Source organism: Simplicispira piscis, from assembly GCF_054783455.1.
Genome location: NZ_BAAGQN010000025.1, coordinates 1 through 42,342, shown reverse-complemented (window position 1 = coordinate 42,342; position 42,342 = coordinate 1). Strand labels below are relative to the sequence as shown.

The 42,342-nt window shown below is 62.1% G+C and carries 38 protein-coding genes; 9 read left to right on the top strand and 29 right to left on the bottom strand.

Annotated features, from left to right (window positions below):
• Positions 1 to 211 precede the first annotated feature (211 nt).
• Entirely contained in the window at positions 212 to 1,111 is a 900-nt protein-coding gene (locus tag ACYVOC_RS16585) for a hypothetical protein (RefSeq protein ID WP_461162504.1), read from the top strand.
• Positions 1,112 to 1,164: 53 nt separating this feature from the next.
• On the opposite strand, the gene guaA is transcribed toward ACYVOC_RS16585, so the two are convergent.
• On the bottom strand, positions 1,165 to 2,805 hold the full coding sequence (gene guaA, locus ACYVOC_RS16580; RefSeq protein WP_461162503.1) for a glutamine-hydrolyzing GMP synthase: 1,641 nt from the start codon (positions 2,803 to 2,805) through the stop codon (positions 1,165 to 1,167).
• A 71-nt stretch (positions 2,806 to 2,876) separates the two neighbouring features.
• Positions 2,877 to 4,352, bottom strand: coding sequence for an IMP dehydrogenase (guaB, locus tag ACYVOC_RS16575; RefSeq protein WP_116003591.1), 1,476 nt, complete (start codon positions 4,350 to 4,352; stop codon positions 2,877 to 2,879).
• Between the two features lie 77 nt (positions 4,353 to 4,429).
• Here guaB and ACYVOC_RS16570 point away from each other — a divergent pair, with 77 nt between their 5' ends.
• Positions 4,430 to 4,951: a DUF4124 domain-containing protein gene (locus tag ACYVOC_RS16570; RefSeq protein WP_116003590.1), complete on the top strand. Its 522-nt coding sequence runs from the start codon at positions 4,430 to 4,432 to the stop codon at positions 4,949 to 4,951.
• Between the two features lie 18 nt (positions 4,952 to 4,969).
• On the opposite strand, the gene ACYVOC_RS16565 is transcribed toward ACYVOC_RS16570, so the two are convergent.
• Both ACYVOC_RS16565 and ACYVOC_RS16560 read right to left on the bottom strand, forming a co-directional pair.
• The gene (locus tag ACYVOC_RS16565; protein WP_116003589.1) at positions 4,970 to 5,320 is read right to left on the bottom strand and encodes an RnfH family protein; all 351 of its coding nucleotides are present in this window, start codon (positions 5,318 to 5,320) and stop codon (positions 4,970 to 4,972) included.
• Positions 5,313 to 5,753 (bottom strand): type II toxin-antitoxin system RatA family toxin, encoded by a 441-nt coding sequence (locus ACYVOC_RS16560; protein WP_116005988.1) that lies wholly within the window; start codon positions 5,751 to 5,753, stop codon positions 5,313 to 5,315. Before ACYVOC_RS16560 ends, ACYVOC_RS16565 begins: the two co-directional genes overlap by 8 nt.
• Before the next feature lie 135 nt (positions 5,754 to 5,888).
• Between ACYVOC_RS16560 and smpB the strand changes: the two genes are divergently transcribed.
• Positions 5,889 to 6,362 carry an SsrA-binding protein SmpB gene (smpB, locus tag ACYVOC_RS16555; protein WP_116003588.1) on the top strand — a complete coding sequence of 158 codons (474 nt, stop codon included), beginning with the start codon at positions 5,889 to 5,891 and terminating at the stop codon, positions 6,360 to 6,362.
• A gap of 89 nt (positions 6,363 to 6,451) precedes the next feature.
• The gene (locus ACYVOC_RS16550) at positions 6,452 to 6,853 is read left to right on the top strand and encodes a COG4315 family predicted lipoprotein (RefSeq protein ID WP_461162502.1); all 402 of its coding nucleotides are present in this window, start codon (positions 6,452 to 6,454) and stop codon (positions 6,851 to 6,853) included.
• A gap of 78 nt (positions 6,854 to 6,931) precedes the next feature.
• Here the strand turns inward: ACYVOC_RS16550 and ACYVOC_RS16545 are convergent, their stop codons facing one another.
• From ACYVOC_RS16545 to ACYVOC_RS16505, 9 genes are all read right to left on the bottom strand, one after another.
• Entirely contained in the window at positions 6,932 to 8,023 is a 1,092-nt protein-coding gene (locus ACYVOC_RS16545; RefSeq protein ID WP_116003586.1) for an enoyl-CoA hydratase/isomerase family protein, read from the bottom strand.
• The gene (locus tag ACYVOC_RS16540; protein WP_461162505.1) at positions 8,020 to 8,859 is read right to left on the bottom strand and encodes a DMT family transporter; all 840 of its coding nucleotides are present in this window, start codon (positions 8,857 to 8,859) and stop codon (positions 8,020 to 8,022) included. Before ACYVOC_RS16540 ends, ACYVOC_RS16545 begins: the two co-directional genes overlap by 4 nt.
• Before the next feature lie 67 nt (positions 8,860 to 8,926).
• Positions 8,927 to 10,750, bottom strand: a complete 1,824-nt coding sequence (gene typA / locus ACYVOC_RS16535; RefSeq protein WP_461162501.1) for a translational GTPase TypA — start codon at positions 10,748 to 10,750, stop codon at positions 8,927 to 8,929.
• Positions 10,747 to 11,739 (bottom strand): tRNA pseudouridine(55) synthase TruB, encoded by a 993-nt coding sequence (gene truB / locus ACYVOC_RS16530; protein WP_461162500.1) that lies wholly within the window; start codon positions 11,737 to 11,739, stop codon positions 10,747 to 10,749. Before truB ends, typA begins: the two co-directional genes overlap by 4 nt.
• A gap of 2 nt (positions 11,740 to 11,741) precedes the next feature.
• Entirely contained in the window at positions 11,742 to 12,119 is a 378-nt protein-coding gene (gene rbfA, locus ACYVOC_RS16525) for a 30S ribosome-binding factor RbfA (RefSeq protein WP_461162499.1), read from the bottom strand.
• Positions 12,120 to 12,296: 177 nt separating this feature from the next.
• Complete coding sequence (gene infB, locus ACYVOC_RS16520) at positions 12,297 to 15,182, bottom strand: translation initiation factor IF-2 (protein WP_461162498.1); 2,886 nt, start codon at positions 15,180 to 15,182, stop codon at positions 12,297 to 12,299.
• A 24-nt stretch (positions 15,183 to 15,206) separates the two neighbouring features.
• Positions 15,207 to 16,691 (bottom strand): transcription termination factor NusA, encoded by a 1,485-nt coding sequence (nusA, locus tag ACYVOC_RS16515; RefSeq protein ID WP_461162497.1) that lies wholly within the window; start codon positions 16,689 to 16,691, stop codon positions 15,207 to 15,209.
• 86 nt (positions 16,692 to 16,777) lie between these two features.
• Complete coding sequence (gene rimP, locus ACYVOC_RS16510; RefSeq protein WP_461162496.1) at positions 16,778 to 17,356, bottom strand: ribosome maturation factor RimP; 579 nt, start codon at positions 17,354 to 17,356, stop codon at positions 16,778 to 16,780.
• Positions 17,357 to 17,639: 283 nt separating this feature from the next.
• Positions 17,640 to 18,023 carry a thioredoxin family protein gene (locus ACYVOC_RS16505; protein WP_461162495.1) on the bottom strand — a complete coding sequence of 128 codons (384 nt, stop codon included), beginning with the start codon at positions 18,021 to 18,023 and terminating at the stop codon, positions 17,640 to 17,642.
• A 239-nt stretch (positions 18,024 to 18,262) separates the two neighbouring features.
• On the opposite strand from ACYVOC_RS16505, the gene ACYVOC_RS16500 reads away from it, so the two are divergent.
• Positions 18,263 to 19,120, top strand: a complete 858-nt coding sequence (locus ACYVOC_RS16500) for a universal stress protein (protein WP_461162494.1) — start codon at positions 18,263 to 18,265, stop codon at positions 19,118 to 19,120.
• A 67-nt stretch (positions 19,121 to 19,187) separates the two neighbouring features.
• On the opposite strand, the gene arsB is transcribed toward ACYVOC_RS16500, so the two are convergent.
• From arsB to ACYVOC_RS16460, 8 genes are all read right to left on the bottom strand, one after another.
• A complete protein-coding gene (gene arsB / locus ACYVOC_RS16495) occupies positions 19,188 to 20,210 on the bottom strand; it encodes an ACR3 family arsenite efflux transporter (protein WP_461162493.1) in 1,023 nt (340 codons plus the stop codon).
• 1 nt (position 20,211) lies between these two features.
• Positions 20,212 to 21,996, bottom strand: coding sequence for an arsenical pump-driving ATPase (gene arsA / locus ACYVOC_RS16490; RefSeq protein WP_461162492.1), 1,785 nt, complete (start codon positions 21,994 to 21,996; stop codon positions 20,212 to 20,214).
• A gap of 13 nt (positions 21,997 to 22,009) precedes the next feature.
• Positions 22,010 to 22,372 (bottom strand): arsenite efflux transporter metallochaperone ArsD, encoded by a 363-nt coding sequence (arsD, locus tag ACYVOC_RS16485; protein WP_461162491.1) that lies wholly within the window; start codon positions 22,370 to 22,372, stop codon positions 22,010 to 22,012.
• Positions 22,373 to 22,388: 16 nt separating this feature from the next.
• A complete protein-coding gene (locus tag ACYVOC_RS16480) occupies positions 22,389 to 22,889 on the bottom strand; it encodes an arsenate reductase ArsC (protein WP_461162490.1) in 501 nt (166 codons plus the stop codon).
• Positions 22,890 to 22,944: 55 nt separating this feature from the next.
• Positions 22,945 to 23,283 (bottom strand): ArsR/SmtB family transcription factor, encoded by a 339-nt coding sequence (locus tag ACYVOC_RS16475; protein WP_461162489.1) that lies wholly within the window; start codon positions 23,281 to 23,283, stop codon positions 22,945 to 22,947.
• Positions 23,284 to 23,429: 146 nt separating this feature from the next.
• Positions 23,430 to 24,902: an RNB domain-containing ribonuclease gene (locus ACYVOC_RS16470; protein ID WP_461162488.1), complete on the bottom strand. Its 1,473-nt coding sequence runs from the start codon at positions 24,900 to 24,902 to the stop codon at positions 23,430 to 23,432.
• 21 nt (positions 24,903 to 24,923) lie between these two features.
• Positions 24,924 to 26,147: an MFS transporter gene (locus tag ACYVOC_RS16465; RefSeq protein ID WP_233521095.1), complete on the bottom strand. Its 1,224-nt coding sequence runs from the start codon at positions 26,145 to 26,147 to the stop codon at positions 24,924 to 24,926.
• Positions 26,148 to 26,296: 149 nt separating this feature from the next.
• Positions 26,297 to 27,838 carry an RNB domain-containing ribonuclease gene (locus ACYVOC_RS16460; RefSeq protein ID WP_461162487.1) on the bottom strand — a complete coding sequence of 514 codons (1,542 nt, stop codon included), beginning with the start codon at positions 27,836 to 27,838 and terminating at the stop codon, positions 26,297 to 26,299.
• Positions 27,839 to 28,156: 318 nt separating this feature from the next.
• Here ACYVOC_RS16460 and ACYVOC_RS16455 point away from each other — a divergent pair, with 318 nt between their 5' ends.
• On the top strand, positions 28,157 to 30,937 hold the full coding sequence (locus ACYVOC_RS16455; RefSeq protein ID WP_461162486.1) for a cation-translocating P-type ATPase: 2,781 nt from the start codon (positions 28,157 to 28,159) through the stop codon (positions 30,935 to 30,937).
• A 38-nt stretch (positions 30,938 to 30,975) separates the two neighbouring features.
• On the opposite strand, the gene ACYVOC_RS16450 is transcribed toward ACYVOC_RS16455, so the two are convergent.
• A complete protein-coding gene (locus tag ACYVOC_RS16450) occupies positions 30,976 to 31,944 on the bottom strand; it encodes a cation diffusion facilitator family transporter (protein WP_116003568.1) in 969 nt (322 codons plus the stop codon).
• Between the two features lie 209 nt (positions 31,945 to 32,153).
• On the opposite strand from ACYVOC_RS16450, the gene ACYVOC_RS16445 reads away from it, so the two are divergent.
• Positions 32,154 to 32,729: a lipocalin family protein gene (locus ACYVOC_RS16445; protein WP_461162485.1), complete on the top strand. Its 576-nt coding sequence runs from the start codon at positions 32,154 to 32,156 to the stop codon at positions 32,727 to 32,729.
• A gap of 75 nt (positions 32,730 to 32,804) precedes the next feature.
• On the opposite strand, the gene ACYVOC_RS16440 is transcribed toward ACYVOC_RS16445, so the two are convergent.
• From ACYVOC_RS16440 to ACYVOC_RS16410, 7 genes are all read right to left on the bottom strand, one after another.
• Positions 32,805 to 34,439, bottom strand: a complete 1,635-nt coding sequence (locus ACYVOC_RS16440) for an ABC transporter ATP-binding protein (protein WP_461162484.1) — start codon at positions 34,437 to 34,439, stop codon at positions 32,805 to 32,807.
• Complete coding sequence (locus ACYVOC_RS16435; RefSeq protein WP_461162483.1) at positions 34,436 to 35,476, bottom strand: ABC transporter permease; 1,041 nt, start codon at positions 35,474 to 35,476, stop codon at positions 34,436 to 34,438. The genes ACYVOC_RS16440 and ACYVOC_RS16435 overlap by 4 nt, the downstream gene beginning before the upstream one ends.
• A complete protein-coding gene (gene hepT / locus ACYVOC_RS16430; RefSeq protein WP_461162482.1) occupies positions 35,476 to 35,895 on the bottom strand; it encodes a type VII toxin-antitoxin system HepT family RNase toxin in 420 nt (139 codons plus the stop codon). The genes ACYVOC_RS16435 and hepT overlap by 1 nt, the downstream gene beginning before the upstream one ends.
• Positions 35,888 to 36,307: a type VII toxin-antitoxin system MntA family adenylyltransferase antitoxin gene (gene mntA / locus ACYVOC_RS16425; protein WP_461162481.1), complete on the bottom strand. Its 420-nt coding sequence runs from the start codon at positions 36,305 to 36,307 to the stop codon at positions 35,888 to 35,890. Before mntA ends, hepT begins: the two co-directional genes overlap by 8 nt.
• Positions 36,308 to 36,321: 14 nt before the next feature.
• Positions 36,322 to 37,347: a microcin C ABC transporter permease YejB gene (locus ACYVOC_RS16420; RefSeq protein ID WP_461162480.1), complete on the bottom strand. Its 1,026-nt coding sequence runs from the start codon at positions 37,345 to 37,347 to the stop codon at positions 36,322 to 36,324.
• A 6-nt stretch (positions 37,348 to 37,353) separates the two neighbouring features.
• On the bottom strand, positions 37,354 to 38,541 hold the full coding sequence (locus ACYVOC_RS16415; RefSeq protein WP_461162479.1) for an acyltransferase family protein: 1,188 nt from the start codon (positions 38,539 to 38,541) through the stop codon (positions 37,354 to 37,356).
• Between the two features lie 63 nt (positions 38,542 to 38,604).
• A complete protein-coding gene (locus tag ACYVOC_RS16410) occupies positions 38,605 to 40,386 on the bottom strand; it encodes an extracellular solute-binding protein (protein WP_461162478.1) in 1,782 nt (593 codons plus the stop codon).
• A 125-nt stretch (positions 40,387 to 40,511) separates the two neighbouring features.
• Here ACYVOC_RS16410 and fabI point away from each other — a divergent pair, with 125 nt between their 5' ends.
• Both fabI and ACYVOC_RS16400 read left to right on the top strand, forming a co-directional pair.
• Positions 40,512 to 41,312, top strand: coding sequence for an enoyl-ACP reductase FabI (gene fabI, locus ACYVOC_RS16405; protein ID WP_116003561.1), 801 nt, complete (start codon positions 40,512 to 40,514; stop codon positions 41,310 to 41,312).
• Positions 41,313 to 41,406: 94 nt separating this feature from the next.
• Entirely contained in the window at positions 41,407 to 42,255 is an 849-nt protein-coding gene (locus ACYVOC_RS16400) for a DNA ligase (RefSeq protein ID WP_116003560.1), read from the top strand.
• Positions 42,256 to 42,342 lie beyond the last annotated feature (87 nt).

The following is a 42,342-nucleotide window of genomic DNA, read 5'->3' as shown; positions in this document are numbered from 1 at the left end:
AGTCAGACTGCCATGATGGTGGCCTGACTTAAACCAACTGGCCTCCACGAAAGCCGGGGCGATTCAATCCACTGAAATAAGGGATTTTTACCTTGCACAACCCAGATTTAGCTTTGCTTAAATCAGTGAGGATTGACGTATCCCGCTGAAAGACCGTTCAGGACATCCCTCAGGTTCTTTCAGGGCAATGATCCTTTGAAGGAGTAGGACGATGCTCGACGCTACCCAAGCCACAAACCTCTTGCAATCGCTCGGTGTGTCCAGTTCGATGGCGTCAAAAGCTGTCGAACGAACAGCCCAGAACGACGCGACAAAGGATCCGCTCGCATTCCTTCAGGAACTGCAGGCCACCCTCAAATCACTCACCGCGGCCGCACAACAGTCTCAGGAGACCCCTGCTGCTTACGCCGTTTCGACTAAAGCCAACCAACAGTCAACGGTAGATGCCTTCCAGGGGACACAGAAACCTTTGCGTAATTCACCTGCAGAATCCAACGAAGCACTCGTTAAAGCACCGTTCAGCAATTTTGAAGAATTCAAGAACTGGGAAAAAGGGCTAGGGCATACATTCGCCGAAGACTACAAAGCACCTGACTACATTCACGTAATGGGCCTGTCTCTTGGCGGTGGAGACAGCGAAGCATTCAAGCGCTACGTTTTCTTTAAGAACAACCCCGAATGCGCCGTTGACTATGAAGGCATACGCAGCGGGAAATTATCGACATTACCGACTGATAAATCAACACTGATTAAAAGTGATTTATCGAAAATGCCAGCAGAGACCGCCGCTTTTTATCGAGAAAATCCAGATCAGCTCTTGCTGGCAGAAGGATTTAATATGGATCCCACCCTCTATAAAATGAGCAGGGATGGAGAAATCACCATCCCGAGCGATGTAGATGCATCGGAATGGTTGACGCAAAATAAATGGACGCCTGATGGCATTGTTGCCAATAACAATCGGGTCACTTTTGCGCAAGCCGACTTTCTAGGTATCAACGGCGACAGCGCTGGAAACTACCGTTTTGCAAAGTACGACTCTGCTACTGGTTTCATTGTTGACCTAGACGGTCAGAGCTACGATCCCACCACCGGCGAAGCCATGGCATAAGGGTGCTCTATCCCTTGGATAGAGCAAGTAGGCATACCGAGACCGGCGTCAGATCACTCCCACTCGATCGTTGCAGGCGGCTTGGAACTCACGTCGTAGGTCACTCGATTGATACCACGCACTTCGTTGATGATGCGGCCCGATACCTTCTTCAGCAGGGCGTAAGGCAGTTCAGCCCAATCGGCGGTCATAAAGTCACTGGTCTGCACGGCGCGCAGTGCGACGACATAGTCGTAGGTGCGGCCGTCGCCCATCACGCCCACACTTTTCACTGGCAGGAACACCGTGAAGGCCTGGCTCGTCAAGTCGTACCAGGTCTTGCCCGACGCAGCGTCGGTGAAATTGCGTAATTCTTCGATAAAGATGGCGTCTGCACGGCGCAACAGATCGGCGTATTCCTTCTTCACTTCGCCCAGGATGCGTACACCCAGGCCAGGGCCAGGAAAGGGGTGGCGGTAGACCATTTCGGGCGGCAGGCCCAGGGCCACGCCCAGCTCACGCACCTCGTCCTTGAACAGGTCGCGCAGAGGCTCCAAAAGCTTGAGGCCCAGCTGCTCTGGCAGGCCGCCCACGTTGTGGTGGCTTTTGATGGTGACGGCCTTTTTGCTCTTGGCACCGCCGGATTCAATCACGTCGGGGTAGATGGTGCCCTGGGCCAGCCACGTCGCGCCTTTGACGGTGCGACCTCCCGCCTCGCCCTTCGCTCCGTCGCCCTTGAGCTTGGCGGCCTCTGCCTTGAACACATCGACAAACAGACCGCCAATGATCTTACGCTTGGCTTCGGGCTCGCTCACACCGGCGAGCTTGCCCAGGAACAGCTCGCTGGCATCCACGCGGATGACTTTGGCGTGCAGCTTGCCGACGAACATATCCATGACCATGTCACCTTCATTGAGGCGCAGCAGGCCGTGGTCCACGAACACGCAGGTGAGCTGGTCGCCAATGGCACGGTGGATGAGCGCCGCGGCCACGGACGAATCCACACCGCCCGAGAGACCCAGAATGACCTCTTCATCACCCACCTGCTGGCGAATCTTTGCTACGGCCTCGGCGATGTGATCGCGCATCACCCAGTCGGGTGTGGCACCACAAATACCTAGCACAAAGCGCTCGAGAAGCGCCTTGCCCTGGACGGTATGCGTAACTTCAGGATGAAACTGCACGCCATAGAAGCGCCGATTCTCGTCGGCCATGCCAGCAATGGGGCAGCTGTCGGTACTGGCCATGAGCTTGAAGCCCGGGGGCAATTCGGTAACCTTGTCACCATGGCTCATCCACACATTGAGCATGCCATGGCCTTCGGACGTGGTGAAGTCGGCAATGCCCTTCAACAGCGCAGTATGGCCGCGCGCACGTACTGCAGCAAAACCGAACTCACGCTGGTGGCCGCCTTCTACCTTGCCACCGAGCTGGTGCGCCATGGTTTGCATGCCGTAGCAGATACCCAGCACAGGAATACCCAGCTCAAATACGGCCTGAGGAGCCTTGTCAGTGGTGTCCTCGTACACGCTGGCGTGGCTACCAGACAGGATCACCCCTTTGAGCGCACCGTCTTTGGCGTAATCACGCACCCATTCATCGGTCACATCGCAGGGATGCACTTCGCAATAAACATGGGCCTCGCGCACACGGCGGGCGATGAGTTGGGTGACCTGGGAGCCGAAATCAAGGATGAGAATTTTCTGGTGTTGCATGGCAGGCGACAGGAAAAAATGACAAAGGCCCGAACACCGTGGACTGGGTTCGGGCCTGCGGGGCTGCTGTATCAGTCAGCGCGGTAGTTGGGTGCTTCCTTCGTGATCTGCACGTCGTGCACATGGCTTTCGCGAATGCCTGCCGTGGTGATCTCAACAAACTCGGCCTTGTTGTTCATGTCTTCAATGGTGGCGCAACCGCAGTAGCCCATGGCAGCGCGCACACCACCAGCCATCTGGTAGACGATGGACACCATGGAGCCCTTGTAGGGCACACGGCCCTCAATGCCTTCGGGCACCAGTTTGTCGGCGTTGGGATTGCCCGTGCTCGACTCCTGGAAGTAGCGGTCCGCACTGCCCTGCTGCATGGCGCCAATGCTGCCCATGCCGCGGTAGCTCTTGTAGCTACGGCCCTGGAACAGAATGACCTCACCCGGAGCCTCTTCGGTTCCGGCAAACATGCCGCCCATCATGATGGTGCTGGCACCAGCGGCCAGGGCCTTGGCAATATCGCCGCTGTAACGCACACCACCATCCGCAATCAGCGGAACGCCTGTGCCCTTGAGGGCAGTGGCCACGCTGTCGATCGCCATGATCTGGGGCACACCCACACCGGCCACGATGCGGGTGGTGCAAATCGACCCGGGACCAATACCCACCTTGACAGCATCGGCACCAGCCTCGACCAGCGCCAGCGCGGCGGCGCCGGTAGCGATGTTGCCGCCGATCACATCGACCTGCGGATAGTTCTGCTTGACCCAGCGCACCCGCTCGATCACGCCCCGGCTGTGGCCGTGCGCCGTATCGACGACGATCACGTCAACGCCTGCCTTGACCAGCGCCTCTACGCGCTCTTCGGTACCCTCGCCCACACCGACTGCAGCGCCCACGCGCAGACGACCGGAGGCGTCGCGTGCGGCATTGGGAAAGCTGGTTTGCTTGGTGATGTCTTTCACCGTGATCAGGCCCTTGAGTTCAAAGGCGTCGTTCACGACCAAGATACGTTCAAGCTTGTGTTTGTTGAGCAGCGCCTTGGCCTGCGCCGGAGACGTGCCATCACGCTCGTTCACCGTGATGAGCTTCTCTCGGGGCGTCATGATCTGGTGCACCTTGACGTCGTAGCGTGTTTCGAAACGCAGGTCACGCCCGGTCACGATGCCGACCACCTTGCCCCCATCGCACACAGGAAAGCCCGAAATACCGAGCTGCTCAGAAAGCTGCAGCACTTGCAGCACTGAGTGCTCGGGCGTGATGACGACCGGATCCTGCACGACACCCGATTCATAGCGTTTGACTTTGGCCACGTGAGCGGCTTGTTCCTGCGCAGTCAGATTCTTGTGCACGATGCCGATGCCACCCTCCTGGGCAATGGCAATCGCTAGACGCGCCTCGGTCACCGTGTCCATGGCGGCGGACACCAGAGGCAGATTCAGCTGGATATTGCGGGAGAGTTTTGTCGCGAGGGACGTGTCCTTTGGCAGGACCTGGGAGTACGCTGGCACCAACAACACATCGTCGAAGGTGAGCGCTTTTCCAAGAAGGCGCATGAGAAGGCTCCAAAAGAAAGATTGTACCCGTGACAAGGGGTTACCCCGAGCTTGGCACTCAGAGATAAACTTGCAACATGAAATTGCACAAATACATTCTGATGGCAGTGGTCTGCGTTTGGTCCGCGGGGGCCATGGCGCAGTGGCAATGGCTGGACAAGGATGGGCGCAAGGTTTTCAGTGACCGCGCTCCTCCACAGGATATTCCAGAAGGCAAGATCCTGAAGCAACCTCGCTTTGTTCCAGCAGCCCGAACGGCACCGACCAACGACGCGGGCGAGACCGACGCGGCGGCTGCGCCTGCGCCAGCAAAACCCGCCAGCGCACCTGCTGCCTCCGGTAAGGACAAGGAGCTAGAGAAGAAGAAGGCCCAGGCTGAAGCCGACGAGGCAGCCAAAAAGAAGGCTCAGGACGAAAAGCAGGCCGCTGTCCGCGCAGAAAACTGCAAGCGGGCGCAGCAAGCCAAGGCTGGCCTGGAATCCGGCACACCCATGAAGCAGACCAACGCCCAGGGCGAACGGGTTTTTCTTGACGAAGCCGGCCGCAATGCCGAGATCAAGCGCATCCAGGGCATCATTGACGCCGACTGCAAACGCTGATCCCTTGTGTGCCAGGCGTCAATAACCCGCCTTGCCGCCCGGCCTTTGCCGGGCAAACAAGCCGGTGGTGCGGGCACCCTGGCGCGCAAAACGCTGCCGCCGGGCCGTTTTGGGGTCAACAGTGAGCGGGCGGTACATCTCCACGCGGTCACCCGCGCGCAGAACGCAGTCCTGCTCCACCACACGGCCCCAGATACCGCACACTGCACCGGGCCAAGGTGCCAAGCCCTCCAGGCAACTGGCGGCCAGTGCATCCGCCACGGTGGCCCCCTCTGGCAAGGTCACCATACATTCCTGCACGTCCCCCGGCGCCGCCGAGGCGACCACCGTGATGTGCAGAACCGCCTGAGAGGCGCTCGGATCACCCATAGACCTGCTCAGCACGTTTGACGAAGGCATCGACCATGCTCCCGGCAATGCGGTCAAAAACCGGCCCTATCAGCGCTGCCAAGGGTGCGCTATCAAAGCCGTAGTTCAGCTGCAACTCGACACGCGAAGCACGCTGGCTACCATCTCCCACACCATGAAAATGCCAATCGCCGTCGAGACGCGAAAATGGCCCCTTGACCAATTGCATCTGAACCCGTCGCCCCGGGTCGTGCAGATTACGGGTCACAAAGGTCTGACGAATGCCACTGAGCGAGATACCCACCTCGGCCAGCATGCCACTGTCGTCCTGCTCCAGCACCCGCGCCCGATCACACCAGGGCAGAAACAGCGGGTACTGGTCCACCCCGGTGACCAGGTTGAACATTTCTTCGGGGCTGTACCAGATCAGAACAGACTTGTTGACGGTTTTCATGCAGGTGCGCTGGGATGCGGACAAAAAACGGGCAAAGGCTGTGCGCAAGGCACGACGCCCTAGAATCGCTGCTGCGCGATGGTTGCAATTGTAGGGAGCGCTTTGATCTCCCGGCTTCCGACGCACCTATTTCCGATGGCCAAGAAACCCGATACCTCCTCCCGCATTGCCGACAATAAAAAAGCGGCCTACAACTATTTCTTTGAAGAACGCCATGAGGCGGGCATGGTGCTGCAAGGCTGGGAAGTGAAAGCACTGCGCGAAGGCAAGGTGCAGTTGACCGACGGCTATGTGGTGATCCGCGAAGGTGAGCTTTACCTGATCGGCTGCCAGATCAACCCACTCAAGACAGCCTCCACCCACGTCAACCCCGAAGCCGCACGCACCAAAAAGTTGCTCCTGCATAAAGAGCAAATCAAGCACCTGATCGTCAAGGTCGAGCAAAAAGGCTACACCCTGGTGCCCCTGAATCTGCACTGGAAAGACGGCCGGGTGAAGTGCGAAATCGCGCTGGCCAAAGGCAAAGCCGAGCACGACAAACGCAACACCATCAAAGACCGTGAAGGCAAGCGTGAAGTCGAGCGCGTCATGAAGAGCAAACACCGCTGACGAAGTGCCTGGCCCATGTCGGCGTTTTGCCTGACAGCGTGCCGGGGCGATAAGTCCTAAACTGATCCTCTTTTCTTTAGGAGCCTGTCATGAAAAACATCCTGATTGCATCCCTGTTCACCACCGCCCTGCTGGCCGGATGCGCGGGTGGCTCTTCATCATCGGCAAAAATGACGCCAGACATGCCTACCCGCAGCAGCGATGGCATGCTGATTGGACCGAACGGGCATACCCTGTACACCTTTGCCAAGGACACCACCAACGCCGGAACTTCAGCCTGCTACGCCCAGTGCGCACAAAACTGGCCACCCCTGGCCGCAGCGCCTGCCGCCAAAGCTACTGGCGACTACAGCATCATCACCCGCACCGATGGGACCCGCCAGTGGGCGTTCAAGGGCCAGCCGCTGTACTACTTTGTCAAAGACGCCAAACCCGGCGACAAGGTGGGTGACGGCGTCTTGAACGGTGCGTGGAAGATCATCAAGCCCTGATCAAAACGACCGCGCCCATTGGGCGACAAGCATAAAAAAGCGATGCCCAGCATCGCTTTTTTGTTTCAGCACAGGCCGTTATTGCAAATGCGCCAGCGGATGCGCATGCGTTGGCCACGGGCTGATGAAGAACGGTGCCACCATCTCCGGCGTGACATCCTCGATACGCCCTGGCTGCCACTGCGGCGCATGGTCTTTGTCCACGGCCAGCGCGCGGATACCTTCCAGCGTTTCGCTCTGGCCGGGGCGCAGATAAAAACAATGGCGGACCAAATCGCGTTCCATGCGCAAATCGTCGGCCAGACCCATATTGCGAGCGCGGCGGATTTGCTCCAGCACCACATGCTGCATCAGCGGCGAGCGCTTGCGCAGCGTGGCCGCCGTGGTGCGTGCCCAATCGCTGTCGGCCGCCTCCAGCGCGGCCACAATGGCACCCACGCTGTCCAAAGAAAAATATCGGTCAATTTCAGCTTTAGACATTACTGGCTCTGCGCTACCAGCTATCAATTTTAAAGAAACAAAGTCTTTGACCGCGGCGCCGTCAGCAAACGACTCGCTGCCCAGCAGCTGCCACAACGGCTCCTGCTGATCGAGGTCGATGCGCCGATCGGCAAGGCCACAGGCAATGGCCTGCTCCGCACCAATCGTCTCGCCCGTCAAGGCCAGCCACTCGCCCACATGCCCCGGGCAGCGCGACAGAAAATAGCCACCGCCGACATCTGGAAACAGGCCAATCGCCGTCTCTGGCATCGCCATCTTGGTACGCTCGGTAACGATGCGCAGTGCAGCACCCTGGCTGATCCCCATGCCCCCGCCCATGACGATGCCGTCCATGAAAGCGATATAGGGCTTGCTGTAGTTGTGGATCAGATGGTTGAGCGCGTATTCCTCGGTGAAGAAGTCCTCAATCTCAGGATTACCTGTGCTGCCCGCCCGGTGCAAAAAGCGGATATCGCCACCGGCGCAGAAGGCGCCAAACGCACCCTCCTTGTTGCTACCCCGGATGGCCACGGCCAGCACGCGCGGATCGTGCTGCCAATCCAGCAATACCGTCATCAGGTCACGCACCATGCCCAGCGAAAGGGCATTCAGGGCCTTGGGGCGATTGAGCGTTATGCAGCCCACCTGGCCACGCACCTGCGCAAGCACCTCACCGGTCATCTCCGTCATTTCTGTTCCTTCCATCCCAAAATTTCATTAAAAACCAACGCACCAATCACCAACGCCCCCCCGGTCAACACGGCAGGCCCCGGACGCTCTCCAGCGCCCAGCCAGGCTAGCACAATGCCAAAAATCACCTCGAGCAGGCCCAGCAGTGCCATCTCGGGCGCCTTGAGTACGCGCCCGCAGCGCACCACCAGCAAACAGGGAATAGCCAGCTGCACCAGACCCAGAAAGGCCAGCAGCCAAAGATCATGCGAGGATGCGGCAAAGGGCCAAGCCAGTGGTGCCGTGGCCAGAGTGGACAGCACCGCCCCCACCAGCACGGCCGGCATCAGATCCACCGCGTGTCCTCGGCGCTGGGCATGTTGCACCACCGTCCAGTTGACGGCAGCGGCCAGCGGCACGCACAGAGCAACCAGAGTGCCCACCAGGGGCACATCGCGCACCTGGGTGCCAAACATCCAGGCAATGCCCAGCCCGGCCACCACAATGGCGCCCCAAGTGCGAGAGGCAATGCGGTGACCAATGAAAACACGTGCGACCAGCGCAGTAAGCAAGGGCCCCGAAGCCATGGTGACGAGTACGTTGGACACCGGCATCAGCGTGATCCCTACCATGAAGGCGGTGAACATCACGCTCCAGCACAGGCCCGAGAGCCACAGTGCCCGACCCCCATGGCGCAGCGGTGCAAAGGCGGTGCGCCCCTGCAGTGCAGGCAGCAGGATGAGCAACGAGATCAGCGTGAAAACGCTGCGCCAGAACGTCACCTCGAAACTGCGCGCATGCTCTAACTGGCGTGTCACCACGCCGGCAATCGACCACATAAAGGTGGCCGCCACCATCACCCAGACCGCACGCGCATGCGTGAGGACCGCAGGGGCCGATGCTCGCAGCGGCGCCTGTGCGGTATCAATCACGGCTGGCGCGCTTACGGTCACTTTCTTTCAGGTGCCGCTTGCGCAGACGAATCGACTTGGGCGTGATTTCCACCAGCTCGTCGTCCTCGACGAACTCCACGCCGTATTCGAGAGACAAATCGATGGGCGGCGTGATCTTGATCGCGTCTTCCTTGCCGGACACACGGAAGTTGGTCAACTGCTTGGTGCGTGTGGCGTTCACGATCAGGTCGTTGTCGCGGCTGTGAATGCCGATGATCATGCCTTCGTACACGGGGTCATTCGCTTTCACGAACATGCGGCCACGGTCATCGAGCTTGCCCAGAGCGTAGGTGAAGATTTCACCATCGTCCATGGAGATCAGCACACCGTTCTTACGGCCGCCGATGTCGCCCTTGTGGGGCTCGTAGCTGTCGAAGATGTTGGAGATCAGGCCCGAACCACGCGTCAGGTTCATGAATTCGTTGGTGAACCCGATCAGGCCACGGGCCGGGATGCGGTATTCCAGGCGCACGCGGCCGCGGCCGTCCGGCTCCATGTTCACCAGCTCGCCCTTGCGCTCGCCCAAAGCCTGCATCACGCCGCCCTGGTGGGTTTCTTCGATATCGGCCGTCACCAGCTCGATAGGCTCGCACTTTTCGCCGTTGATTTCACGGAACACGACGCGCGGCTTGGACACGGCCAGCTCGTAGCCTTCGCGGCGCATTTCTTCGAGCAAGATGGTCAAGTGCAACTCGCCGCGGCCCATGACTTCAAAAATACCGTCTTCGTCGGTTTCCTTGACGCGCAGCGCCACGTTGGAGCGCAGCTCGCGCTGCAGGCGGTCCCAGATCTGGCGGCTGGTCACGAACTTGCCTTCACGGCCTGCCAGCGGGCTGGTGTTCACGCAGAAGTTCATGGTCAGGGTCGGCTCATCGACCTTGAGCATCGGCAGCGGCGACGGGTTGAGCGGATCGGTAAGGGTCACGCCAATGCCCAAGTCGGCAATACCGTTGACGAGCACGATTTCGCCCGGGCCGGCTTCCGTCACCTGCACACGGTCCAGCCCCTGGAAGGTCAGCACCTGGTTGATGCGGCCCTTGTAGGATTTACCGTCCAGGCCTTCCATGACCAGCACGTCGGTGTTGGGCTTGATGGTGCCCTGGCTCACGCGGCCCACGCCAATGCGGCCCACGAAGGTCGAGAAGTCGAGCGCGGAAATCTGCACTTGCAGCGGCGCATTCGGATCACCCTTTTGGGTGGGCACATGCTTCAAAACGGTGTTGAACAGGGCCGACATGTCGGGGCCCCATTGCTCGCCGGGCGCACCTTCTTCCAGCGACGACCAGCCGTTGATGCCCGAGGCATAGACCACGGGGAAGTCCAACTGTTCATCGGTGGCACCGAGCTTGTCGAACAGATCGAAAGCGGCGTTAACCACAAAATCGGGGCGCGCACCGGGCTTGTCCACCTTGTTGACCACGACGATGGGCTTGAGGCCCAGGGCCAGCGCCTTCTTGGTCACGAAGCGCGTTTGTGGCATGGGGCCTTCTTGCGCGTCGATCAGCAGCACCACGCCGTCGACCATGGACAGGGCCCGCTCCACCTCGCCGCCGAAGTCGGCGTGGCCGGGCGTGTCCAGGATGTTGATGTGGGTGCCTTCCCAGCTCACGGCGCAGTTCTTGGCCAGGATGGTGATGCCGCGCTCGCGCTCAATGGCGTTGTTGTCCATCACCGTGTCAACGACCTTTTCGTGCTCGGCGAAGGTGCCGGACTGGCGCAGCAACTGGTCGACCATGGTGGTTTTGCCATGGTCCACGTGGGCGATGATGGCGATGTTGCGGATTTGTTTGCTCATAGTTTTTCCAATGTGCCGCTGGCTTTTAAACGCGGCGTGTTTTCAAGGATTTGTTGAATTTCCAGCGGACTCAGGAGCCTGTCGGGCACCAGCTCCCCCCCGGCGATATGACCCACACCCAGCAGGGCGTGGGGCTGTTGGCCGAACACTGCCACAGCGGGCGTGTCGGGCCAGGGACCACGGCGGCGCAGGCCCGAGAGAAAGCGCCCGGCATTCTCGCTGTCGAGTGTGATGCGCTCATGGTGCACCAGCAAGGACTCGGGCAGCTCCAGGCAGGCCAGGCGCTCGTCCTCATCCATGGCTTCGAGTTGCGCCAGCGTGATGCAACGCTCCACACCAATGCCCCCCGTATCGATGCGCCGCAAGAAGACCAAGTGCGCGCCACAACCCAGCGCGGCACCAATGTCTTCACCCAGCGTGCGAATATAGGTACCCTTGCTGCAAGTAACTATTATTTTAATAGCTGCTTGCGCTTTCTCAGTGTGCGTTAGAGCCAGATTTAATGCATGAATTACCACTGGACGCGGTGCACGCTCGACTTCTACGCCTGCGCGTGCGTATTCGTAGAGGGCTTTGCCATCCTTCTTCAGCGCGCTGTACATGGGCGGCACCTGCACGATGTTACCGGTGAACTGCTGCTGCACTGCAGCCAAGCGCTCGGGGGTGATCTGGCTGGGCTCCACAGCTTGCTGCTGCAACACTTCGCCCTCGGCGTCACCGGTGGTCGTGGTCATGCCCAGCAGGGCGATAGCTTCGTAGGTCTTGGCGGCCTCCAGCTGCAACTGGCTGAACTTGGTGGCAGCGCCAAAGCACAGGGGCAGCACGCCACTGGCCAGTGGATCGAGCGTACCGGTGTGGCCCGCTTTTTCAGCGCGCAGCAACCATTTGGCCTTTTGCAAGGCCTGGTTGCTGGTCATGCCCAGCGGTTTATCGATCAACAGCACCCCGTGCACAGGGCGCCGGACGACCCTCGTGCGCGGCGCGTTCATGGCTATTCGTCCGCTTCTTTGGCTCGGGAAGAGATCGCCTTGGCGATCAAGGCGTTCATGTCGGCGGCACGCTCTTGCGTGCGGTCAAAAACGAAGTGCAAGGTCGGCACCGTGTGGATGTGCAGCCGCTTGAACAGCCCGCTGCGAAGGAAACCCGCCGCCTGGCTCAAAGCCTCCTGCGTCTGCTGCGGGTCTCCGGTCAGCAGGCTGTAATAGACCTTGGCGTGAGCGTAATCGGGAGTCACCTCCACGCCCTGCAACGTCACCATGCCCACGCGCGGGTCTTTCAACTCGCGCGCGATCAGCTCCGTCAGATCACGCTGGATCTGATCGGCCACCTTGAAGGCGCGGTTAGGGGTAGCAGATTTCTTTGCAGCCATATCAATTCCCCCTCTGAGTCGCTGCACGCCTTCCCCCTGCAGGGGGACGACGCCCATGGCCTGGCAAAGCCAGTTCCATGGCGCCCGCTGGCATGGCTTGCTCCGCAGCCTTCGGAGAGGCTGTGTGCAATGCCTCGCTGACGAGGCGCTGGCTGAAGGGAATGCGAGAACTTTGCATCAAAGCGTCCGGGCGATTTCCTTGATGTCGAAGAACTCCAGCTGATCACCTTCTTTGATGTCGTTGTAGTTCTTGAGCTTGATACCGCACTCGAAGCCTTCCTTGACTTCCTTGACATCGTCCTTGAGGCGCTTGACCGAATCGACTTCGCCTGTGTAGACCACGACGTTGTCGCGCAGCAAACGGAACTTGGCATTGCGATGGACCATACCGGACGTGATGTACGAACCGGCAATCGTGCCGATTTTTGTCGCCACGAACACCGTACGAATCTCGGCCGTACCGATGACTTCTTCGCGCTGCTCGGGAGCCAGCATGCCGGACATCGCCACCTTCAGGTCATCCACCGCGTCGTAGATGATGCCGTAGTAGTGCAGATCGACATCATTGGCTTCGGCATGCTTGCGCGCACCGGCGTCGGCACGCACGTTGAAGCCGATGACGATGGCCTTCGACGCAATTGCCAGGTTGATGTCGGACTCGCTGATACCACCCACACCGGTGTAAACCAGCTGCACCTTGACCTCGTCGGTCGAGAGTTTGAGCAGCGACTGCGACAGCGCTTCCTGCGAACCCTGTACGTCGGCCTTGACGATGATAGGCAGCATCTTCACTTCGCCTGCCGTCATGTCCGAGAACATGTTCTCCAGCTTGGCTGCCTGCATCTTGGCCAGCTTGGTATTGCGGAACTTGCCCGCACGGTAGGTCGCGATTTCACGGGCACGGCGCTCGTCCGTCAGCACCATGAATTCGTCGCCGGCTTGCGGCACTTCGGTCAGACCCTGGATTTCAACCGGAATCGAAGGACCAGCCGTCTTGGCTGGCTTGCCGTTCTCGTCCAGCATGGCGCGCACGCGGCCAAAGGTCTGGCCTGCCAACACCACATCGCCCACCTTCAGCGTGCCGGACTGCACCAGGATCGTGGCCACTGGGCCGCGTCCCTTGTCGAGGCGCGCTTCAATCACAAGACCCTTGGCCAGCGAATCCACCGGCGCTTTGAGTTCGAGCACCTCGGCCTGCAACAGCACCTGCTCCAGCAGGGTGTCGATACCCATGCCGGTCTTGGAAGACACGGGCACGAAGGGTGAATCACCGCCGTATTCTTCAGGCACCACCTCTTCGACCACCAGCTCTTGCTTGACACGGTCGGGGTTGGCATCGGGCTTGTCGGACTTGGTGATGGCCACCACGATAGGAACACCGGCCGCCTTGGCGTGCTTGATGGCTTCCTTGGTCTGGGGCATGACACCGTCGTCGGCCGCAACCACCAGAATAACGATGTCGGTAGCCTGCGCACCGCGGGCACGCATGGCGGTAAACGCCTCGTGACCGGGGGTATCGAGGAAGGACACCATACCGCGCGGTGTTTCCACATGGTAAGCGCCGATGTGCTGCGTAATGCCGCCGGCTTCACCTGTCGCCACCTTGGTGCGCCGGATGTAGTCGAGCAGCGAGGTCTTGCCGTGGTCCACGTGGCCCATGACGGTGACCACGGGAGCACGCGGCAGCAACTCGACATCTTTGTGTTCGGCCTCGTCCTGGGTGAAGGCTTCCGGATCGTCCAGTGCCGCCACAACCGCCTTGTGGCCCATTTCTTCCACCACAATCATGGCGGTATCCTGGTCCAGCGGCTGGTTCATGGTGACCATCTGGCCCATCTTCATCAACGCCTTGATCACCTCGGACGCCTTGATCGCCATCTTATGCGCCAGTTCGGCCACGGTGATGGTCTCAGGCACGTGCACCTCGAGGATGCGCATCTCGGTCGGTGCGGCGTGCGTATGCTGGCCGGAGCGGTCACCGCGATCGTTGCCACGTCGGCCACCGCCTCCGCGTGCGCCGCTGCGCCATGCACCGGCGGCTGGACCACGCCCACCCGAGGTATCGCCACGGGTAGGAATACCCTTTTTCTTGGCCGCATCGCCGGCCCAGCTGGAGGACAGCTTGGCCGACTTGACTTCTTTGCCAGCGCCCGCAGCAGGTGCAGCACCGGCGGGACCGCGCGGAGCGGTGCCTGGCGTGCCTGCGGGTTTGTGCAGGGTGCCCTTCTTGGCATCCGCACCCACAGCACGCACTGCGGGCTTGGGTTCTTCGGGCTTTTTGGCCACCAGCACCTTGGCAGGTGTCGACATCATCGAACGGATGGCGGCGGCTTCTTCCAGCGCCTTGCGACGGCGCTCATCCAGATCGCTGGCGCGGGCGTTTTCTTCCTCGGCACGGGCACGAGACTCGGCCTCGGCCTTTTCACGCGCCTCGGTCTGCGCAGCCACGCGTGCAGCGGCTTCGGCGGCTTGCTCGCGGGTGGCCTCCTGCTTCACGGCAGAGGCCTGGGCTTTCTTGTCGGCTTCTTGGGCTGCGTAGGCGGCTGCACGCTCGGCGGCTTCGCGTTCACGCTGCTCACGCGCTTCGCGTTCGCGGCGCTTTTCAACCAATTCAACTTCCTGGCGACTGATCAACTCTGCCTGGCGGCGCGCCTCTTCTTCACGACGCACCAATTCAGGGTTGGGGGCCTGGGCTGGTGCAGGCGCGGCGGCCTGCTCTTCAGCCACTGCGGCCGATTCGCTGGCGGGCGCTTCAGCGCTCTCGTCTCGCTTGACAAAGGTGCGTTTTTTGCGCACCTCCACCTGGATGGTGCGCGCCTTGCCGGTGGCATCCGCCTGCTTGATCTCGCTGGTGGACTTGGTCACCAGCGTGATCTTCTTGCGGTCTCCCTGGGCCACACCATGGCTGGCCTGCAGGTGCGCCAGAAGCTTTTGCTTATCTGACTCGGTCAGGACATCGGAAGAAGCGGTCTTGACGACCCCTGCTGACTTGAGTTGTTCAAGCAGGACTTCCGGGGTTTTCTTGAGTTCGGTTGCAAACTCGACGACGGTATTACTGGACATATGTGGTTCGTGCCTCCCTGACCTTTACTCTTGCCCCGCGAACCAGTGTTCGCGCGCCTTCATGATCAAGGCCTTGGCTTCTTCTTCAGACTGTCCGGTCAGTTCGGTCAGTTCATCAATGGCCAAATCGGCCAGATCGTCACGTGTATGTACGCCGCCTTCGGCGAGTTTGGCGACCAATTCCGGGGTCACGCCTTCCAGGTCACGCAGGTCCTGGGAAACGTTCTCCACGCTGTCTTCGCGGGCGATTTCCATCGTCAGCAGCACATCCTTGGCACGAGCGCGCAGTTCATTGACGGTTTCCTCGTCAAAACTCTCGATCTCCAGCATTTCCTGCAAGGGCACATAGGCCACTTCTTCCAGGCTGTTGAAACCTTCTTCGATGAGAATGTCGGCAATTTCCTGGTCCACATCGAGCTTTTCCATGAACAGACGGCGGGCCGTATCGGTCTCGTCAGCCTGCTTCTGGGCCGACTCGGCGGCGTCCATGATGTTGATTTTCCAACCGGTGAGGTCGGATGCCAGGCGCACATTCTGGCCGCCGCGGCCGATGGCGATGGCGAGGTTTTCTTCGTCCACCACCACGTCCATGGCGTGTTTTTCTTCGTCCACCACGATGGACTGCACGTTGGCCGGGGCCAGGGCGCCGATGACGAACTGGGCAGGGTCTTCGGACCACAGCACGATGTCCACGCGTTCGCCGACGAGCTCGTTGGTGACGGCGTTAACACGGGTGCCGCGCACACCGACACAGGTGCCGATGGGGTCCACGCGGCGGTCATGCGACAGAACCGCAATTTTGGCGCGGCTGCCGGGATCGCGGGCGCAGCTCTTGATTTCCAGCAGACCTTGCTCGATTTCGGGGACTTCATGGCGGAACAATTCCACCATGAACTCGGGCGCCGAGCGCGAAAGGATGATGGGTGCGCCGCGCAGCGTCAGATCCACCTCCATGATCATGGCGCGCACACGGTCGCCGCTGCGCAGGTTTTCCTTCGGGATCATCTCGCTGCGGCGCAGACGGCCTTCGACACGGCCGGATTCAACGATCAGGTCGCCCTTGTCCATGCGTTTGACGGTGCCGGTGAAAATCTTTTCGCCGCGCGACATGAAGTCGTTGAGCAGCATCTCGCGTTCGGCATCGCGAATTTTTTGCAGAATGACCTGCTTGGCCGCCATGGCGCCAATGCGCCCGATGGGCACCGATTCAATGCCTTCTTCGATGTACTCACCCACCTCGACATCTGGTACGCGCTCGCGGGCGTCCATGAGCATTTCTTCGGCTTCCGGGTTCTGCAGACCCGCATCATCAGGCACCACCAGCCAGCGACGGAAGGTTTCGTAGTTGCCGCTGTCACGGTCCACCGCAACGCGGATATCGACTTCGCCTGAGTACAGTTTTTTCGTCGCCTGGGCCAGGGCGGCCTCAACGGCACCCAGAACCACATCGCGCTCGACACTCTTCTCGCGCGAAATGGCTTCAACCAACATCAACAATTCGCGATTCATGCAACGACTCTCCTGTTTCTATCACCCCGGAATCTCCGCTCTGCGGCAGTCCCGGCAACCATCCATCCAGCGACGCAACCCGGAATTCACCCAGGTTTCGCCCCCCGACCCTTGAAATCGACAATGGGCGCCAGCCGCGCATCGCGCAACTCGTCCAGCGTAAAACCCAGCACCTGCAACGGGGCCGGCGCGCGCTTTGCGCTGACCTTCTGGCCCGGCTTGATCGGCGGCTCATCACTCCAGATGATTTGCCAGCCACCCGCCTCGGCACGCGAAAGCGTGCCGCGAAATTTCTTGCGCAGGGGGCTGACCTGCCCTGCTGCTGCCGCCCCCATGGGCGCCTTGAGCACAATGTCGATCACCGATCCTGCAAAGCGCTGAAAATCCTGCTCATGGCGCAAAGGCCGATCAATACCGGGCGAGGACACCTCCAGCCGCGCGTACTCCACCGCATCCACCTCCAGTGCAAACTGCAGCTGGCGCGTGACCTTTTCGCAGTCTTCCACGGTGATGAACTGTTCTGGCAAAGGCTCCTCACCCTCCACAGGCGCCGCCCATGGCAGATCAATAGTGATGCGCAGCAAGCCACCCGGGCAACGCTCGATCTCGACCAGGTCATAGCCCAGGCCAGCGACAATTTGCTCGACGATTTGCTGCAGTGCCACGTTGTTTGATTCAGTCCCGGAAAAACAAAAAACCCGATAACCCCCTGAGGCCTCGAGCTCCAAAAGCAAACGGCCAAAAAAAACGGGCGGTTGGTACCCGCCCGTTTGGTCGTGAGGGGCGTATTGTAGCCTGTAACGCCTTGATTTGCAAAGCGGCACTCACTCTTTTGATCGTCCTGCACGCCACCCGCTGCAGGCGCTTTAATTTATGACAAAAACCGGGCTGCGCGCTTTACCATCAATCGCCTGCAGCTATCAAAATAATAGTTCACAGTGCGCACTGTCAGCCATGGGCTGCAAGCACGCGCTCAAACACCGCCTGGGCTTGGGCGTCTGCTTGCAAGCTCCCAGAACCGGCCTGCAGGCTCTCCAGCAGCCTCGCCAGCACGGCCGCCTGGGGTAGCAAGGGCCCGAGAAAGCGCACGGTCTGGCCGTCGGCAATCAGCAGGGTGGGGAAGGTTTCCACATCCAGATCACCGGCCACATCGGCCTCATCCTCAATATCAATCCAGACAAAGTGCGTAGAGGGATGCTCATGGGCCAGGCGATCGAACAAGGCGCGGTAGTCGCGGCAAGTGCCACACCATTGCGCGCACAGGCACACCACCCACCATGGGCTGGCCGAAGCCAAGGGGGCGGGGGCGGGCGTCGCAGCCGGGCTTTCCATCAACACTACTCCTTCGGGTTGGACTGGCACCGATGGTACCCACACCCGGATCGCCCGCGAGAATCACGCGCGCAGCTGCCCCACCTGAGCCAGGCAGTTCTCGCTTTGTCCGAGACGCCCGTGGGCGTTTGGGCTTTGCGTGAAGTGGTACACCGGGTACGCTTGGAAGCTAGGCCACCCACATTTCAGAGACATAACAGCCATCAGCGCACACAACACATGCACCAAGGAGAACTTCCATGAACAAGGTTTACGCCTGCATTGACGGCCTGGACACCACCACTGCGGTGGTCGACTGGGCCGCCTGGTCGGCCTTGCGGCTGCAAGTACCGCTGGAATTGCTGCACGTACTGGAGCGCCCGCCCCAGATGCCCCATGTGGGTGACTACAGCGGCGCCATTGGCCTGGGGGCGCAAGAGGTGCTGTTGCAGCAACTGAGCGCCCTGGACGAACAACGCGGCAAAGTAGCCCAGGAGGCAGGCGAACAGATGCTGGCCAAAGCCCGCGAGCATGCCGCTGCAGCCGGGGTCCAGCAACTGGACGCGCGCTTGCGCCATGGCGAGCTGGTCGACACGGTGCTGGAGTTCGAACCCGACGCCCGGCTGTTCGTGCTGGGTGCGCATTACCGAGCCAGCTCGCGTGCCCGCATCCACCTCGACCACCATGTCGAGCGCGTGATACGGGCCGTGCGGCGACCGGTGCTGGTGGCAACCACCGGGCAATTCAGTGCACCCGAACGGTTTGTGGTGGCCTATGACGGCAGCGCCACAGCCAACACAACGGTAGAAATGGTGGCGCGCAGCCCGCTGCTCAAGGGCCTACCTGCGCTCGTCGCCATGGTAGGCGCAGACACTGCGCAGGCGCAGGAGCAACTTGCTGCTGCAGCCGAACAACTGCGCGCAGCCGGGTTCGCGGTGCAAACGCAATTGCTGCCCGGCGAACCCGAGCAAGCACTGCCCGATCTGCTCGCCAGCCAGGGCGCAGCCCTGCTGGTCATGGGCGCTTATGGCCATTCGCGCATTCGCCACTTGATTGTGGGTAGCACCACAACCACGCTGCTGCGGTTGTCGCAAGTGCCTGTATTGATTTTGCGATAACTCTGTTTTTGATAGCTGCTTGCGCTTATCCAGTAATTGCTAGAGCTATTTTTGCTTACAATTTTTCCTAGACAGGCACCGCAACTCTGCGCCCCGCCCGGTTGACCAGTGCCACCAGCGAGAGCATCACCGGCACTTCCACCAGCACCCCAACCACCGTGGCCAGCGCCGCGCCCGAGTGCAGGCCAAACAGCGAAATCGCCACCGCCACGGCCAGCTCGAAGAAGTTCGAGGTGCCGATCAAACACGCCGGCCCAGCCACCTCGTGCGGCAGACGGAGCCAGCGCGCGCCCCACCACGTAATTGCAAAAATGCCATAACTCTGCACGATGAGCGGCACGGCAATCAGCGCAATCACCAGCGGCTGCGCGACGATGGTGCCCGCCTGAAAACCAAACAGCAGCACCACAGTGGCGATCAGCCCGGCGATCGACCAGGGCTTGAGGCGCGCGACGAAGTCGCCCACGGCATGCGCCGAGCGCCGTTGCAGGAGCGCCCGCGTGGCCATGCCCGCCGCCAGCGGCAGCACCACGTAGAGCACGGTGGAGAGCACCAATGTCTGCCAGGGCACCGTCACATTCGTCACGCCGAGCAGAAAAGCAGCAATGGGCGCAAAGGCGACCACCATGATGAGGTCGTTGACGGACACCTGCACCAGCGTGTAGTTGGCGTCGCCCTTGACCAGTTGGCTCCAGACGAACACCATGGCCGTGCACGGCGCCACGCCCAGCAAAATCATGCCGGCGATGTATTCGCTGGCCGATTGCGGGTCCACCCAGGGCGCAAACAGGTAGCGGAAGAACAGCACGCCCAGCGCCGCCATGGTGAAGGGCTTGATGAGCCAGTTGACCACCAGCGTCAGCAACAGGCCGCGCGGCTTTTTGCCCACGTCCTTCACGGCGCTCCAGTCGATCTGGATCATCATGGGGTAAATCATCACCCAGATGAAGACGGCCACCACCAGGTTCACGTGGGCGAGTTCCAGGGCGGCAATGGCCTGGAACGCGCCCGGAGCCAGCAGCCCCAGGCCCACGCCGGCCAAGATTCCCAAGCCGACCCACACCGTCAGGTAGCGTTCAAACAGACCCATTTCAGACTCCAGCCGCTTGGGCTTGAAATTGAGACCCGGAAAGCTCCAGCAGGCGCGCAATGCCCACGGGCTCCTCGCTCAGCAGCGGCACGATGGCCCAGCGCGTGGCGTGCTGCGTGGTGACGGCCTCGATCTCGCGCAGTTCGTTGCGGGCACGCTGGCGCAGCAGCGGCGAGGTCACCCGAGCAGCCGCCACGCTGTTGTTGATGACCCAGGCCCAGGGCTCGATGCCGGCGCGGCGCAGGTCGTTCTGCAGGTTGGCGGCTTCCAGCACCGGCGTGGTTTCGGCCAGCGTGACCAGAATCACCTTGGTCTGCTTGGGGTCCTGGAGCTGCATCATCGGCGTGGTGAAGTGCACGCCCGTGCTACCCATCTGGCGCACGATGTCGCGGTGGTAGGCGCCCGTGGCGTCCAGCAGCAGCAGCGTGTGGCCGGTGGGGGCCGTGTCCATCACGACAAATTTTTTGCCCGCTTCGCGGATGGTGCGCGAGAAGGCCTGAAAGACGGCGATTTCTTCCGTGCACGGCGAGCGCAGGTCTTCTTCAAGCAGTGCGCGCCCCGCGGCATCAAGCTTGGCACCCTTGGCTGCCAGCACCTGCTGGCGGTAGCGCTCGGTGACTTCGTGCGGGTCGATGCGGCTCACGGTGAGGTTCTCCAGCGCGCCGCCCAGCGTTTGCTCCAGGTTGGCCGCCGGGTCGGATGTGGACAAATGCACCGCAAAGCCCCGGTGCGCGAGTTCCACCGCGACGGCGGCGGCCAGCGTGGTCTTGCCGACGCCGCCCTTGCCCATCAGCATCACCAGGCCGTGGCCGTCGGCGGCGATGCCGTCCACCAGCGCGGCCAGGCGCGGCAGGTCGATGTCGGGTTGCGCACCGGCATCGCCAGGCACTGGCGCCACCGCCGTTTCCACCAGCAACTGGCGCAAGGCCTCGCGCCCCACCAGGTTGAAGGGCTTGAGCGCCACGAGATCGGTGGGCAGCGCCTGCAAGGCGGGCGGCATGGCGGCGAGCACGGCCTGCTCGCGCCGGCAGATGGCAGCGGCCAGCGGGTCTTGCGCCGCTTCGCCGGGCGGAAACACGCCATTGACCACCAGGTACTGCTGACCCAAACCGATGGCGTGCAGTTCACCGTGCGTGCGCGCGGCCTCGCGCAGCGTGGACTGCTGCGCGCGGGCCACCAGCACCAGCCGGGTGCGCGTGCCGTCGGCCAGCGCCGCCACAGCCGCCGCGTACTGGCTGCGCTGCTTTTCCAGCCCAGCCAGCGGGCCGAGACATGAGGCATCGCCCTTGCCAGACTCCAGAAAACCGCTCCAGGCCCCCGGCAGTTGCAGCAGGCGGATGGTGTGGCCGGTGGGGGCGGTGTCAAAAATGATGTGCTCGTAGCGCGCGTCCAGGCTGTCGTCGGTCAGCAGCGCAGTGAATTCGTCAAACGCGGCAATCTCGGTGGTGCAGGCGCCCGAGAGCTGCTCTTCAATACCCTTGACCACGTCGTCCGGCAGCACGCCGCGCACCGGGCCGACGATGCGGTCGCGGTAGCCCTGCGCGGCCGCCTGGGGGTCGATCTCCAGCGCCCACAGGCGCGGTACCTCGGGGACGGCCGTCACCTGGTTGCCAATGGCGAGGCCAAACACCTGGCCCACGTTTGACGCCGGGTCGGTGCTGACCAGCAGCACGCGCTGGCCGCGGGCCGCCAGGTGCATGGCCGTGGCGCACGCCAGCGAGGTCTTGCCGACGCCGCCTTTGCCGGTGAAAAAGAGAAAGCGCGGTGCGTTGTCGAGAAATTTCATAGGGTCTTTCGGTTCAGCAGCAGGCGCCGCCCGAGCAGCAATTGCCCGCGAACGGCGACTCGGTGGCAGGTAGCGCAATGCCGGCCCAGCGCGCCAGATCGCTGCGGCTGGGGTAGCGGCCGGCCAGCGCCACCTCGCCCGTTACCAGCGTGAGCGGCAGGGCTTCCTGGCCGGAGCGCTGCAGAAAGCCTTTCACCAACGGGTTCTCGGCAAACGCCAGGGGTTGCTGCGCGAGGTTGAAGCGCTCGATCTGCGCGCCGCTCTGGCGCGCCCAGTCGATGTCGGCAGACGCATTGACGAGGTTCTGGTCCACGTCGGTGCCGCACACGCCGCTGCTGCAGCACAGGGCGGGGTCAAAAATCTGGATGGTGCTCATGGTGAACTCCTGGTTTTCAGTGGGAAGACAGGCCGCGCGCGGTGTCCTGCAACAGGTTTTTTTCCAGCTTTTCGGGCGGCAGGCTCAGCAGCAACTCCAGGCGGCGTTTGATAGCGTGCAGCGTCTGGCGGAAGGCCTCGCGTTTGACGGCATCCGGCGCATCGCCCGCCGACGGGTCGGCATAGCCCCAATGCGCGCTGGCCGGGTGGCCCGGCCAGATCGGGCACACCTCGCCCGCCGCGCCGTCGCACACGGTCACGATCAAATCCATGTGCGGCGCGCCGGGGGCGGCGAATTCATCCCAGCTCTTGCTGCGCAGGCCATCGGTGGAAATGCCGGCGTTTTGCAGCGTCTCCAACGCCAGCGGGTGGGGCTGCTGCCCGGGCCGGGGGCTGCTGCCAGCCGACCATGCCCGCCAGTGCTGCGTGGGCGCTTGGGCGTCCAGGTGGTTGAGCAGCGCCTCGGCCAGGATGCTGCGGGCGGAGTTGTGGGTGCAGAGAAACAGGACATTGCGCATGGGGTGGGTCGATCAGAAGGATGGTGGAGTGAAAAAGAGCTGCGTTTTGCACGCTTCAGGGGCAGTTGGTGCAGGCTGCCATGGCGCCGACCGGCAGGCAAGCCTCGGGGTGGCCGGCGCAGCATTCGTCGGTCAGGTAAGCAATCAGTTCGACCATCAGGGCGATGTTGGCGCGGTAGCGCTGGTAGCGCCCCTCCTGCGTGGCGCTCAGCAGGCCGGCCTGCGTCAGCGCCTTCAGGTGGAACGACAAATTGGTGGCTGGCACCCCCAGCGTGGCCGCAATCTCGCCGGCCACCAGGCCTTCCGGGCCTTGCTTGACGAGCAGGCGGAAGACATCCAGGCGGACGCCCGATGCCAGCGATTCAAAGACAGTGGTGGCGGTGGTTTTGTCCATTCATTAATTATTCAACAATAATTGAATAATTGCAATGACAATCCAAAAATACCATCTATCACGCCTCAAAAGCTATCTATTGAATAGCTACCAACGCTTTCCTGCTATGCGCTAGAACCCGATTTCTCTTGATTCTCAGCCACGCCTCAGAGCACCTGCTCGAAGTCGATGAACCCGCGCTCCACATTGGTATCCACCAGCTTGACGCGGAGTTTGTGACCGACGTCCAGGTGGGTGCCGCCGCCCACCAGCATGCCTTCGGCGGGCGGGGAAAAGATGCGTACCCACATGGCGCGGTCGGTGACGCCGGTGACGACGGCGTCAAATTTTCTGCCCACCAGGCCCTGCAGGTACAGCGCCGCCTCGGACTTGCGCACGCTGCGCTCCACCTTTTGTGCGGCGTCTTCCTGCTGCGTGCAGTGCTCGGCCAGAAGCTCCAGCTCCGCCGCGCCGTAGGGCGAGCGCTCGCTTTGCAGCAGCGCTTTGACCATGCGCAGACTGACCAGATCGGGGTAGCGGCGGTTGGGCGCGGTGGAATGGGTGTAGTCGCGCACCGCCAGACCAAAGTGGCCGATGGGCTCGCCGTGCGGGTGCTCGACCACGTATTCGCCCGAGCCCATCAGCTTGATGATGACCAACGACAGATCGGGAAAGCGCAGCGGATCGGCCTTGCGCTGGCGTGCCAGAAAACCCTCCAACGCGCGTGAATCGGGCGTTTTGGGCAAGGATTCGCCGTATTTGCTGGCCACTTCGACGATGCGCAGCCAGCGCTCGGGCGAGCGCACCACCCGGCGCAGGGCACTGCCGCCGTGTTGCGCCAGGAACTGCGCCGTGCAGGTGTTGGTGGCGATCATGAATTCTTCGATCAGTTGGCGCGCACGGTTTTGCACCTGCTGGGCGATGCCCACCACGCGCTCGCCCTCGAACACGGCGCGCGGCTGGAAGGTTTCCAGTTCCAGCGAACCCTGGTCACGCCGGCGCACGCGCATGCGCTGGGCCACGGCGTCCTGCGTACGCAGTTGTTCGTCCATGCCTGGCACGGCGTGCGCTGCCTCAGGCAAATCACCCTCGCCTTCTATCCATGCGGCGACCGCGTCGTAGGCCAGTTTCGCCTGGTTGCGCACGCGGGCGCGGTGCACAGTGCTGTGCGTCACCACGCCATCCTTATCGACCACCATTTCGGTGACGATCGCCAGGCGTTCCTGCCCGTCATTGAGGGACGTCAGATCCGTGGAGAGACGCTCGGGCAGCATGGGGAATATCCGCGCAGAGGTGTAGACCGAGGTGGTGTTGGTACGCGCGTGCAGGTCAATCGCGGAGTTCTTCTTCACCAGCGCATCCACATCGGCCACGGCGACAAAAATCTTCACCGCGCCGCCGCCCATGGCCCCGCAGGCGGTGAGCTGGTCCAGGTCGAGCGAGTCGTCGTTGTCGATGGAGCACCAGGGCAGCGCGGTCAGATCGCGGATGGTGGGACTGGTGTCCACGCCCGGGCCGGTGAGCGCTGCCAGCTCGCGCAGCGCGCCTGCGGGAAACTCAGGCTCCAGGCCGCGCTCTTTCATGGCCTCGGTGGCAATGCGGACCAGATCGCTGCGGCGGAAGGTTTGTGGATGGCTCATGGTGTCACTGTAGGGCAGTCGTCAGCGCATGGGATGCGCGGCAGGCCGCACGCGCACAAAAATCACCATGGCCGCCAACGCCAACGCGGTGGCCAAGCCAAAGGCAAGGCTAGGAGACACCGTCCACAGCGCCCCTGCCACCAGCGAGGCCGGCAGGTACAAAGTCCCGGTGACGAAGTTGTAAGCCCCCATGGCCGTAGCGCGGCGCTCGGGCTCGATGTCGGCAATGAAGGCCTTGCTCTGCGACTCTTCAATCGCATAGAACACGCCATAAAGACAGAACACGGCCACCATCTCCCAGCGCGTGCTGGCAAACACCATCCACAGGTTCAGGCCGGCGTACACGGCGTAGCCCAGCAACACGATGCGGCTGCGCCCCACCCGGTCGCCCAGGTGGCCCACCAGCGGCGCGGCCACCACGCAGGTGGTGTTGAACAGGGCGTAAAGCAGCACCACATCCGTCAGGCTAAAGCCCACGCCGTGCGCGCGCAGCAAAAAGAAACCCAGGCTGAAGTAGGCCAACGCAAACACACCGGCGGGCAGCAGAAAGCGCTTGAAACCGGGGCTGAGTTGCTGCCAGTTCTCATGCAAGCTCTCGCGCGGGTGGGGCTGGCCCGGCGGGTTGTGGATCAGCGTAAGCACCACAACGCCCAGCACCGCAGGCACGACAGCCACCAGGAACAGCACACTGTAGGTGCTGGCCGATTCGCCCAGCCACTTCAACAAACCGTAGGCCACCAGGGGGCCGAATACGGCGCCCGATTTGTCCAGCGCCTTGTGGACCCCCAGCGCAAAACCGCGCGAGGACTCACCGGCCACCGACACCAGCCAGGCATCGCGCGGTGGCCCGCGAAAGCCTTTGCCCAGGCGCTCGATGACGCGGAACGCGGCCAGCCCGGTGATGGACGAGGACACCAGCAAAATCATCTTGGCCAGCGCCGAAAACCCATAGCCTGCGGTCGCGAACCATTTGCGCTGGCCAGTGCGGTCCGACAACCATCCAGCAAGGTAGTTGAGCGACGAGGCAGAGAAATCGGCCAGCCCTTCGATGAGCCCCAGCAGCGCACTCGACGCCCCGGCGACCGTGGTGAAGAACACGGCGAACACCGAGAAAATCATCTCCGAGCTCAGGTCGGTGAGAAAACTCACCAGGCCGAGTTTGAGCACATCGGGGTGCACCTGGGGCATGCGCTTACCTGGATGGGGCTGCGGGGCAGCCTGATCGTTGGATGGAAGGGATGGCATAGCGCGATCTGGGTTTGTGTGGCTCGGGCAGCGCGCAGGCGCCATGGGCAAGGAAACTCTTTAAATCATAGCTGCTCCCGCTTATCCAGAAAGCGTTAGAGCCACTTTTCATTCAAACTGTCAGCATGCTGAGTGTGACGCTCAATGCCTCACGGGCTGGGCGCAAAGTCGATAAATCCCTGGGCCACATCGGTGCTGATCAGCTTGACGCGCAGCTTCTCGCCCACGTCGACCTCGGGCCCGGCATTCATCAGCTTTCCCTCAACCGGTGGCACAAGCGTGCGCACCCAAGTGCCCCGGTTGTTTTTGCCGGTGACGATGGCGTCGAACTCGGCACCCCTCTTGTCTTGCAAGAACAGCGCAGCCTCGGATTTGCGCAGGCTTCGTTCCACTTTTTTGGCAGCGCTTTCCTGGCGGTTGCAGTGCTCGGCCAGGGCCTGCAGCTCAGGCACGCTGTAGGGCGAATGCAGGCTCGCCAGCACGGCCTTGACCAGCCGGTGGCTGATGAGATCGGGGTAGCGGCGGTTGGGCGCGGTCGAGTGTGCGTAGTCCCGAATCGCCAGGCCAAAATGGCCATAGTCTTCGACCGCCACGGTTTTCGAATGGTCCACCGGGGCGCCAGGCTGGGCATCTTCAACCACATATTCACCCGCGCCCATCAACTGCACGATGGTGAGCGACAGGTCGGGAAAGCGCAGCGGGTCGGCCTCGCGGCGGCGCTCCAGAAAGGCTTCCAGTGCTTTCGCGTCGGGCTCGGCGGGTAATGTGTCGCCCAATTTTTTGGCCACCTCGACCACGCGACTCCAGCGCTCGGGCGAGCGCACCACGCGGCGCATGGCCAGGCCACCGTGTTTCTCCAGAAACTGCGCGGTGCAAATGTTGGTCGCCACCATGAATTCTTCGATCAGCTGGCGCGCGCGGTTGTGCGCGCGCTGGAGGATGGCGACCACCTGCTCGCCTTGCACCTGTGCACGCGGCTCAAAAGTTTCGAACTGCAGCGCACCGCGTGCGGTGCGGCGTTTGCGCAGCGCCTGGGCGGCAGCGTCCTGACCTCGCAGCTGCGCATCCATACCGGGTACTGCGCGGGCGGCAGCGGGCAGCTCGCCATTGCCGTCCAGCCAGGCCGCGAGCGAGTCGTAGGCCAGCTTGGCCTGGTTGCGCACCTGGGCACGGCAGATTCTGAAACTACCCACCTGCCCCTGCGCGTCCACCACCATTTCTGTGACGATGGCCAGGCGATCCTGGTGCGCACCCAGCGAGGTCAGGTCGGTGGAGAGCCGCTCGGGCAGCATGGGAAACACGCGCGCTGCGGTATAGACCGAAGCAGTGTTGACCTGCGCATGCAGGTCAATGGCCGAGTCTTTGTGCACCAGCGCATCGACATCGGCAATGGCGACCAGCACGCGCCAGCCGTCTTTTGCTTCGTGGCAGACGCTCAACTGGTCGATGTCCTGCGAATCATCGTCGTCAATCGAGCACCACAGCAGCGCGCGCATGTCCTCGATACCGGCGCCCGACTCCTGCGACGGACCGGCAATGGCCGCCATTTCGGCCAGTGCGTCGGCAGAGAACTCAGGGGCCAGTCCATGTGCCTGCATGGCCACCACGGCAAGCCGCACCAGATCGCTGCGGCGGGCAATGGTGGCGGTGGATGCGAGGGCGGCAGTTGGGTCGTTGGGGGTATCACTCATGCCGCGATAGTAAAACGTCCACGGCTTGCGCGGGCACCACCGGCGCGTGGTCGCGGTTCAAGCGGCGGCTCTGGCACGCACTGGTCCATTGCGTTCGTTTTTCCTTCGCCGTGCAAGGTCATCTGCTTTGGCGACAGCATCGAAAATACAAAAACAATAGCTGCTTGCGCTTGATAGACAAGCGTTTGAGGCCCATTTCATCTAAATTCTAAAAATCGCCAGATCCCCCCCTTTGGCGGCCTGTCTACACTGGCAACAGACCACGCCCTGGATTGTTAGGGCCAAAAGCTGTGTACCCTGGCCCTGAGAAAAATCACGATGCCCGCCAACCAAGCCCCCCCACCCGGCACAACGCCACCCCACACCGGCCTGAGCGCCGCCGAGGCAGCGCGCCGCTTGGCCCAAGAGGGCCCGAATCTGCTGCCCGGCAGCGCACCCAAGACCACCTTCGCCATCGTTCGCGATGTGCTGACCGAGCCCATGTTCCTCATGCTGCTGGCCGCAGGCGGCATCTACCTGGCGCTAGGCGACCGCGCCGAGGCGATCTTCTTGCTCAGCTTCGTGTTTGTGGTGATTGGCATCACGCTGGTGCAGGAGCGCAAAACGCAGCGCGCACTCGAATCGCTGCGCGACCTGTCTGCCCCACGCGCACTGGTCATCCGGGACGGACAAGAGCAGCGCATTGCCGGGCGCGACGTGGTGCGCGGCGACCTGCTGGTGCTGCATGAGGGCGACCGCATCGCCGCCGACGCACAACTACTGGAAGGCTTGCTGGAAGTGGACGAATCGCTGCTGACGGGCGAGGCCGTACCCGTGGCCAAACTGCCTGCTGCGCAAGGCGCACAGGGCTCTGCCAGCGCGGAGGCAACGGCCGCCAGCGCCGGGCCGCCCCAAGCCAGGCCAGCCCCCTCGGGGGGCAGCGCAGCACACGAAGTGGCAAGCGTGGGAGCGTCGGCCGCCAGCGCCGGGCCGCCCCAAGCCAGGCCAGCCCCCTTGGGGGGCAGCGCAGCACACGAAGTGGCAAGCGTGGGGGCTATGTTGTTCGCCAGCACCGTAGTGACCCGCGGCGTGGGCGTGGCGCAGGTGCAGGCCACCGCCGCCCACACGGCCGTAGGAAGCATCGGCGCCGACCTGGCCGCCACCACCGAGGCGGTGTCCGCATTGCAAGAGGGTTCGCGCAAACTGGTGCGTCGGCTCGGTGCAGGCGCCTTGGTGCTGGCCAGCGCTCAAATCTTGCTGAACTGGGGGTGGAATGGCCGGCCTATGCTCGAGAGCCTGCTCTCGGGCATTGCCCTGTCCATGGCCATCCTGCCCGAAGAAATCCCCGTCATCCTCACCGTGTTTCTGGCGCTGGGTGCGTGGCGTATTTCGCAGCAAAAAGTGCTGACGCGGCGCATCACCGCCGTCGAGGCGCTGGGCGCCATCACGGTGCTGGCGGTGGACAAGACCGGCACGCTCACCACCAACCGCATGGCCGTCGCAGCACTGCAGACGGCGGATGCGCAGTTCACGCCCGAAGGCGCCAGCGACAGGCCCGAGGAATTGCCCGAGGAATTCCACCGCCTGGTCGAATTCGCCATGCTGGCCACGCCAGGCGATCCGTTCGACCCGATGGAAAAGGCCATTCAGCACTTTGGCCACCAGTGGCTGGCCGGCACCGAGCACGTACACGACGGGCGCGAGCCGACCTTTGAATACGCGCTGTCGGGCGAAATCTTGGCCATGACGCGGGTGTTTGCCAGCACCCGCCCTGCGCAATATCTTTTGGCGACCAAGGGCGCGCCCGAAGCCGTGGCCGACCTGTGCCACCTCGGCACCGACCAAAGAGCTGCCATCCAGCGCCAGGTAGAAGCCATGGCCGAGCGCGGCCTGCGCATGCTGGGGGTGGCGTGCGGGCGCTGGAACGCTGCCCCATCGGGCCAGGACGGCGCCCCGCCGTGGCCGCAAAGCCAGCACGATTTCGACTTTGAATTCCTGGGCCTGGTCGCACTGGCCGACCCAGCGCGCCCCGAAGTGCCCGCCGCCCTGGCCGAATGCCGGCGCGCCGGCGTGCGCGTGATCATGATGACGGGCGACCATCCCGCCACGGCCCGCGCCATCGCGCAGCAAGTGGGGCTCTCAGACCGCCCCGACGTCATCACCGGCGCCGAGATGGAGGCCATGAACGATGCCGCCCTGCGCCAGCGCCTGCAACATGTGGACCTGTGCGCACGCCTCAAGCCCCAGCACAAGCTGCGCCTGGTGCAACTGCTGCGCGCCTCGGGCGAGGTGGTCGCCATGACGGGCGACGGCGTGAACGACGCCCCCGCCCTCAAGGCCGCCGACGTGGGCATCGCCATGGGCGAGCGCGGCACCGACGTGGCACGCGAGGCCGCTGCGCTGGTGCTGCTGGACGACAGTTTTGCCAGCATCGTGGCCGCCATCCGACAGGGTCGGCGCATTGACGACAACATCCGCAAGGCGGTGCGTTTCGTGTTCGCCGTGCATATTCCCATCATCGCCTTGGCGCTGGTGCCCACGCTGCTGCACTGGCCGGTGCTGCTGCTGCCGGTGCACATTGTGCTACTGGAGCTGCTGATCGACCCGGCCTGCTCCATTGTTTTCGAGGCTGAGCCCGAGGCCGAGGACCTGATGGAGCGCGCGCCGCGCCCGGTGGCTGATTCGCCGTTTGCAGCCGCGCCGCTGCTCTACTCGGTATTGCAGGGCCTGGGCATGGCGGCTGTTCTGCTGGCCGGGCAAGCCTGGCTGATCGACCAGGGCTGGAGCCATGCACAAGGGCGCAGCGTGGTGTTTGGCACGCTGGTGCTGGGCGTGATGCTGCTCATCTGGGCCAACCGTGACCTCTCGCGCCCTGCCTGGTTTGGCTTCACCGACCGCAACCCCTGGCTGTGGGGCATGGCCGCCGGCATGGGCTTGCTGCTGCTGGCCGTGCTGGGCATCCCGTGGCTGCGCGCACTCATGGGGCTGGAGCTACCCGGCCGCCAGGGCCTGGCCGCGGCCGCCGTGCTGATCGCGCTGTGCCTGGCCTGGCTGGAGCTGGTGCGCACCGTGGGCCTGCGCTGGCGCCGCAACCGGCTCGCACCGCCCGCCACCACCTGACCCGCGAGGCACAGCCGCGCCCTGCGGTGCGGGGCGGCTTACTCTTGTGCGGTACTGCCGCGCACGGGCAGCGGCGCATGGTCCAGATCGGGCTTGCGCCAGGGGTCCACATGGGTCATCAGGTTGAGCACGCGGTGCCTTTGCAGCACCCGCTGGCGCGCCAGTACGGCAATGTCGTGACCTGCCTCGACAGTGAGCGCGGCGTTGACCTCCAGGTGCGCATCCACCACGACCATGTCGCCCATTTTGCGTGTACGCACATCGTGTACGCCACTCACACCTGGGGTGTCGAGCAGCGTTTGGCGGATGGCCTGCACCTCCTGCTCGTCCACCGAGCGGTCCATCAGGTCGTGCAGCGCGTCCCAGCCAAACTCCCAGCCCATTTTGGCCACCATAAAACCGACGATCAACGCCGCAATCGGATCCAGGAGCGGGTAGCCCATCAGGTTGCCGGCAATGCCGATCCCCACCACCAGCGACGAGGCCGCATCCGAGCGGGCATGCCATGCATTGGCCACCAGCATGCTCGACTTGACGCGCTTGGCCACCGCCAGCATGTAGCGAAACAAAAGCTCTTTGCCCACCAGCGCGGCACCGGCCACCCACAGGGCCATCACGTGCACCTTGGGCACTTCGGCGGGGTTTTCCAGCTTGATGGCGGCCTGCCACAGCATGCCTACGCCCACGCCCAGCAGCAACAGGCCCAGCACCAGTGAGGCGGCGGTTTCAAAGCGCTGATGGCCGTAGGGGTGTTCCTCGTCGGCCTCTTTCTGGGCATGGTGGTTGGCAAACAGCACCACGAAGTCGGCCACCAGGTCGGACAGCGAGTGAATGCCGTCGGCAATCAGGCCCTGCGATTTGGAAAAAACGCCCACCACGATCTGGATGCTGGAAAGCACCAGGTTGACCCCCACGCTGACCCAGGTGCTGCGCGACGCAGCGGCCGTGCGCTCTGCTCGGCTGTGTTCGGTGTCTTCGTGGCTGTCTGCGAGGTCGTTGAATTGCATGGTCTATGGCTGCCTGAGTGACGGCAAGGCATGCACCCTTTGCACGCCCTGCAGGTGCTAGCTTACCCGCACCCACCAGCGCTGCAGCCCCGCCCTGCCTGACATCGAATGCCAGCATCGGCCTACAGGCACTGTTTGGCGGCCCGCCTAAAGTCAGGCATGCGCTGCTTTTGGCGCTTGTGCACAACACATCGACCAGGAGAGCCCCCATGCATTTGCCTCCCCCTCCGCGCCGCGCCCCCTGGCTGCCCCTTGCCCTGGGCGGCGGCGCACTGATTTGCGTCCTGGCGCTGAGCGCCTGCGCCACGCGCGTGCCGCCGGGCATACAGCCGGTGGACTTTGATGTGGACCGCTACGCGGGCCACTGGTACGAGGTCGCGCGCATCGACCATATTTTTGAAAAAGGCCTGGTGCGCACCGGCGCCGACTACCGCCGCAACGACGACGGCACGATCCGCGTGGTCAACCGGGGCTTTGATCCCGAGCGACGGCAGTGGAAGCAGTCGACAGGCAAGGCTCGCTTCGTGGGTGCGCCCACGCAAGCGGCGCTGAAGGTGTCGTTCTTTGGCCCGTTTTATGGCGGCTACAACGTGGTGGCGCTCGACCCGCAGTACCAGTGGGCGATGGTGGTCGGCTCCAGCCTGGATTACTTCTGGATTCTGTCGCGCACGCCCACACTGGCCCAGGATGTCAAAGACAAACTCATGGATCAGGCCCGTGCACTGGGCGTGGATGAGCAGCAGGTCCTGTGGGTGCCGCAAGAGGGTGCGAGCACCACAGACTGAAAAAAACCGCTCTGCTGCAACTATATTTTTAATAGCCGTCAGCGCTTACCGTATAAGCCTTAGAGCCGTTTTTTGCTAAAAATTCACATCGACCACGCCAGCAGCAGACACCAGTCGCTGGGTGTAAGGGTGGCGCGGCGCATCGAGCACCTGTGCCACCGGGCCGTTTTCAACGATTTCACCGTCTTTCATCACCAGGACCTGGTGCGCCATGGCGCGGATCACATCCACGTCATGGGTGATGAGCACGTAGCTCAGGCCCTTTTCACGCTGCAGCCGTTGCAGCAAGGCCAGCACCTGCTGCTGGATGGTGACATCGAGCGCGCTGGTCGGCTCGTCGAGCACCAGCACCTGGGGCTGCACGATGAGCGCGCGCGCAATGGCCAGGCGCTGGCGCTGGCCGCCCGAGAATTCGTGCGGGTAGCGCGCCAGTAGGCCGGGGAACTGGTCTTCGCTCAAACCCACCTCATGCAGCGCCGCTTCGACCCGCTGGCGCAAGTCAGCCGCGGGCAAACCGGGCGCATGCACACGCAAACCCTCGCCGACAATTTCTTCCACCGTGAGGCGTGGAGAGAGCGACGAGAACGGGTCTTGGAAGACCACCTGGATCTGCTGGCGAAGGCGCTGGTTGTGCTGGGTATTGCGCGCTGCTGGCGCCTGCCAGGCGCTTCCAGCCACTTCCACGCTGCCTTGGTGCGGCAGCAGGCCCAGCAATGCCTGCGCGAGCGTGGACTTGCCCGAGCCCGATTCACCCACCACACCCAGCGTGCGACCAGGGAGCAGGCACATGTCGGCTCCGTCCACAGCAATGAACTCGCCTTTCTTGAACCACCCGCGCACGCCGGGCAAAGGCGTTGGATAAACAACGCGCAGGTTGTGCGCACGCAGCACAGCCTGTGCGTGCGCATCGGGCTCCTCTTCGACCACGTCGCGCTGGGGCTGGCTGGCAATCAGGCGGCGCGTGTAGGCGTGTTGGGGGTTTGCGAATACATCGGTCACCACCCCCTGTTCCACCAAAACGCCCTGCTCCATCACCGCCACGCGGTCGGCAAAACGGCGCACCAGGTTGAGGTCGTGCGTGATGAGCAGCACGGCCATGCCCGTCTGGCGCTGCAGGTCGGCCAGCAGGTCGAGAATTTGGCCGCGCAGCGTGACGTCGAGCGCAGTAGTGGGTTCATCGGCCAGCAGCAGCGCCGGTCGGCAGGCCAGGGCCATGGCAATCATGGCGCGCTGGCGTTGCCCGCCCGAGAGCTGGTGCGGGAAGGCCGTGGCCCGCCGCTCGGGCTCGGGGATGCCGGTGCTTGCCAGCAATTCAATCGCGGACTGCCAAGACTGTGCCTGCGACAGCGCCTGTTTCAGCTCCAGCACTTCACTGATTTGTCGGCCCACGGTCATCAGCGGGTTGAGCGCCGTCATGGGTTCCTGGAAAATCATGGCGATGTCGCCGCCGCGCACACCGCGCATTTCGCGCTCAGAAAGCGCCAGCAGATCGCGGCCCTTGAACACGGCACTGCCTTGCAAGACGGCATCGCTCGCCAAGCGCAGCAGGCTGAGCGCTGTAATGGTTTTGCCCGAACCCGACTCGCCCACCAGTGCGAATTTTTCGCCTGGCGAGATGTCGAAGCAAATATCCCGAACGACTTCTTTCGCGCCAAAACGCACGTGCAGACCACGCACTTGCAGCAGAGGGCTACCCCATGCTGTCGTCATTTTTCGGCCTTTCGAGGGTCGAGCGCATCGCGCAGCGCATCGCCCATAAAGGTCAGCAGCAGGAGCGTGACCACCAATACCGCAAAGGTGGACAGCGAGATCCACCAGGCATCGATGCTGTTCTTGCCCTGGCTGAGCAATTCACCCAGCGACGGCGTCCCCGGCGGCACGCCCAAACCGAGAAAATCGAGCGATGTCAGCGCCAGAATGGCCGCACTCATGCGAAACGGCAAAAACGTGACCACCGGCGTGAGGCTGTTGGGCAGGATGTGGCGCCAGATGATTTGCCAATTGCCCACGCCCAGGGCCCGCGCAGCCTTCACGTAATCAAGCTGGCGGTTGCGCAAAAACTCGGCACGTACGTAGTCCGACAGGCCCATCCAGCCAAACAAACTCAGCAAGATGAGCAGCAGCGAAATGCTGGGCGCAAACACGGCGCTAAAAATGATGAGCAGATACAACTCAGGCATGGATCCCCAGATTTCGATGAAGCGCTGAAACGCCAGGTCGGTCTTGCCGCCAAAGAAACCCTGGATGGCGCCAGTGATCACCCCCAGTAGCACGCCGGTCACCGTGAGCGCCAGCGCAAACAGAACACTGACCCGAAAGCCGTAAAGCAGCTGCGCCGCCAGATCGCGCCCCCGGTCATCGGTGCCTAGCCAGTTGTCCGGTGTGGGCGCAGAAGGGTTGGGCGCCTTGGCAAAATAGTTCAGCGTGTTGGGGCCGTAGGGGTTGAGGGTGTAGAGCGCCCAGTTGCTGCCTTGGCTGAGTTTTTGTTGGATGAACGGATCGAGATAGTCGGTGGGCGTGAGAAAGTCGCCGCCGAACGTGGTCTCGGGGTAGTCCTTGAGCATCGGGAAATAGGTCTGCCCCTCGTAGCGCACGATCAGCGGCCGGTCGTTGCTGACCAGCTCGGCGCACAGGCTCAGCGCCACCAGCACACAAAAAACCACCAGACTCCAATAGCCCAGGCGGTTGCGCTTGAACCGCAGCCAAGCGCGGCGCGAAGGGGAAAGGGAGGGCGCAACAGAAGACATCACGCTTTTGGGCGCCCAAGCAATACGGCTTGGCTGTATTGCAAGAATTCGTCAAGATGCTTCTCGATGATGGCCACGGTAATGGGCAGCTGAAGGGCTTTGTAATCGTGCACCGCAATGTTGCGAAAGCCCACCATGCGCTTCAACCCTTCGGCGAGGGCGGGAGTGATCCAGCCGCCTTGCGCCAGCAGTGCAAAGACATCGCGCGCACTTTGCGGTATGCCCAAGCGCTCGCGCCGTATCAGGTGCTGGCCCATGTCCAGCGCCGCTTCGCAGGCGCGCTGTATGTTGAGGATGGCGGCATCCTGCCGAGTGAAATCCGTGCCAAAGCTGCCGGGATCGCGGAAATACTCTTCCCGCGCTCGCGCCACGCAGCGCTCAATCGTTGCCGCCTTGTTGATCAATACGTCATCATGCATACACGGTTCCACTCAGGGCAATGTCACCCAGCAATCCCGCCCTGGCCGTATCCAGGGCCGTTTTCTCACTCAGGATAGCGCTCTCGAACAAGGCCGCCTGCGCGTCCTTGGCCCACCAACGCGCCCCGGTCGTGATGATCTGGTACTGCATCACGGTGGAAGCGGCGCGCAAATCCAGCAGATCGACCGCACACCCGGCGATGTCTGCCAGTTCGCCCGAGAGTTGCCAGAGCAGCAGAACGTCGGCATATCCCGCCACGAGTACAGCCATGTCGAGGTCACTGTCGGCACGCGCCGCGCCTTGGATCCGGCTGCCAAATCCGTAGACGGCAAGCAGCCCGGGCACGCGACGCTGCAGCATGCCTACGATGCGTTCGACCGTCTCTTGCGCCACAGAAATATCTATTGCCATGCGCCTGCAACCTTTCAATCGAACTTGACCCGCGGGTCTACCCACACATAACAAAGATCAGAGATCAGCTTGGTGAACAGGCCGATCAGCGTAAAAAGGTACAGCGTGCCCAGCACCACGGGATAATCCCGCCGAATCACGCTCTCGTAGCTGAGCAGACCCAGGCCATCGAGCGAGAACAGTGTCTCGATGAGCAGCGAGCCGGTAAAAAACGCCCCAATGAACGCCGCCGGGAAGCCCGTAATGATGGGAATGAGCGCATTGCGAAACACATGCTTCCAAAGCACCTGGCGTTCCGAGAGCCCCTTGGCGCGCGCCGTCAGCACATACTGTTTGCGGATCTCTTCCAGAAAGGCGTTCTTGGTCAGCATGGCTGTCACCGCAAAGCTGCCCAGCACCATAGCGATGATGGGCAGGGTGATGTGCCAGAGGTAATCCACGATGCGCGCACCCCAGCCCAGTTCATCCCAGTTGCTCGACGTCAGTCCGCGCAGCGGAAACCACTGCAACTGCCCACCAAAGATGACCAGCAAGGCCACCCCGAGCACGAAGCCGGGAATGGCATAGCCCACCAGGATGAGCAGCGTAGTCACCAGATCAAAGCGCGACCCGGCGCGCACCGCCTTGGCCACGCCCAGCGGCACGGCCACCAGATAGCTGATGAAGAAGGTCCAGAGCCCCAGGCTGATCGACACCGGGAGCTTCTCTTTCACCAGTTGCCACACATCCTTGTTCTGGAAAAAGCTGCGGCCCAGGTCGAAACGTGCGAACTGGCCCAGCATTTGCACAAAGCGCTCGGCCGGCGGCTTGTCAAAACCGTACTGCGCCTTGATCTGCTCCAAGCGCTTGGGGTCCACACCCTGCGCGCCCCGGTAGCCCATGCCACCACCTTCCGCGCCCGCCGCTCCGGCCTTGGCCTCGGCCAGGTACTGCTCCACCGGCCCGCCGGGAACAAACTGCACCACGGCAAAAGTAAGCAGCAGCACGCCCAGCAGCGTGGGCAGCATGAGCAGGATGCGTTTGAGGATGTAGGCCAGCATGAAGTTTTACGTCATAGCGTCGCTACGCGACACGGCTTTGCCACAAGACGGTCGGCCGACAGCTGCCCCGGAAAGCCAACGATACGCCGGCTTTTCCAACCAGCGGTACGCAATACTGGAAAGCGCCATGGATAACCCCCCATATATGGCGAGTGAAGTCCACGGATGCTCTCCTACCCATCTCTTGAAATCCGGGTTGTGCTCCATTATTTTCGCAAAACCCATCAAAATCAATGGATGCCATAAATACCATTGATAGCTAATGGCCGCAACCCACGCCGCAATAGGGCGCCATCTTGGGGATTGAAACCAATTTTTTCGCAGAGAGAAATACACCAGAGACACCGATGCAATTGGAGGCAGCGAAACCAGCACCAACATGGCCAGAAGAGAACTATTTTTTCGCAGATCAACTTCGTCTACGCGGAGACCAGGAACGACCAACAGGCAGATTATGGGCATGCCAATCACAGCCAAAATTCCGAGAGTTTTTGCTGCGGGAAAAATCAGATTATTGCTATAAATACGATAAAGCCATGCCCCCAAAACAAGAGCAATGAAATTAAAACTGGAAAATTGATATACATCTAGAATAGCGGCAAGGCGAACCGTCTGCGCTGCTGGAGACGCAAGCAACCAGAGCGCATGCGCAACAAAGCTGGAAACAACCAAAAATGCCACCAAAAATGAAGTCAGTACGCGATAGGCCCACATAAATAAAAAAGGCACAAGCACATAAAACTGCATTTCTACAGCCAAACTCCACAAGTGGCCTGAAATACGTGATGATACCGCATCAGATATGTTTTGCATACCGAGTATATGCAACCCCCAGATGAATGGATCGTCAATCGCATGCAATAATCCAAAAACCAGCACAGAAACCAGGTACATCGGATATATTTTAGCGAAACGATTGCGATAGAACGTTCCAATGGGTATGGCAGCCGCCAACTGACGCGTGATAAGAAATCCGCTCAACACAAAAAAAAGCGGAACTCCAAAATTGGTTGCTATCAGCAGCCAAACTATCTTGCCAAGAACCCCCGAGAACTGTGGCATGAACATCATCGCGCCATGCGCCAAGATCACATGGAAAATTGCTATGGTGCGCAAGGTATCCAAGCCCGCGATCCGATCAAGGGAGCCCGGCGACATAGACGTTGAGCCCAAAGACGTCACGAACGAAGACATTTCATGCTCGCTGCAAGTGCGCTTGTGACCACACAAGGTGCAGCCAAAAATCTTGAGTAGCTTTCATCGCATTCGCGCCCACCAGATGCCAAGCACCCAGGTCTCCCCCGGAGAATACGGCGGCACCATGTCCGGTTTGGCAAGCCGCCAGGCGTTGTAGGCCATGCGGTGCGTTCCCGCGGTCCACTGCGGAATCAGGTAGTGGCCCGCGACGATGATGCGTTCGAGCGCATGGCAGGCGGGCAAAAGCTGCTCCTGCGTCTTGGCGCTGGTCATGGCGCGGATCATGGCGTCCACGGCTGGGCTCTTCACGCCGGTGAAGTTGCCTGAATCCTCGGTGTCGGCAGCCTTGCTGCCAAACAAGTCCGCGAACTCCTGACCGGGGTTGTTCGTGCCTTGGTAGGCAATCGAGGTGATGTCAAAGTCGAACTTCTGCAGGCGCTGCTGGTACAGCGCGAAGTCGACAGAGCGAAAACGCAAGGCAATGCCGAGCTTTTCCAGGTTGCGCATCCACGGCGTGACAGTGCGCACGCCGCCCTCGTTGCTGTCCATGTATTCGAGCACCAGGGCTTCGCCCTGCGCGTTGCGCAGCGCCCCGTCCTTGACGGCCCAACCGGCTTCGTTGAGCAAGGCTTTGGCACGGCGCAGGTTGTCCCGCAGGCTGTGCGAACCATCCGTGCGCGGGGGCTGTGGCATGGGGCCGAAGGCAGCGGGCGGGATGCTCTTGCGCCAAGGCTCCATCAGTGCGAGTTCTTGCGGCGACGGGCTGCCGTTTGTCTCGCAGCGGGTGTTGCCAAACAGGCCGTGCACGCGCTGGTAGGCGTCGTAGAACAGCTGGCGGTTCATCCACTCGTAATCAATCGCCAGGCCCAGGGCTTCGCGCACGCGCTCGTCCTGCAAAAACGGCCTGCGGGTGTTGAGCACGTAACTCTGAAACCCGGAGGGCAGCTTGTGCGTGAATTCACCCTTCACCAACTCGCCGGTATCAAATTTTTTGCCATTGACACGTCGCGCCCAGTCGCCCGCGCTGAAGAAACGCATCAGGTCGAATTCGCCTGCCTTCAAGGCTTCGAGGCGTGCCGTGGCGTCTTTGTAAATCTTCACCTCGATGCGGTCGAAATTGTTCTGACCCCGGCGTACGTTCAAGTCACGCGCCCAATACTGGGGATCACGCACGTAGGTAATGTCCTTGCCAAAGCGCACCGGGCCGATTTTGTAGGGGCCGCTGCCAATGGGAATGTCGGTCACAACCTGGTCAAAGGGCTTGTGCTTATCGCCTTCCATACCCCAGGCGCGACTGAAAATGGGCAGCCCTCCAACGGTCAGGGGCAGCTCGCGGTTCGGGTTTTTGAAGCGAAACCGCACTGTGCGGTCATTTACCACATCCACCCCTGCAACATCGATCAGCAGCGTCTTGTAGGCGGGCGAGGTAAACGGCCCCACCAGCGTTTCATACGTCCAGGCCACGTCCTGCGCCAGCACCGGATCGCCGTTATGAAAGCGCGCCTCGGGCCGCAGGCGAAAAGTGGCAGAGAGGCCATCGGACGCCACACCCACATCCTCGGCGAGCAGACCGTAACCCGTGGCGGTTTCGTCCAGCGAACCGGTCAGCAGGCTGTCGAACATCAGTTCGCTAAGGTAAGCGGGCGCCGCGCCACGCATGGTGAACGGGTTGTATTTGTCGAACGTGGAGGTGCGCACGTTGCTCACCAGGCGCAGGTCTCCGCCTTTGGGTGCATCCGGATTGACATACGCAAAATGAGTGAAGCCCGCCGAATACAGGGGCTCGCCCCAGAGTGCATACGCATGCGCAGCCCACGCCGGTACGGCGCAGACCCAGAGCATGAAAAGAGCCAAGTACCGCATGCGACAATTCTGCCCTACGTCGGCAGCATTTTTGCGCAGGCAGCGGGGTGAACGCCCCTCGGCCGGTGGTCTGCCGATATTCCGCATTCCACAGGAGAACAAACATGGGTTTTCTGACCGGCAAGAAGCTGCTCATCACGGGCGTACTGTCCAACCGCTCCATCGCCTACGGCATCGCCCGTGCCTGCCACCAGCAAGGCGCTGAACTCGCGTTCAGCTATGTGGGCGAGCGCTTCAAAGACCGCATCACCGACTTTGCCGCCGAGTTTGACTCGAAGCTGATTTTTGACTGCGACGTGGCCAGCGACGAGCAGATCGAACGCATGTTCACCGACCTCGCCCAGGCGTGGCCAAAATTTGACGGCTTTGTGCACAGCATCGGGTTTGCGCCACGCGAAGCGATCGCCGGCAACTTCCTCGAAGGCCTCTCGCGCGAAGGTTTCCGCATTGCACACGACATCAGCGCCTACAGCTTCCCGGCCATGGCCAAGGCAGCGTTGCCTTACCTGAACGACAAGTCGTCGCTGCTGACGCTGTCGTACCTGGGTGCGCTGCGCTCCATCCCCAACTACAACACCATGGGCCTGGCCAAAGCCAGCCTAGAGGCCAGCGTACGCTATCTGGCCGAAGCCGTGGGCCGCACCGAGGATGGCCGCGCCATCCGTGCCAACGGCATCAGCGCCGGACCCATCAAGACGCTGGCGGCCAGCGGTATCAAGGACTTTGGCAAGCTGCTGGGCCGCGTGGCCGATGCCGCGCCCCTGCGCCGCAACGTGACGATTGAAGATGTGGGCAATGTGGCGGCATTCCTGCTGTCCGACCTGGCCAGCGGCATGACAGCCGAAATCACCTATGTGGACGGCGGCTTCAGCCAGACGGCGGGCCTTTCCGCCGACCAGGTCTGACCCGCCCCGCAGGATTAGCAGTAAAAATGGCTGCTAGCGACCACCCATAAAGCGCAAGCAGCTATATCTTCAATAGCACCCTCCATTGCGTAGCATGCGCCGCAGACACTGTCTGACTTGGCTGGCACTGTCCGCCCTGCCCGGCATTGGGGTCTATGCCGCGGATGCGCCAGCCTTGCTGCTGGCGACTGTGTACCGGCCAGGCATGTTGCTGGCCGACTACTGGGTGAGCGAAAAATACGACGGCGTACGCGGCTACTGGGACGGACACACGCTGCGCACCAGGGGTGGTGAAACAGTGGCAGCGCCAGCATGGTTCACCACCGGCTGGCCTTCGACGCCCATGGACGGCGAACTGTGGGCCGGGCGTGGGCGCTTTGCGCATGCCCAGTCCACCACCCGCCAGCAGCGGCCTGACGACACCGCCTGGCGGGCCATGCGCTTCATGGTCTTTGACTTGCCCCAAAACGCGGGCACCTTCGACGAACGGATTCCCGCGCTCAACGCTGTGGTCGAACGCATCGGCCAGCCCTGGGTGCAAGCGGTGGCACAAAAGCGGGTCGCGACCGACACAGCGCTCCAGGCCCTTTTGCAACGCACTGTGCGCGCGGGCGGCGAAGGACTGATGCTGCACCGGGGCAGCTCGCGGTACCAGTCAGGCCGCAGCGACGATCTGGTCAAGGTCAAAACCCACGAAGATGCAGAAGCCCGCGTCATTGCCCACCTCCCAGGCAAAGGCCGCCATACCGGGCGCATGGGGGCTTTGCTGGTGGAGATGCCATCAGGCCAGCGGTTTCGACTGGGAGCCGGTTTCACAGACACACAACGACAGACGCCACCCCCGGAGGGAAGCTGGGTGACGTACCGCTTTCGCGGTACGCACGACGGCGGATTGCCGCGCTTTGCCAGTTTTGTGCGGATGCGCGAAGACATGCCACACTGATCGATAGCTACATATTTACTTGATTAGCAATGAGTCTCAGGCAGGGTCTTGACGATGCTGGGCAGGCGAGCAATACTGGTTTTTCAT

Bases quoted from the DNA above. Each gene is read 5' to 3' on its own strand.
- ACYVOC_RS16585 (WP_461162504.1), top strand. From the start codon at position 212: ATGCTCGACGCTACCCAAGCCACAAACCTCTTGCAATCGCTCGGTGTG.
- guaA (WP_461162503.1), bottom strand. From the start codon at position 2,805: ATGCAACACCAGAAAATTCTCATCCTTGATTTCGGCTCCCAGGTCACC.
- guaB (WP_116003591.1), bottom strand. From the start codon at position 4,352: ATGCGCCTTCTTGGAAAAGCGCTCACCTTCGACGATGTGTTGTTGGTG.
- ACYVOC_RS16570 (WP_116003590.1), top strand. From the start codon at position 4,430: ATGAAATTGCACAAATACATTCTGATGGCAGTGGTCTGCGTTTGGTCC.
- ACYVOC_RS16565 (WP_116003589.1), bottom strand. From the start codon at position 5,320: ATGGGTGATCCGAGCGCCTCTCAGGCGGTTCTGCACATCACGGTGGTC.
- ACYVOC_RS16560 (WP_116005988.1), bottom strand. From the start codon at position 5,753: ATGAAAACCGTCAACAAGTCTGTTCTGATCTGGTACAGCCCCGAAGAA.
- smpB (WP_116003588.1), top strand. From the start codon at position 5,889: ATGGCCAAGAAACCCGATACCTCCTCCCGCATTGCCGACAATAAAAAA.
- ACYVOC_RS16550 (WP_461162502.1), top strand. From the start codon at position 6,452: ATGAAAAACATCCTGATTGCATCCCTGTTCACCACCGCCCTGCTGGCC.
- ACYVOC_RS16545 (WP_116003586.1), bottom strand. From the start codon at position 8,023: ATGACGGAGATGACCGGTGAGGTGCTTGCGCAGGTGCGTGGCCAGGTG.
- ACYVOC_RS16540 (WP_461162505.1), bottom strand. From the start codon at position 8,859: ATGGTGGCGGCCACCTTTATGTGGTCGATTGCCGGCGTGGTGACACGC.
- typA (WP_461162501.1), bottom strand. From the start codon at position 10,750: ATGAGCAAACAAATCCGCAACATCGCCATCATCGCCCACGTGGACCAT.
- truB (WP_461162500.1), bottom strand. From the start codon at position 11,739: ATGAACGCGCCGCGCACGAGGGTCGTCCGGCGCCCTGTGCACGGGGTG.
- rbfA (WP_461162499.1), bottom strand. From the start codon at position 12,119: ATGGCTGCAAAGAAATCTGCTACCCCTAACCGCGCCTTCAAGGTGGCC.
- infB (WP_461162498.1), bottom strand. From the start codon at position 15,182: ATGTCCAGTAATACCGTCGTCGAGTTTGCAACCGAACTCAAGAAAACC.
- nusA (WP_461162497.1), bottom strand. From the start codon at position 16,691: ATGAATCGCGAATTGTTGATGTTGGTTGAAGCCATTTCGCGCGAGAAG.
- ACYVOC_RS16505 (WP_461162495.1), bottom strand. From the start codon at position 18,023: ATGGAAAGCCCGGCTGCGACGCCCGCCCCCGCCCCCTTGGCTTCGGCC.
- ACYVOC_RS16500 (WP_461162494.1), top strand. From the start codon at position 18,263: ATGAACAAGGTTTACGCCTGCATTGACGGCCTGGACACCACCACTGCG.
- arsB (WP_461162493.1), bottom strand. From the start codon at position 20,210: ATGGGTCTGTTTGAACGCTACCTGACGGTGTGGGTCGGCTTGGGAATC.
- arsA (WP_461162492.1), bottom strand. From the start codon at position 21,996: ATGAAATTTCTCGACAACGCACCGCGCTTTCTCTTTTTCACCGGCAAA.
- arsD (WP_461162491.1), bottom strand. From the start codon at position 22,372: ATGAGCACCATCCAGATTTTTGACCCCGCCCTGTGCTGCAGCAGCGGC.
- ACYVOC_RS16480 (WP_461162490.1), bottom strand. From the start codon at position 22,889: ATGCGCAATGTCCTGTTTCTCTGCACCCACAACTCCGCCCGCAGCATC.
- ACYVOC_RS16475 (WP_461162489.1), bottom strand. From the start codon at position 23,283: ATGGACAAAACCACCGCCACCACTGTCTTTGAATCGCTGGCATCGGGC.
- ACYVOC_RS16470 (WP_461162488.1), bottom strand. From the start codon at position 24,902: ATGAGCCATCCACAAACCTTCCGCCGCAGCGATCTGGTCCGCATTGCC.
- ACYVOC_RS16465 (WP_233521095.1), bottom strand. From the start codon at position 26,147: ATGCCATCCCTTCCATCCAACGATCAGGCTGCCCCGCAGCCCCATCCA.
- ACYVOC_RS16460 (WP_461162487.1), bottom strand. From the start codon at position 27,838: ATGAGTGATACCCCCAACGACCCAACTGCCGCCCTCGCATCCACCGCC.
- ACYVOC_RS16455 (WP_461162486.1), top strand. From the start codon at position 28,157: ATGCCCGCCAACCAAGCCCCCCCACCCGGCACAACGCCACCCCACACC.
- ACYVOC_RS16450 (WP_116003568.1), bottom strand. From the start codon at position 31,944: ATGCAATTCAACGACCTCGCAGACAGCCACGAAGACACCGAACACAGC.
- ACYVOC_RS16445 (WP_461162485.1), top strand. From the start codon at position 32,154: ATGCATTTGCCTCCCCCTCCGCGCCGCGCCCCCTGGCTGCCCCTTGCC.
- ACYVOC_RS16440 (WP_461162484.1), bottom strand. From the start codon at position 34,439: ATGACGACAGCATGGGGTAGCCCTCTGCTGCAAGTGCGTGGTCTGCAC.
- ACYVOC_RS16435 (WP_461162483.1), bottom strand. From the start codon at position 35,476: ATGTCTTCTGTTGCGCCCTCCCTTTCCCCTTCGCGCCGCGCTTGGCTG.
- hepT (WP_461162482.1), bottom strand. From the start codon at position 35,895: ATGCATGATGACGTATTGATCAACAAGGCGGCAACGATTGAGCGCTGC.
- mntA (WP_461162481.1), bottom strand. From the start codon at position 36,307: ATGGCAATAGATATTTCTGTGGCGCAAGAGACGGTCGAACGCATCGTA.
- ACYVOC_RS16420 (WP_461162480.1), bottom strand. From the start codon at position 37,347: ATGCTGGCCTACATCCTCAAACGCATCCTGCTCATGCTGCCCACGCTG.
- ACYVOC_RS16415 (WP_461162479.1), bottom strand. From the start codon at position 38,541: ATGTCTTCGTTCGTGACGTCTTTGGGCTCAACGTCTATGTCGCCGGGC.
- ACYVOC_RS16410 (WP_461162478.1), bottom strand. From the start codon at position 40,386: ATGCTCTGGGTCTGCGCCGTACCGGCGTGGGCTGCGCATGCGTATGCA.
- fabI (WP_116003561.1), top strand. From the start codon at position 40,512: ATGGGTTTTCTGACCGGCAAGAAGCTGCTCATCACGGGCGTACTGTCC.
- ACYVOC_RS16400 (WP_116003560.1), top strand. From the start codon at position 41,407: ATGCGCCGCAGACACTGTCTGACTTGGCTGGCACTGTCCGCCCTGCCC.